The sequence below is a fragment of the Pseudomonas fragi genome (assembly GCF_900105835.1).
Lineage (GTDB): Bacteria > Pseudomonadota > Gammaproteobacteria > Pseudomonadales > Pseudomonadaceae > Aquipseudomonas > Aquipseudomonas fragi.
Map to the genome: position 1 here is coordinate 569,214 of NZ_LT629783.1, position 57,671 is coordinate 626,884.

46 protein-coding genes (2 of these 46 cut by a window edge) are annotated in these 57,671 nt (G+C 58.0%); 29 read left to right on the top strand and 17 right to left on the bottom strand.

Translation table 11 applies throughout. From position 1 onward, the window contains the following. The 6 genes from glcD to BLU25_RS02600 form a co-directional block, all read right to left on the bottom strand. Window positions 1-91: the start of a glycolate oxidase subunit GlcD gene (gene glcD / locus BLU25_RS02580; RefSeq protein WP_016780807.1), read on the bottom strand. It extends 1,409 nt beyond the left edge of the window; the window shows 91 of its 1,500 coding nt (coding positions 1-91); it begins with the start codon at window positions 89-91; the stop codon falls past the left edge of the window. Window positions 92-275: 184 nt separating this feature from the next. After that, window positions 276-485 (bottom strand): hypothetical protein, encoded by a 210-nt coding sequence (locus BLU25_RS02585; protein WP_016780808.1) that lies wholly within the window; start codon window positions 483-485, stop codon window positions 276-278. A 173-nt stretch (window positions 486-658) separates the two neighbouring features. Beyond that, window positions 659-931: a hypothetical protein gene (locus tag BLU25_RS02590; RefSeq protein ID WP_016780809.1), complete on the bottom strand. Its 273-nt coding sequence runs from the start codon at window positions 929-931 to the stop codon at window positions 659-661. A gap of 304 nt (window positions 932-1,235) precedes the next feature. Beyond that, complete coding sequence (locus BLU25_RS02595; RefSeq protein WP_029611397.1) at window positions 1,236-1,676, bottom strand: glycine zipper domain-containing protein; 441 nt, start codon at window positions 1,674-1,676, stop codon at window positions 1,236-1,238. A 102-nt stretch (window positions 1,677-1,778) separates the two neighbouring features. Beyond that, window positions 1,779-1,946, bottom strand: a complete 168-nt coding sequence (locus BLU25_RS23545; RefSeq protein ID WP_016780811.1) for a hypothetical protein — start codon at window positions 1,944-1,946, stop codon at window positions 1,779-1,781. 99 nt (window positions 1,947-2,045) lie between these two features. After that, the gene (locus tag BLU25_RS02600) at window positions 2,046-2,690 is read right to left on the bottom strand and encodes a TetR/AcrR family transcriptional regulator (RefSeq protein ID WP_083369506.1); all 645 of its coding nucleotides are present in this window, start codon (window positions 2,688-2,690) and stop codon (window positions 2,046-2,048) included. Window positions 2,691-2,867: 177 nt separating this feature from the next. On the opposite strand from BLU25_RS02600, the gene BLU25_RS02605 reads away from it, so the two are divergent. From BLU25_RS02605 to BLU25_RS02635, 7 genes are all read left to right on the top strand, one after another. Next, window positions 2,868-4,655, top strand: a complete 1,788-nt coding sequence (locus BLU25_RS02605; RefSeq protein WP_083369507.1) for an ABC transporter ATP-binding protein — start codon at window positions 2,868-2,870, stop codon at window positions 4,653-4,655. After that, window positions 4,649-6,400, top strand: a complete 1,752-nt coding sequence (locus tag BLU25_RS02610; RefSeq protein WP_016780815.1) for an ABC transporter ATP-binding protein — start codon at window positions 4,649-4,651, stop codon at window positions 6,398-6,400. The genes BLU25_RS02605 and BLU25_RS02610 overlap by 7 nt, the downstream gene beginning before the upstream one ends. Further along, complete coding sequence (locus BLU25_RS02615; protein ID WP_016780816.1) at window positions 6,400-7,323, top strand: ABC transporter permease; 924 nt, start codon at window positions 6,400-6,402, stop codon at window positions 7,321-7,323. The genes BLU25_RS02610 and BLU25_RS02615 overlap by 1 nt, the downstream gene beginning before the upstream one ends. Then, window positions 7,320-8,270 (top strand): iron chelate uptake ABC transporter family permease subunit, encoded by a 951-nt coding sequence (locus BLU25_RS02620; RefSeq protein ID WP_016780817.1) that lies wholly within the window; start codon window positions 7,320-7,322, stop codon window positions 8,268-8,270. Before BLU25_RS02615 ends, BLU25_RS02620 begins: the two co-directional genes overlap by 4 nt. After that, window positions 8,267-9,028, top strand: coding sequence for an iron ABC transporter ATP-binding protein (locus BLU25_RS02625; protein ID WP_016780818.1), 762 nt, complete (start codon window positions 8,267-8,269; stop codon window positions 9,026-9,028). Before BLU25_RS02620 ends, BLU25_RS02625 begins: the two co-directional genes overlap by 4 nt. A gap of 11 nt (window positions 9,029-9,039) precedes the next feature. Continuing rightward, complete coding sequence (locus BLU25_RS02630) at window positions 9,040-10,035, top strand: siderophore ABC transporter substrate-binding protein (protein WP_016780819.1); 996 nt, start codon at window positions 9,040-9,042, stop codon at window positions 10,033-10,035. Between the two features lie 113 nt (window positions 10,036-10,148). Beyond that, window positions 10,149-12,362: a TonB-dependent receptor gene (locus BLU25_RS02635; RefSeq protein WP_083369508.1), complete on the top strand. Its 2,214-nt coding sequence runs from the start codon at window positions 10,149-10,151 to the stop codon at window positions 12,360-12,362. A 67-nt stretch (window positions 12,363-12,429) separates the two neighbouring features. Here the strand turns inward: BLU25_RS02635 and BLU25_RS02640 are convergent, their stop codons facing one another. Continuing rightward, on the bottom strand, window positions 12,430-13,092 hold the full coding sequence (locus BLU25_RS02640) for a hypothetical protein (protein WP_016780821.1): 663 nt from the start codon (window positions 13,090-13,092) through the stop codon (window positions 12,430-12,432). A 92-nt stretch (window positions 13,093-13,184) separates the two neighbouring features. On the opposite strand from BLU25_RS02640, the gene BLU25_RS02645 reads away from it, so the two are divergent. Then, window positions 13,185-13,787 (top strand): nuclear transport factor 2 family protein, encoded by a 603-nt coding sequence (locus tag BLU25_RS02645; protein WP_228795865.1) that lies wholly within the window; start codon window positions 13,185-13,187, stop codon window positions 13,785-13,787. Window positions 13,788-13,903: 116 nt separating this feature from the next. After that, window positions 13,904-14,857, top strand: coding sequence for a LysR family transcriptional regulator (locus tag BLU25_RS02650; RefSeq protein WP_016780823.1), 954 nt, complete (start codon window positions 13,904-13,906; stop codon window positions 14,855-14,857). Window positions 14,858-14,907: 50 nt separating this feature from the next. Here BLU25_RS02650 and BLU25_RS02655 read toward each other — a convergent pair whose 3' ends face one another. Further along, window positions 14,908-15,561 carry a TetR/AcrR family transcriptional regulator gene (locus tag BLU25_RS02655; protein ID WP_037001211.1) on the bottom strand — a complete coding sequence of 218 codons (654 nt, stop codon included), beginning with the start codon at window positions 15,559-15,561 and terminating at the stop codon, window positions 14,908-14,910. 239 nt (window positions 15,562-15,800) lie between these two features. Between BLU25_RS02655 and BLU25_RS02660 the strand changes: the two genes are divergently transcribed. Together BLU25_RS02660 and BLU25_RS02665 are read left to right on the top strand one after the other, a co-directional pair. Then, complete coding sequence (locus tag BLU25_RS02660) at window positions 15,801-16,640, top strand: TauD/TfdA dioxygenase family protein (protein WP_016780825.1); 840 nt, start codon at window positions 15,801-15,803, stop codon at window positions 16,638-16,640. 17 nt (window positions 16,641-16,657) lie between these two features. Beyond that, window positions 16,658-17,428, top strand: a complete 771-nt coding sequence (locus BLU25_RS02665; protein ID WP_016780826.1) for a class II aldolase/adducin family protein — start codon at window positions 16,658-16,660, stop codon at window positions 17,426-17,428. 253 nt (window positions 17,429-17,681) lie between these two features. On the opposite strand, the gene BLU25_RS02670 is transcribed toward BLU25_RS02665, so the two are convergent. The 6 genes from BLU25_RS02670 to BLU25_RS23825 all read right to left on the bottom strand — a co-directional run bounded on the left by BLU25_RS02670 (window position 17,682) and on the right by BLU25_RS23825 (window position 22,010). Further along, window positions 17,682-18,095 (bottom strand): hypothetical protein, encoded by a 414-nt coding sequence (locus BLU25_RS02670; RefSeq protein WP_016780827.1) that lies wholly within the window; start codon window positions 18,093-18,095, stop codon window positions 17,682-17,684. A 50-nt stretch (window positions 18,096-18,145) separates the two neighbouring features. Continuing rightward, window positions 18,146-18,754 (bottom strand): His-Xaa-Ser repeat protein HxsA, encoded by a 609-nt coding sequence (hxsA, locus tag BLU25_RS02675; protein WP_016780828.1) that lies wholly within the window; start codon window positions 18,752-18,754, stop codon window positions 18,146-18,148. Next, a complete protein-coding gene (hxsC, locus tag BLU25_RS02680) occupies window positions 18,751-19,986 on the bottom strand; it encodes a His-Xaa-Ser system radical SAM maturase HxsC (protein ID WP_016780829.1) in 1,236 nt (411 codons plus the stop codon). Before hxsC ends, hxsA begins: the two co-directional genes overlap by 4 nt. Beyond that, the gene (gene hxsB, locus BLU25_RS02685) at window positions 19,986-21,473 is read right to left on the bottom strand and encodes a His-Xaa-Ser system radical SAM maturase HxsB (RefSeq protein ID WP_016780830.1); all 1,488 of its coding nucleotides are present in this window, start codon (window positions 21,471-21,473) and stop codon (window positions 19,986-19,988) included. Before hxsB ends, hxsC begins: the two co-directional genes overlap by 1 nt. Beyond that, window positions 21,470-21,769 (bottom strand): His-Xaa-Ser system protein HxsD, encoded by a 300-nt coding sequence (gene hxsD / locus BLU25_RS02690; protein ID WP_016780831.1) that lies wholly within the window; start codon window positions 21,767-21,769, stop codon window positions 21,470-21,472. Before hxsD ends, hxsB begins: the two co-directional genes overlap by 4 nt. Before the next feature lie 112 nt (window positions 21,770-21,881). Next, window positions 21,882-22,010: a hypothetical protein gene (locus tag BLU25_RS23825; protein ID WP_016780832.1), complete on the bottom strand. Its 129-nt coding sequence runs from the start codon at window positions 22,008-22,010 to the stop codon at window positions 21,882-21,884. Window positions 22,011-22,215: 205 nt separating this feature from the next. Here BLU25_RS23825 and BLU25_RS02695 point away from each other — a divergent pair, with 205 nt between their 5' ends. The 12 genes from BLU25_RS02695 (at window position 22,216) to BLU25_RS02750 (ending at window position 41,863) form a co-directional block, all read left to right on the top strand. After that, entirely contained in the window at window positions 22,216-23,421 is a 1,206-nt protein-coding gene (locus BLU25_RS02695; protein ID WP_016780833.1) for a hypothetical protein, read from the top strand. Further along, window positions 23,418-28,100: a DNA topoisomerase gene (locus tag BLU25_RS02700; RefSeq protein WP_083369509.1), complete on the top strand. Its 4,683-nt coding sequence runs from the start codon at window positions 23,418-23,420 to the stop codon at window positions 28,098-28,100. Before BLU25_RS02695 ends, BLU25_RS02700 begins: the two co-directional genes overlap by 4 nt. Continuing rightward, window positions 28,097-29,050, top strand: coding sequence for a hypothetical protein (locus BLU25_RS02705; protein ID WP_016780835.1), 954 nt, complete (start codon window positions 28,097-28,099; stop codon window positions 29,048-29,050). The genes BLU25_RS02700 and BLU25_RS02705 overlap by 4 nt, the downstream gene beginning before the upstream one ends. Further along, the gene (locus BLU25_RS02710; RefSeq protein WP_134048440.1) at window positions 29,041-29,829 is read left to right on the top strand and encodes a hypothetical protein; all 789 of its coding nucleotides are present in this window, start codon (window positions 29,041-29,043) and stop codon (window positions 29,827-29,829) included. Before BLU25_RS02705 ends, BLU25_RS02710 begins: the two co-directional genes overlap by 10 nt. Beyond that, window positions 29,829-30,191, top strand: coding sequence for a hypothetical protein (locus BLU25_RS02715; protein WP_016780837.1), 363 nt, complete (start codon window positions 29,829-29,831; stop codon window positions 30,189-30,191). The genes BLU25_RS02710 and BLU25_RS02715 overlap by 1 nt, the downstream gene beginning before the upstream one ends. A 971-nt stretch (window positions 30,192-31,162) precedes the next feature. Next, a complete protein-coding gene (locus tag BLU25_RS02720; RefSeq protein ID WP_016780838.1) occupies window positions 31,163-32,263 on the top strand; it encodes a hypothetical protein in 1,101 nt (366 codons plus the stop codon). Continuing rightward, entirely contained in the window at window positions 32,260-32,802 is a 543-nt protein-coding gene (locus BLU25_RS02725) for a hypothetical protein (protein WP_016780839.1), read from the top strand. Before BLU25_RS02720 ends, BLU25_RS02725 begins: the two co-directional genes overlap by 4 nt. Window positions 32,803-32,812: 10 nt before the next feature. Next, the gene (locus BLU25_RS02730) at window positions 32,813-33,253 is read left to right on the top strand and encodes a hypothetical protein (protein WP_016780840.1); all 441 of its coding nucleotides are present in this window, start codon (window positions 32,813-32,815) and stop codon (window positions 33,251-33,253) included. 12 nt (window positions 33,254-33,265) lie between these two features. Further along, window positions 33,266-36,712, top strand: coding sequence for a DEAD/DEAH box helicase (locus BLU25_RS02735; protein ID WP_016780841.1), 3,447 nt, complete (start codon window positions 33,266-33,268; stop codon window positions 36,710-36,712). Window positions 36,713-36,800: 88 nt separating this feature from the next. Continuing rightward, complete coding sequence (locus BLU25_RS02740; protein ID WP_016780842.1) at window positions 36,801-38,273, top strand: DUF262 domain-containing protein; 1,473 nt, start codon at window positions 36,801-36,803, stop codon at window positions 38,271-38,273. Further along, complete coding sequence (locus tag BLU25_RS02745) at window positions 38,270-40,237, top strand: DUF262 domain-containing protein (protein WP_081481039.1); 1,968 nt, start codon at window positions 38,270-38,272, stop codon at window positions 40,235-40,237. Before BLU25_RS02740 ends, BLU25_RS02745 begins: the two co-directional genes overlap by 4 nt. A gap of 114 nt (window positions 40,238-40,351) precedes the next feature. After that, window positions 40,352-41,863 carry a hypothetical protein gene (locus BLU25_RS02750; RefSeq protein ID WP_016780844.1) on the top strand — a complete coding sequence of 504 codons (1,512 nt, stop codon included), beginning with the start codon at window positions 40,352-40,354 and terminating at the stop codon, window positions 41,861-41,863. Between the two features lie 144 nt (window positions 41,864-42,007). On the opposite strand, the gene BLU25_RS23695 is transcribed toward BLU25_RS02750, so the two are convergent. Next, entirely contained in the window at window positions 42,008-42,562 is a 555-nt protein-coding gene (locus BLU25_RS23695; protein ID WP_016780845.1) for a hypothetical protein, read from the bottom strand. A gap of 87 nt (window positions 42,563-42,649) precedes the next feature. After that, window positions 42,650-42,964: an endonuclease domain-containing protein gene (locus tag BLU25_RS23700; protein WP_016780846.1), complete on the bottom strand. Its 315-nt coding sequence runs from the start codon at window positions 42,962-42,964 to the stop codon at window positions 42,650-42,652. 1,061 nt (window positions 42,965-44,025) lie between these two features. Between BLU25_RS23700 and BLU25_RS02765 the strand changes: the two genes are divergently transcribed. The 5 genes from BLU25_RS02765 to BLU25_RS02785 all read left to right on the top strand — a co-directional run bounded on the left by BLU25_RS02765 (window position 44,026) and on the right by BLU25_RS02785 (window position 55,642). Then, window positions 44,026-46,965 carry a DEAD/DEAH box helicase gene (locus BLU25_RS02765; protein ID WP_016780848.1) on the top strand — a complete coding sequence of 980 codons (2,940 nt, stop codon included), beginning with the start codon at window positions 44,026-44,028 and terminating at the stop codon, window positions 46,963-46,965. 118 nt (window positions 46,966-47,083) lie between these two features. After that, window positions 47,084-48,208 (top strand): DUF4062 domain-containing protein, encoded by a 1,125-nt coding sequence (locus BLU25_RS02770; protein WP_016780849.1) that lies wholly within the window; start codon window positions 47,084-47,086, stop codon window positions 48,206-48,208. Between the two features lie 5 nt (window positions 48,209-48,213). Beyond that, complete coding sequence (locus BLU25_RS02775) at window positions 48,214-49,983, top strand: alkaline phosphatase D family protein (protein ID WP_016780850.1); 1,770 nt, start codon at window positions 48,214-48,216, stop codon at window positions 49,981-49,983. A 34-nt stretch (window positions 49,984-50,017) separates the two neighbouring features. Further along, entirely contained in the window at window positions 50,018-51,322 is a 1,305-nt protein-coding gene (locus tag BLU25_RS02780) for an RES family NAD+ phosphorylase (RefSeq protein ID WP_037001219.1), read from the top strand. Between the two features lie 93 nt (window positions 51,323-51,415). Next, a complete protein-coding gene (locus tag BLU25_RS02785; RefSeq protein WP_157138631.1) occupies window positions 51,416-55,642 on the top strand; it encodes a HEAT repeat domain-containing protein in 4,227 nt (1,408 codons plus the stop codon). Between the two features lie 558 nt (window positions 55,643-56,200). On the opposite strand, the gene BLU25_RS02790 is transcribed toward BLU25_RS02785, so the two are convergent. Further along, window positions 56,201-57,115 carry a LysR family transcriptional regulator gene (locus tag BLU25_RS02790; protein WP_016780853.1) on the bottom strand — a complete coding sequence of 305 codons (915 nt, stop codon included), beginning with the start codon at window positions 57,113-57,115 and terminating at the stop codon, window positions 56,201-56,203. 277 nt (window positions 57,116-57,392) lie between these two features. Here BLU25_RS02790 and BLU25_RS02795 point away from each other — a divergent pair, with 277 nt between their 5' ends. After that, window positions 57,393-57,671, top strand: partial view of a zinc-dependent alcohol dehydrogenase family protein gene (locus tag BLU25_RS02795; RefSeq protein ID WP_016780854.1) — the beginning only. The gene runs 744 nt beyond the window's last position; 279 of the gene's 1,023 nt are visible here — the first part of the coding sequence; it begins with the start codon at window positions 57,393-57,395; its stop codon lies beyond the right edge, outside the window.

Genomic DNA, 57,671 nt, shown 5'->3' on the forward strand with positions numbered 1-57,671 from the left:
GCGGCAAGCGCGTTTGCAAGGCGTGCAACAGGGCGGCTTTATCAACGTCAGGCAGTACGCCGTCGACGCGTTCATCGTAGAGGATATTCATGGCGGCTCACGACACTCGATTATTTTTATATGAGGTGTGTATCCGGTGCAGCCTAGTCGCAAAGTTCGCGGCGCATCACCACCATGGCGATAGCAGCCTTGTCGGTATTGTTGAAGTCAGACCGAGCATTACCGCCAGCGAGGCGATCGTGCAAGTGCCTTGGGCTACAAAAAACGCCGGGTGCTCAGTGCAGAGTCGCGGCGCGACCCATTTCGCCAATGCGGATGCGGTCCAGCGCCCGGTTCAGGGCGTCCAGCGCATCGAGCAGGGCCTTGGCTTCAGTTTCGCGGCCATCGCCCCACAGGCGTTCGGCCATTCGGTTCAGGGTCAGGATGGCGTGTTCTATCTCTGCTGCAGTCGCCATCGGGCTTTCTGCGGCTGGTTTGCTGGGCATGTTCAACACTTCTGCGGGGCCAGGCAATCTGGATTGAGGGACGGTACTTGCGGGGGGTATTCAACGCACAGGGTACGGGGAATCGGGCGGGTGCTTCAAACCTTTGTTTGCGGGAGGTGGCAGAGGAACCTTCGAGGCGCACTCGCGGCGCGCCCCGAAGGGTTTATACGCGCTTAGACCCGATGGATCTGGGTAATGTGCGGTTTGCCATTAATTGGCGCGTAGGTTTCCACGATGGCTTGCCATGATGTGCCGGGCGAGCCAGGCAGTGTTGCGGTGCATTTGAAGCGATAGTTGGTGCCATTGACGACCTGGGTCGAAACCAGCTCCGGTGAGTACTGCACACCCACGAACCCGGTCAGGGCTTCTTTGAATACTTCCTGATCCTTTGGAGTCAGCTTGTGGTAGACAGTCCATCCGCCAACGAGTTGCTCTTGAGCAGTCATACGTTAAATCTCCTTATTTAAGTTCCTACTCGTCTGGCTTTTCGGAGTTCGCCCCGTATATTCAATGGTTTCCGGAATCCATTTCCTGAAGGTTTTCCCATACGATCCTTTTATCCCTGTACCGGAGCGTCTAGAGAAACTGCACCATGACTGTTGATTAAATCGAGCATAGCAGTGCCGCCATTGGCCTGTAGGACGAATCGGCAGATGGCAGATGGCCGGTCATCAGGGTGGATGAGCGGCCACCGGGGCACAAAAAAGCCCGACATCAGGTCGGGCTCTTGGGCCTTAACTATAGGGCTCGTTAGCGGTGCTTGTTTTTGTGCTTGTGTTTACCCTTGCCATTGCCATTGCCATTGCCATTGCCATTGGAGTGATGGCGGTCGCCATCGTTGCCCAGGTTGTTGCCGACTGCGCCGCCGACGGCACCGCCCACGCCTGCGCCGATGGTCGAGCCGGTGGAGCCACCCAACTGATGGCCGATCACAGAGCCGCCTGCCGAGCCAAGCCCGCCACCGATGGCGGCTTCGGTTTTACTGCCTTTTTGCGCGCCGAGTGCGCCACCTGCAGCACCGCCCAGACCAGCACCGACGGCGGCCCCGGTGGAGCCACCCAGCTGTTGGCCGACAATATTGCCCAGCGCACCGCCAACACCGCCGCCGACGGCGGCAGATCCATCTCCAGCGGCCATTGCTCCCTGCGATATCACCATGCCCAGTAGTAGAACGGGTAATGTAATCCGCATGTCATTAACCTCAGTCGATAGTTAGCAAGACACTCATTCAGGGACCTTATGCCCCTAAAGATATAGAGGGCGCATAAAGTTTAAAGTTCGATCGTTACGTGTTTAACGCCTGATCCGGTTTTTTTGCCAGCTGACATCGCTGTGGAAAATGCCCGTATCACCTCGCAGCACATACAGGGTCGCCCTGTAGGCTGAGGTTAGCCGGGAGCACTGCAGGCCGCGAATCTTGTTGTAGGCCCATGCCCAGCCGTGGGTCGTTTTACTGCTCATCATCCAACTCCTGCGTTCAATCACATGAACGATATGAGTTGGGTTTGACCCGCTCTGGCCCAGTAGTTCCCTGTCAATTGCAGGGGGCCGGCACGGCGGTTATGACGGCGTCTTGACGGGCGGGGCAAGCCCCGGATTTTCTTCTTGAAGCAGCACCAGCGCACCGACGATAAGCGCGCGCATGCCTTGGGCCAGCTCGATTTCCATTTCTGCCTCCTCACTTGCGCGGTCCGCCTCCAGCAGCGGTTCGCGGCAGGTGACCGAATACACCGTGTCGGCGACGGCAATGCCGTGGAAGGCAATGGTTGCCAGCAGCCAGCGGGCATTTTCTATAGAAATGGCATAGATCTGGGCTATGTGGCGCTGATGTTCGTCGATCTTGGTGAGCATCGGCTGCGTCGCGGCCAGCCTGCGAATCACATAAGGCGTCAGCCCGGGGTGGGCCTTGACGAACACCCGCACCGAGGTGGCAAACCCGAGCAAATACTCCTTCAGGGTACCCGGCTGGTCGGCCTGGGCGCGGGGGATCTGCCAGCGGGTGAAGATCTCCTCGGCGACCATGCTTTTGAGCGCCTCCAGATTGGCAACGTGCTTGTACAGCGCCATATGGCTGACCCCCAATGCAGCGGCAACGCCGACAAAGGTGATGTTCGGCAAGCCGATTTCGATGCCTGCATCGACGATGCGTTCGCGGGTGATGGTGCGCGGACGCCCTCGAGCGGCAGGTGGTTGTGGCGCTTTCATGACAAATCCTTGAACGGTGAAGGCTGTGTTTTAGCTGGCTTGTCAGGATTTCGCAAATTAGTTTATAGTCATGCAACTAATTAGTATTCTGATTCCAGGGGCCAATCCCGGTGCTCCGGCACCTTGAGAAACACCCCCGGCCTTTCCTTTTTGTGTATTTGCGGACCCTTGATTGTCATGGACTCTCCTCATTCAGCCTCGGCCAACCCCAAGGTGCGCGGCCCGATCAGCCAGCTGCTGGCCCCTATCCGTGGGCGCCTGATCGTCGCTGCCATGCTGGCTGCCATCGGCTCCATGCTGACCCTGGTGCCACTGGCCGCCATTGCCCATATCGGCCAGACAGTGCTGGGCAACCTCGAACATGGGTCGGGCCAGTTGTGGTGGTCGGTACTGGTCGCTGTCACCAGCCTGTGCCTTGGCATGTTGCTGATCACGGCGGGCGAGTTGCTGGCGCACCTGGCCGACAACCGCATCACCCATCATTTGCGCCTGGCCATTGTGCGGCGCCTGAGCCGTGTGCCGTTGGGCTGGTTCACGCAGCGGGCAGCGGGGGAGGTCAAGCAGGCGATACAGGACGATATCAATACGCTGCACAGCCTCACCGCGCATTTCTACACCACGGTGGGGCGCGCGGGCGGTGCCGTGGCCATTTCGCTGATCTATCTGTTTGCGCTGGACTGGCGCCTGGCAATGGTCTCGATCCTGCCGTTTCCCGGTTTCTTTATATTTTTCACCCGGGCGGTCAAGGCCAGCGAGCACAATATGCAGGCGTTCGTCGCGGGCATGGGCCGTATCGACAATGCCGTGGTGGCGTTCGTCAACGGCATGCCGGTGCTCAAGGCATTTGCTGGCGCAGACAAGGCCCAGGGCAGCTACCGCGAGGCTGTCGATGCGTTTGCCCGCGCCTTTATCGGTTTCACCCGCCCGCTGGTGGGGTCGATGGCCAATGCCAATGCCATGATCGCGCCCGTGACCGTGCTGGGTGGGGTGCTGGTTTTCGGCAGCCTGTTTGTGGCGCTGGGCTGGATAACGCCGTTGCAGGTGCTGCCGTTCGCCCTGGTCACCCCCGGGCTGTGCGGGCCTCTGCTGTTGTTGCATTACCTCACCCATGACCTGAACCACGGCGTGGCAGCCGCCAGCCGCGTGCAGGCCCTGCTGCAAACCCCGGTGCTGGAACAGCCGGCACCCGGCATGCAGCACACGCCTGTGGGCAGCGAAATTTGCCTGGAGCACGTCGGCTACAGCTATGACCACGGGCAGCCGGTGCTCACGGCGATCAACCTGAGGCTCAAACCGGGCACCACCACCGCCATTGTCGGCCGCTCCGGTGCTGGCAAGTCGACCCTGGCGCGCCTGCTGCTGCGCTTTTTTGACCCCAGCCAAGGGCGCATCACCCTGGGCGGCGCGGACCTGCGTGATCTCGACACGGCAACCCTGTACCGGCATATCGGTTTTGTCTTGCAGGAGGTGCGCCTGATCCACGCCAGTGTGCGCGCCAACATTGCCCTGGGCAGGCCGTCGGCCAGCCAGCAGCAGATCGAGGACGCTGCGCGCATGGCCAACATTCATGAACGCATCCTGGCTTTGCCGCGTGGCTATGACTCGGTGGTGGGTGAAGACGCGCAGTTGTCCGGTGGCGAGCAGCAGCGGGTGAGCATCGCCCGCGCTGTGCTGCTCGACCCGCCCGTGTTGGTGCTGGACGAAGCCACGGCGGCAGCCGACGCCGAAAGCGAAGTCGCGATCCAGGACGCGCTGTCGCACTTTGCCCAGGGTCGCACGCTGCTGGTTATCGCCCACCGGCTCGACACCGTGATGCACGCCGACCAGATCATCGTGCTCGACAACGCCAGGGTGTGCGAGCAGGGCAATCACGCTGAACTGCTCGCCCGCGGCGGCCTCTATGCGCATTTATGGGCGCAGGGCGGCTATCAAACTCTCGACCAACTGGCGGAGCCGTCATGCTGAAGTCCTTTTTACAGCTGCTGGGCGACGACGCGCCGGTGTTTTATCGTTATCTGCGCCTGGCCGTGGTCTATGGCTTGCTCAGCGGTTTGACCCTGACCACCCTGGTGCCGGTGCTGGGGCGTCTGCTTACTGGTGATATGCGTGGTGCGGCACTCTGGCTGGCACTGATGCTGACCGGCATGCTCGCCTGCTGGGCCGGGCGGCGCCGCGTGGAAAGGGCAGGCGTGGCCGTGGGCGTGGTCATTTTGCAAGGCGCCCGCCATCGTATCGGTGACCATGTGGCAGGCTTGCCCCTGGGCTGGTTTACCGCGCAAAACACCCGCCAGTTGGGCCATGTGATTACCCAGGGCATGATGGCCCTGGCCCAGTTGCCGGCGCATGTATTCACCCCGGTGATCACCGGGGCGGTGACGCCATTGGTGATCGTTGTTGCGCTCTGGCTGCTGAACTGGCCAATGGGCCTGATTGCACTGCTGGGGCTGGTGGTTTTGACCGCGGCCTTATGGCTCAGCGCGCGCCTGGGACGGCGCAGCGACCGGGCTTTCCAGGGGCAATTTGCCGAGGCCAGCCAGCGCATGGTCGAGTTTGCCCAGGCCCAGTCGGTGTTGCGCGCGTTCAACGGCGCAGGCGCCAGTACCCGGTTGCTCGAACAAGCCATCGAGCGCCAGCGTCAGTCTGGCTTGCGGCTGATCGTACAATCGTCACTCTCGGTGGTGCTCAATGCCTGGGTGGTGCAGGCGATCTTTGCTGCGCTGCTGGTGGCCGCAGCCCTGTGGCTCAGCCCGCGGCTGGGCCTGGAGGTGCAGGGGGCGTCAGTGGTTGCCGTGATCGTTGCGCTGGTCCTGAGCAGTCGCTACATCGAGCCGCTGCTGGACGTGGCCAGCTATGCCGAGATCCTGCGCAGCGCCTGCGGCCAGCTTGCGGCCGTGCAGAGCCTGTTCGCCGCCCAGCCCCTGGTGCAACCGCAACAGCCGCAGCAACCGGCGGATGCTTCGATCGAGTTGCGCAGCCTCGGCATGCGCTATGCCCCCGACCAGCCCGAAGTGCTGCAGGGCATCAGCCTGCGTATCGAGCCGGGCAGCATGACCGCGTTGATTGGCGCCTCCGGTTCGGGCAAGACCACCCTGGTACGGATGATTGCGCGGTTTTATGACCCAAGCCAGGGCTGCGTACTGATCGGCGGGGTGGATGTGCGGCAGATGACCAGCACTCAACTGGCCGCTCAGATCAGCCAGATCTTCCAGGACAGTTATCTGTTCCAGGGCAGCATTGCCGACAATATTCGCCTGGGCAAACCCGCCGCCAGTGACGCCGAACTCCTTGACGCAGTGCAGCAAGCCGGAGTCAGCGAACTGATCGAGCGTTTGCCGCAGGGGCTTGATACCCAGGTCGGCGAGGGCGGGGCGCGGCTGTCGGGTGGCGAGCGTCAGCGTATCGGTATTGCGCGTGCGCTGATCAAGGATGCACCCATCCTGTTGGTGGACGAGGCCACGGCCGCGCTGGATGCCGACAACCAGCAACTGATCGCCCAGACCCTGGCCAGGCTGCGCGGGCGCCGCACCCTGGTGGTGATTGCGCACCAACTGTCGACGATTGCTATGGCCGATCAGATCGTGGTGCTCGACCAAGGCCGGGTTGTCGAGCAGGGAGCGCCGGCGGCATTGCTGGCCGGCGCAGGGCGTTATGCCCATTTCCTGGCGCAGCGCCGGGTGGCCAAGGGCTGGCGTATCGGCGGGCAAGCCTGATGCGTGCAGGCGGGTTGGCCGTATTTGCCTTGCTTTGCGTGACCTCGTTGCTGGTGGGGGCGCGGCAACTGGAGTGGTCGGGGGATGCCTGGCTGACCTTGACTGCCAGTCGCCTGCCACGCCTGGCCGCACTGGTGCTCACTGGCGTTGGCCTGTCGGTGTGCGGGGTGATCTTGCAGCATCTTGTGCGCAACAAGTTTGTCGAGCCGGCCACCTCGGGCGGCCTGGATGCCGCCAAGCTTGGCATCCTGTTGTCGCTGGCCCTGGTGCCCGCTGCCAGCGTGCCGGTACGCATGCTGTTTGCGCTGGTAGTCTGCTTCGCCGCGGGGTTGGTGTTTGTGCTGCTGATTCGCCGCATCCAGTTCAAGAGCACGGTGCTGGTGCCGGTCATCGGCCTGATGTATGGCGGCGTCTTGAGTGCCATCGCCGAGTTCTACGCATATCGCCACAACATCATGCAAAGCATGCAGGGCTGGCTGCTGGGGGACTTCTCCCGGGTGGTGCAGGGCAGTTACGAAATCATCTACCTGATCTTGCCGATCGTTGCGCTGACCTACCTGTATGCACACCGTTTCACCCTGGTCGGCATGGGTGAGGGCATGGCCACCAGCCTGGGTCTGAACTATCCGGCCACCGTGGCGCTGGGCCTGCTGCTGGTGGCGGTCACGGTGTCGGCCACGGTGATCAGCGTGGGCGCGATCCCCTTTGTCGGGCTGGTGATTCCCAATCTGGTGGCGTTGCGTTACGGCGACAACCTGGGGCGTACATTGCCCATCGTGGCGCTGAGCGGGGCCAGCCTGCTGCTGGCCTGCGATATTCTCGGGCGCGTCCTGATCTACCCGTTCGAGGTGCCGATTGGCCTGACCGCAGGCAGCGTGGGTGGCGTGCTGTTTCTCGCGCTGATCATCTGGAGGCAGCGATGAGGCGCCTGCAACCCCGACTGGCCGTGTGGGGCACCGTTACGCTGCTGGCACTGGTGTTTGTGTTTCTGGGCGCAGGCATGGACGTTGAGTATGTGATCCCCAGGCGGCTGACCCGGCTGGGGGCGATGGTCATCGGTGGCGTGTGCATCGCCTGGTCGTCAATCACCTTCCAGACCCTGACCGGCAACCGCATCCTGACGCCGGCGATCATGGGCTACGAGGCCGTGTACCTGTTGTTACAGGCCTTGCTGGTGTTGTTTCTTGGCACCAGCAGCGTGGTGTTGCTCGGCATCCACGGCAACTTCCTGCTGTCTGTGGTGGTGATGCTGGCCTATTCATGGGGGATCCACCGCTGGCTGTTCCGGGACGGCAACAGCAACGTGTACACCCTGCTGCTGGTCGGGCTGGTGCTGACTCTGGTGATCAGCACGTTTACCCAGTTTGTCCAGCTCAAGGTCAGCCCCGGTGAGTTTTCGGTACTGCAGAGCTTCAGCCTGGCCTCGTTCAATCGGGTGCAAACGCCGCAATTGTTGTATGGCGCGCTGGTGGTGGCAGCAGTCGCCCTGGTGGGGCGCAAGAGCCTGGCCACCCTCGACGTGCTGTCGCTGGGCCGTGACCAGGCGATATCCCTGGGGGTCGATTATCGGCACAGCGTGCGCCTGCACCTGGCCCTGATCGCGGCCCTGGTTGCGGTATCGACCAGCCTGCTGGGGCCAACGGCCTTTATGGGTATTTTCGTTGCCAATAGCACCTATGCCCTGGCCCGCACGTTCAGGCACCGGGTCACGCTGGCGCTGGGCAGTGCGGTTGCCATCGGCCTGTTTATCGCCGCCCAGCTGCTGGTCGAGCATGTTTTCAACTACACAACCACGGTCGGCATCCTGATCAATCTGCTGTGTGGCGGATATTTCCTGGTGCTGATGGTGCGTACCCGAGGAGCGCCATGATCACCGTTCACAACCTGCACAAGGCCTATGGCAGCAAAACCGTTTTGCGAGGTGTTGATGCCCGCTTTGCGGGGCAACGCCTGACCTCGCTGATCGGCCCCAATGGCGCGGGCAAAACCACGCTGCTGATGATGATTGCCCGGCTGATGCAACCCTGCGTCGGTACCGTTTGCCTCGAGGGGCGAACGGTGGCGGGCATTCCCGTGGGCGAATACGCCCGGCGTGTCGCCACGTTGCGCCAGTCGCCGGACTTCAACCTGCGCCTGACCGTACAGGAGCTGGTCGCCTTCGGGCGCTTCCCCTACAGCCGGGGCGCCCTGACCCGCGAGGACCACCAGGTGATCGACGAAGCCATCGCCTTTTTGTCGCTGCAGCCGCTGCGCCATGCCTACCTCGACGAACTCAGCGGCGGGCAACGGCAAATGGCGTTTCTGGCCATGACCATCGCCCAGCAGACCGACTACCTGCTGCTCGACGAACCCCTCAACAACCTCGATATCAAGCACGCCGTGCAGATTATGCGGGCGCTGCGCCGGCTGTGTGACGAGCACGGGCGCACGGTAATTCTGGTGGTGCATGACATCAACTTTGCCGCCAGCTACAGCGACCATATCGTCGCCATGAAAGCGGGGGCAGTGCAGTGCGCCGGCAGCGTGGACGAGGTGATTACCGAAGCGCGGCTGGGTGAACTGTACGGGCTGGACTTCGACATCAGCCAGGGCCCGCGCGGGCGTTTGTGCAACTACTTCAACCCCTAATGAGAACGGCAATGACCTTCCATCACATATATCGCCTCAGGCCGCTGGTCCTGTTGATTGCCGCCACGCTGGCGGTGCAAGGGTGCAATGACAGCAGCGGCGAAATACCCCGCCCAGCCACCCGCGCACCGGCAGAGCAGGGAGGGTACGCAGCGGTTCGGGTGCAGCACCAACTGGGCACCACCCTGATCGAGCATGTGCCACAACGGGTGGTTGCGCTGGACATGAATGAGGTCGACTTTCTTGATCAGTTGGGCGTGCCCGTGGCGGGCATGCCCAAGGATTTTGTCCCGCACTTTCTTGCCCGCTACAAGGATGCGCCGGGTGTTGAGGACCTGGGGGCCATCGTGCAACCCAACCTGGAGCGGGTACATGGCGCACGGCCGGACCTGATCCTGATCACCTCGCTGCAGGCCAGCCACTATGGCGAACTGAGCGAGATGGCGCCGACCCTGCACTTCGATGTCGATTATCGCGACAGCGAGGCGCGGCATATCGACGTTATCCGGGCTCACCTGCTGACCCTGGGGCAAGTGTTTGGCAAGCAGGCGCTGGCGCAGCAAAAAGTGGCCGAACTGGATGCCAAGGTGGAGCAGGCCAGGGCCATTACCCGGGAGCGCCCTGAAAAAGCCCTGGTGGTGTTGCACAACAACGGCGCCTACAGCGCTTTCGGCGTTCACTCGCGTTACGGCTTTGTCTTCAACGACCTCGGGGTAAAACCCGCCGGGCCGTCGACTGCAACCGGTCTGCATGGCCAGCCGGTGTCCAGTGAATTTATCCAGCAGGCCAACCCCGACATTATCTATGTGGTGGACCGCACCGCCGTGATGGAGGGCCGCCCGGTCATGGATGCCCGGAGTATGGGCAACCCACTGTTGCGCCAGACCAATGCCTGGAAAAACGGCCGGGTGATCTTTGTCGATGCCCAGGCCTGGTACGTCACCGGGGCCAGCCCGACCTCCTTGAAACTGCTGATCGACGACGTGCTCAAGGGCTATCAGGGCTAAGGCAGGGCAGGCCCGGGCCAGGCTTTTTATTGAGGTTTAACGATTCTCATTAGTTTCATTTCTAGCATTCTGATTCATATAAAAAACAATCTCTCAACCAACGGAGTCCTCGCGTGAGCAAACGCCCTCTACATCCTCGCATTGCGCCACCCTGCGCAGTTTTTGCCTTGAGCCGCACCGCTAAAGCCGTGCAGACCGTGCTCCTGGGCCTGACCCTGGGCATGACAGGGCTGACAGCCTGTGCCGAGAGTTTGGCCGAAGAAGAACACGGCGACGTCTCAACCCTGCCCGCAACCCTGGTCGAGGGCGACATGGCCGGGCCTGCCGGTTTGCCCCCCAGTTACGCGGGTGATCAAGTGGCCTATGGCAGCCGGGTGGGCCTGCTGGGCAACAAGGACTTTATGGAAACGCCGTTCAGTACCATCAGCTACACGGAAAAATACATTGCCGATCGCCAGGCCCAGAACATTACCCAGGTGATTGCCGCCACCGACCCTGCAGTGTTCAGCAACGGCCTGACCGGCACCTTCAGCGAGAACTACTCGATCCGCGGCTTCGCCAGCAGTATCAGCGATGTGAGCATCGGCGGCCTGTATGGCGTGGCGCCTTACTACCGGATCTCGCCAGAAATGTACGAGCGCATCGAAGTGCTCAAGGGCCCGTCGGCCCTGCTCAATGGCATGCCGCCGGGCGGCTCGGTGGGCGGCAGCGTCAACCTGGTGCCCAAGCGGGCAGGGGATGAGCCGTTGACCCGACTGACCGGTACCTATATGTCCGATGCGCAGTTCGGCGGGCATGTGGACGTCGGTCGGCGTTTTGGCGATGACAACCAGTTCGGTGTCCGTTTTAACGGGGTGTACCGCGAGGGTGACGGCGCGATCGACCATCAAAAGCCGAAAGCTGAGCTGACCTCGCTCGGCCTGGACTGGCGTGGCGAGCGTGTACGCCTGTCTGCTGACCTGTATGAAGCCGAAGATCGTGTGCGCGGTCAGAACCGTGGCATTAACCTGGGCCCAGGCGTGGCGGTGCCCAAACCGCCCAAGGCCGATACACTGCTCAACCCTGACTGGGCCTATGTGCAGACAACGGACCGGGGGGCCATCATCCGCGGTGAGTACGACCTGACCGACAGCCTGATGGCCTATGCCGCCTACGGCATGAGCCAGACTCACTACGAATACAGCGGCACGATGTTGGCGACGGTATTCAACGATGCGGGTGACTTTGAGACCAAGATGGGCCAATTGAAAATGGACCTGGAAAAAACCTCCGGGGAGATGGGCGTGCGGGGGCATTTGCAAACGGGTGCGATCAAGCACCAATGGACCCTGAATGCCACCCACTATGGCGATACGCAAAAGGACTACGGGCGCAGAAATGTGCCGGGGGCCGAGTGGGTCACCAATATTTACAACCCGGTGTGGGGCCCGGCGGCGGCCAGGGACTTTCCTTATATTGCCCACTCCGAAACCCGTCTGACCAGCTACGGCCTGGCAGACACCCTGTCGATCCTTGATGATCGGGTGCAGCTGACCCTTGGCTTGCGCCGCCAGCAAGTGCGCACCGACACCTTTAACGTCAAAACCGGCGCACGCAACGTCCCGGGGTATGACGAGGCGGCCAATACACCGGCGGCGGCATTGCTGGTCAAGGTCACTGACCAGGTCTCGCTGTATGCCAACTACATCGAAGGACTGAGCAAGGGCGCCACTGCGCCGATGACGGCAGAGAATGCCGGGGATGTGTTTGCACCCTACAAGTCCAAGCAGAAGGAGGTCGGGGTCAAGGTGGACCTGGGCGAGTTCACCCACACCTTGAGCCTGTACCAGATCGAGCGCCCCAACAGTTACACCGACCCGGTCAGCAACATCTTCTCCTTTGGTGGCGAGCAGCGTAACCGTGGTGTCGAGTGGAGCTTTTTCGGCTCGCCGCTGCAGGATGTGCGCCTGATGGGCGGTGTGGCCCATGTCGACCCCAAGATCACCGCCGGGGACCACAAGGGCAAGACGGCCACCGGCCTGCCCAAGCTGCAAGGCAAATTGGGGGTGGAGTGGGACACACCGCTGGTACACGGCCTGACATTGACCGCCAATGCCACCTCGGTGTCCTGGCAGTACATAGATACCAACAATACCCAGTCGATTCCGGGGTATACCGTCTATGACCTGGGCAGCCGCTACGCCACCCAGGTGGCCAGCCGTGCGCTGACCTTGCGCGCCAGCGTGACCAACGTGGCCAACAAGGCCTATTGGGGCACGCCGCTGCTGTCGAGCCTGGGCCTTGGTGCGCCGCGTACCGTTGAGCTGTCTGCGACAGTGGACTTCTAAAAAGAAGTACCCCCGGCTGCTGGCAGTGAACGGCCAGAAGCCGGGTGTCGCGGGTGATCCTGAACCGTCAGCCGCGGTGTCCAGCGCTGCCTTTACAGGCGGTGACGGTGGGATAAGGCCGACACACCAGCATCATTTTGTCCTTCGGTTCAAAGCCGTGATCCATCATGCAGCGTTGCGCCCGGGCTGTGCGCCCGATGTCGGCGACGTCCAGGTTCGACCCCAGCGGCCGTGGATAGCCGCAGGCATACATAACCGGCAGCGCTTCGCGATTATTGGCCACTTGCATCGAGAAGTGGCGGGGTGCGCCCACCTTGCGCCAGGTGACCTGCATGTCTTCATAACGGCCGGAATCAGGCTTGATCGGATAGAAGCCTTCATCGGCTTCAAACGGCAGGGCCTCGAGCTGGGACACGCTCAGCGCATGGCCCATTCTTGCTTCGACGCAGGCCGGCGCATTGATCATGACTGCACAGAAATCAAAGCCGTCTTTACGGGTAAAACCCAGGCGCTGCATGCACTGAAACTGCAGCACCCGTTCGTTTGTCGGATAACGGTTCATTGAGTGCCCTACGGGCTCGCCACATTCAGCCATCGCCGCCTGGACTCCCACGACGGTAGTGGACGTGCGTTGCCACTGGGTGAATTCAGCGGGCGGCGGACAACCGGTCAGCAACAACACCGATGCGATCAGGGCCGGGAAGGTAATGATCTGGGCTTTGCGCAGCATATCGATCCTTGGAGGGGCATGCGCCTGACCGCGCAAAACCGCGAAGAGGGGCTCTATTTGATCCTGTGATTCCAGAATGTTTGGAATTATTTGTGGATTATCTTTTATTTGAACAGGCCTACAGTGATGGTCATTACTCGGCTGAAGCTGGCATGCCCCTGGCGCAGTCAATGTGCAGGCTAATGTCTGTGCAGTCCAGCCGACCCATCATCTACGAGGTCACTTGCATGGATATCCAGCTCAAGGCACTGCTCGATCGTGAAGAAATCCGCACTCTCAGGACCCTTTACGCCCACCATCTGGACAGCAACAACATCGCCGCACTCGACCAGGTGTTTTCGGCAGATGCCGTGGTGGAAGTCACCGTCGGCAAAATGCAGGGCATCGATGCCATACGTGCCGGTCTGAATGATGCCTTTACCCTGTTTGATCGCGACCGCCAGGGCAGTTATCCGTTCCTGCATGCCATCGCCAACCACTGGGTGAAGCTGACCGGGCCGGATACGGCACAAGGTCGCTGCTACCTGATCGATTTCGAGACAGCCTCCAAGGCTGATCCCAATCCGTTGCTGCTGCTTGGGCTCTATGCCGACGAGTACCGGCGCATCGATGGCCAATGGCGCATCACCCATACCCGTCTCGAAGTGGTCTGGCCGCAACGCAACAGCAGCCGCGAACAATGCGCCTCCAGTTGAGGCGCATTTTTGTTTGAGCGGGGCCATCGCTGATGCGCCATTGATGCTTGCCCATTGCTGTATGATTTTGCGGATATGCAATCAGAAATTCCTACATTTCAGCTCTGGAAGCCATAATGACTGCAAACCCGTTTGACGGTATTCGTGAGTTCGTTGCCTCGGCTCAGTCCTTGAGTTTCACCGCGGCGGCACTCGAACTCGGGGTCACCAGTTCGGCGGTGGGCAAAAGCGTCACCCGGCTTGAAGCGCGCCTGGGCGTCAAGCTCCTGCACCGCACCACGCGACGCCTTATCCTCACCTCCGAAGGTGAGGCCTACCTGGCCAGTTGCCTGCGGGTGATGGATGAGCTGGCCGAGACCCAGGGGTTCTTGACCACCGGGCAGCAGGAGCCTATCGGTCGGCTGCGCATAGACCTGCCGGCCGCCTTTGGCCGACGACATATTTTGCCGACCCTGATCAATATGGCTGTGCGCTATCAACAGCTCGATCTGTCCGTGAGTTTCAGTGAGCGGCTGGTGGATATCGTCAACGATGGCATCGACCTTGTAGTCCGTATCGGCAACTTGAAGGATGACGCAGAAATCGTCGCGCGCAAGCTGGGCAGTCAATGCCTGTTGATTTGCGCGACGCCCGGTTATTTGCAAGAACACGGCACGCCTCAAACCCCTGAAGACCTTTTGCACCACGATTGCATTGTTGGCTGGCGCAACGGCACCCGTAAAACCTGGATGCTGATTGACGAGAAGGGGCAGACCAATGAGCACGAAGTACGGGTCAAGCACGAGATGGGGGACGGGGAAATGCTGCTGGACATGACGCTGGCCGGGGGCGGGCTGGCGCAACTGCCCACCTGGCTGGTGCAGACGCATATCCGGGAAGGTCTACTGGTGCCGGTGCTGGACACTTATGCAGGCGCCGAAATGCCCATCCATGTGATTTGGCCACGCACGCGCTATATACAACCCAAAATCAGGATGGTCGTGGATGAGCTGTTGGCATTGGCCCGGCGTGATGCAGGCATTTTCCGGCCTGATCAGGGCGACCAGACTGCGGACAATAAAGCCCGCTGACGGAGGTTGAGTACAAAACCCGACCTCGATCCAGCGCCCGTGGCCGGATATCAGTCAAACGAGGCTGGCTGCAAGCAGCCCATCGCCATGCCAACCAGGCTATCAAGGAATGCTGCGGATTCCATTTGCGCCGGCATATCATCCAGCACCGAGCGGATCACGCTGCGCAAGCCTTGCCCGAGCAAATAAGCCGCCAGGGCCGGGTGCTCGGTGTTGATCTCATGCTCGTACAGTCGCACCAGCGGCAACCAGGTGGCCTCAATGAACTCGCCTGTCGTCTGGTAGGGGCCGCCCCACTTGCCCAGGTGAAGGGCAGAGTGGTAACGCAAGTGAAAGGCCTTGTTCAATTTGAACAGTCGCGTTTCCACCCGAATGATGTTGGCCAGTATATCCCGCAACGCCAATCGCAAAGGCTTGCCGGTCAATTGCTCACGCATGCGCAAGAGCGTCTGGGTTTCTTCATCGAGAACACGCTCGTACAACAAGGCCACAATTGCATCTTTGCTGGGGAAGTACTGGTAGATGGAACCGACCGCGACCCCTGACAGCTCCGAGATAAGGGCGACGGTCAGCGATGCTTCGCCTTTTGCATCGAGAATCTGCAAGCACGCCTGTTCCACGGCGTCCACCAGCGCGCGCGAGCGTGACTGGCTCGGGCGCTTGCGTAGCGCGGGAAGCTGAGCCGGGGAAATGTTTGGGGCCATCGCGGTTTCATCGCCTTGGTTGTTTGCAAAAAGCCGAGCGGGCCATTTCACATGGCCCTGCATCTTGAATATAAACGAACAAAATCAATACCTTACCAAGGTAAGTTGTGCCTTGCGGAATGCGAATATCTGAACCTTGGCGACGTCAGTATGATCATTTTCGTCGATCAGACAACGTCCAAACGCGCAGCGATGCGCGCTACAGGATCGGTTACTCCACACCTGCCGGGAGATTGCCCATGTCATCAGCTTTCACCGTCCGCCCCCTGGGGCCAAGTATTGGCGCCGAGGTACTTGATCTGGATCCCGCTTGCGTATTCTTGCCAGATACCCTGGCAGGGCTTGAAGCGGCACTTGTTCAACATGAAGCCCTGGTACTGCACGTCCCGGGCTTGAGGCCTGAGCAACACCTGGCGATTGCCAGGCATTTTGGCGAGCCGGAAGTCCACACGTTCTATCCCAATCTGGGCGAAGGCCTTGAGCAGATCACCGTGATTGACTCCAGGCATGGTGACCGTGCCGATATGTGGCACCACGACGAAAGTTTTTTACCGAGCCCGCCCATCGTCACCATGACCCACGCGCACATCTTGCCGCCGGTGGGCGGTGACACCTGCTGGATCAGCATGACCACGGCGTATGACGCACTGTCAGAGCGCATGCAGCACTACCTTGAGGGCCTGAGTGCCTGGCACGACATGAACGGGCCGATGACCGCAGCGTTGCGCCAGAACGTGGTCAGTCACGAGCGCTACCTGGAGGTGATCAACATGAATCGTCGGCACTTGCATCCGCTGGTGATCAAACACCCGGTAACAGGTCGCAAGGCGCTGTATGTGAGCCCGACGTACACCACCTACATCGACGGCCTGGCCATCCCTGAAAGCGACGCGGTGCTTGCTTATTTACACGGCCACTGCCAGCAGGCGCATTTTGCCTTTCGCCATCGCTGGGCTGTCGGTGACATGGTGATCTGGGATAACCGCAGCGTACTTCACAACGCCATCCTTGATTATCAACCGCACCAGCGGCGCATGCAGCGTGCCTCTGTATTCGCTCGCCAGAGCATCCACGCGTGATTGAAGGGGGATTATCCATGTTGCACGACAAACTGAACCAGGCGCTGTTGGCGCGCTTCACGCCCAAGCCGGGCCGGCATGCGCTGCTGCCCGAACTGACCCCCCGCCAGACGCTTGCCCTGCTGTGCCGGGTGTTGTGTCGCGAAGGCTATAACGACCATATCGCCGGCCATATCACGGTGCGCCAGGACGACGGCACATACCTGGCCAACCCGTGGGAGCTGACGTGGGCAGAGGTGAGCGCTTCGGATATCGTGCGCCTCGATCATGCGGGCAAGGTGATTGAAGGAGAATGGAACATCACCCCGGCCATCAACTTGCATATGGACTTACATGCCGCACGGCATGATGTTCAGGTGGTGATCCATAATCACCCGCAATGGGGATCGGTGTGGTCGGCGGCGGGGCGCATTCCGCCGGTCTACGACCAGACATCGGCCCTGGTTGACACCGACCCGGTGCTCTATGACGAGTACCGCGGTACGGTTGAAGACGGCGAATTGGGGCGTGCCGTGGTGAACGCACTGGGCCCCAACAAGTGGGCGTTACTTGCCAACCACGGTGTGCTGGTGGTGGGTAACGGTATACGCCAGGCGCATTTGCGTGCGATCACCCTGGAGTGGCGCAGCCGTCTGGCCTGGCATGTAGAGGCACTCGGAGGCGGTTCGCCGTTGCCCGATCAAGTGGTGCTTGCCACCGGCAAGCGCACTGATGCCAACGGGTTCCCGTTCTTGTGGGAAGCTATGGCCAGGGAAGAAATCCGCCGCGATCCGGGGGTGCTTGAGTAAGCGCTTGGTTAACCTTGGGCGCCGGCACAACAGGCGCAAATGCTGTCGTCCACAGCCGTTGGCCCAGGAGCCGTTACAATGGCGGCCCGGGGGGAACCTTTCAGACGCGCATCAAAATAGTGCCCATCGCTTGTCGGGATCCCAGTCGCAAGTAGGCTTCGGCGTATTGATCCATGTGGAAGAGGCTGTTTACCGAGGGCTGAAGAGCGCCATTGGACCAAGTATAGGCATAAAAGGAGGCCTATACCTCGGCTCAGGGTAGCAGCCAAGTGCTGTTTGGGGTGGTCGACCGGATGCCGACTGCCTGGCACTGCTCAAGAATCGGCAGAATGTAGGTGATGTTGGTACGGCCCGGCTTGCCTTCTACTCTGTAACGAGCCGCCTGGCAGAGTGGGCCGGCTTTTTCGTACGTATGGTTTGAGCTGATGTCCACAGCTTGTGCTTGGCCGAAATGATGGTTGCCGGCGAGATAGTCCAACGTTTGCTGGAATGCTGTGCGAGTCAGCGTCAACTGCGAGTCTTGAGATCCGGTCTCAATCACAACGCGATTTGCATCAACAGTCGCTATACGGAAACGGGCGCTACGCGACGGTGTTTGCAACTCCTTGCCTTGCAGGCGGCTGATCAATGCCCAGAGAGTTTTGTCGACTTGAGTGATGTGCTGCATGGGATAGTTCCTTCGTTTCTGAACGGGGGCGAGCTTTAATCTGAAGCGACTTATGGAATCTTGATCCCCAACGCATTCAGCGAAGGCGTATCCATCCGGCCATTCACGGTCAGCCCGGTGTCCATCTGAAAGGCCATCAACGCACCACGTGTCGCCTTGCCCATCACCCCATCAATCGTGCCTTGGTAATACTGGCGCACCATCAGCGCGGTCTGCACACGGGTGACCAGGTTGCTTTTCTGCTCATTGGCCGCGCGGCTCTTTGAAGTGCTCGAACTTGATCCGCTGGTAGTGCCAGACGACTGGTAAAGGCTGTTGCTGCTTGAGGTGCTGCTCGAAGCATTAGGCGCGCTGTAGCTTCGGGTACTGGTAGCGGGTGGGCTGTAGTAGCGAGGTGCGCTATAGCCTCCCGAGCCGCTGTAGTGAGAACTGTGCGAACTGTGGGACCGGTGTGAACTGTGTGAGCGATGTGCCGCATAGATGTTGACGGTGTCTGGCGCATTGAGCGTATCGGCAAAGACCGGTGGCTGTAGCTTGTCGTTGGGTTGCCAGTTCGCATCGGCGAGCGACAGATGGCCCGCCTGTGCCAGGGTGGCACCTGCCATAGGCAGCAAGCTGATGCCACTGATCAGGACTTTCCAGCGGTCGAGCAATTTCACTGTGCGCTCCTTGTATAGGCGCTAAAGGCCTCGGTCGATAGTGGTTGTACGCCGCGGCTCTGCCAGCGGTCGGTGTGGGATTTGAAGAAGCCAGAGCAATGTTTGACGCCAGCGCATTGCTGGCAGGTATCGATGAACAGGTTCTTCCAGTCCGAAATGCTCTGGCGAGCGAAACGTGAGAGGTGGGCCGGGATCAGGCACAGGGGCAAGTTGTAGATCGAGACCGGTACTCCGCGGTTGAACAGGAAATACACCGCCTGGCTCAACGACTCCTGATAGTCCAGCGGGTCAATCCACAGTTCTTCGTAGTTCTTCCTGGCCAGGCCGGTACTTTCGATACCCATCAGCGCAACATGCCGCACGAAGGGCAGATTCCTGAACACGTAGTGGGCGAGCTCTGGCAAGCGTGGCGTGGTCAGGTGATTGAGCACCACGCGTATCTCGATAATCTGGTTGGCACGCGCCAGGTTGTAAAGACCTTGCAGGGTTTCGCTGAACGCGCCTGGAGCCTGCACCACATGGTCATGGTCTTCGGCATTGTCGGCATACAACGGGATGCCCCAACTCAACTGAGGGTGGCCGATGGCCGAGAGCGCTGCGATCCAGCTCGGGTCTTGAAACAGACGCCCGTTGCTGAGCACATGAATGGATTTCTGCGGCAAAACGGCTTTGCACTTGGCCAGTATTTCGAGCAGGCCGTCACGATAAAGCGTTGGTTCTCCGCCGCTGATTCCCAGATTTTCCTCGCCCTTGTCCATCAGGTCGATCAGCCGTAGGTTCTCTTCGATGTGCCAACGGTCATCGATATCTTTGGGTGGCTGCGAGCACATCAGACAAAGGCTGTTGCAACGATCGGTCATAAACAGCAGGTTGCTGTCTGAGCCTCGTCGATAAAGCACTCGTACCAACGCGTTGCCGGGTGTTATAGCAATGACATCACCCGGTTGCACGACATCCACATCTTTGGGGGTGTGCAGGTGTGGAAGCGCGCTGTCGAAGTCGCCGATCAATGGCTCCGGGATCAGGAATCCACCCACTGGTAATGAGAGCAGATGCGGGTTCTGTAACCGTTCTTCGTTTGGCAGCCAAAGCAGCAGGTCACCGAACTCAGCGTCTCCGGCACAAACAGCCAGCCCTTGTTCGATGAACTCATCCAGAGTGATAACCTTGAGAAGTTTCGGCTCATTCAGGTGATGGATTTCGAAGTGTGTATCTTTGCGCAGCATCACCATCAGCCCCTGTAACCCGGTAACCGGACATCGTTGTAAGAGCGCCTGTTCAACCAAGACAGCAGTACCCTCTGCACGTTGTCGTCGCCATCGTAAAGCAGGCCGAAAAGATGCTTCAGCAGCCCCATATTCTTATTGCAGAAGCTGCTGAACTCTCGGTGTCCGATCGGGTCAGCTTGACGGGCATAGTGTTCGACGGGGTCAGCACCACAGTACGGGACAAGTGCGCAGTCAGCGCAGCCCGGCAGCGCCTCTGCTACGCCACTGGCGAGCAACACATTCATAACGGGTGATGCGAGTAATTCAGACAAGGGCTGCTGCACGGTGCCGAGCCTCAAGCCGTCTTCTCCCATCTCCAGCAACATTCGGGCTTCGTCCGAGGGGTAGACGTAACCGTCATAGTTGTAAACCAGCGCCGCGATGCCTGCGCCAGTTGGGGAGCGCAGATCTACGTAACCGGAGGAGAAGGGTGTCAGGATATTTCTCAGCAAGAGGCTCGTATAACTCTCTGAGAGGTATACGCCTTGTTGGTTGATGTGTAGCAAATAGGCCAGTGCCTTCTTGTAGAAGGCCAGGTATCGCTCAATCGGGTAATCAAGTCGATGGGCACTCTTGGTGGCAAACCCATAAGGGCTCAGAGGCCGAAGCGAGATGCTGGAAAAACCCTGATTTACATATTCATCGATGATTGCTTCAGGTTGTTCGAGGCTTCTAGAAGTCAGCGTGGTCAGCGCGGAAACCGCATCATGGCCAAGACGCTCACGGACCCACCGGATGCCTTTTACAGTGCGTTCGTAGGAGTCTCGTGACGGAGTAGGACGGTTGGCATTATGCAAGGGCGCCGGGCCATCGAGCGAGGTCGAAAACTGGATGCGATTTTGCTCAGCGAAATCGAGTATTTCCTCCGTCAGGTGGTGCAGCGTGGTGGTGATGACGAACTGGATATCCCGTTGTTCGACCACGTTCCGCTCCACGATCCATTCGACAATTTGGCGGACGCGCTCGAAGGCCAAAAGTGGTTCGCCACCCTGAAACTCCACAGTCAGGGCTGGAGCGTTCGATTCGAACAGGCGATCGACCGCCGCCTGTGCATCCGCTTCCGACAGGTCGTGGCCGGATCCTCCCAGAGGGGCCCGCGACACCTGGCAGTACTGGCAGGTGTGGTTGCAGCGCAATGTCACCACGAACAAGTGCAATGCAGGGCCCTGGAAGAGGAAGTCCTTGCGGCTGCGATACTGCGCGGCCATTTCCGGGAACGGGTCGTGGCGGCCTGGTTCGTAGATGAAGTGGCGAGCTAGCAGGTCCTTGTAAAAACGCGTACTTGCTTGAACGTCGAAGTAACTGAGGGCTCGTAATTGCGCGTCGTTCACGTGCATGTACTCACCGGTATCGGAGGTGAGCAGAATGTCACGGTCATGTCCCGTGTTCATGCGCATGAATCGAAAAGGTAGCAAGCGGTAGTGCTTGGCGTCTGTCGCAATTAGCGTCACTGGGAAATCCCACATCCAGCGAGCGCGGCTCGGGCTAGGACCTCGCGCAACCCTGCTGTTTCGCGGTTGATATGGTCGCGTAGGGCGAAGTCGTTCAGATGCTGAAGGATTAGCGAGTGAGCCTGCTCCCGGGAAAGGGTTAGCCTTTCTTCAGCGGGGTGGGCCGTGAGGCTTATGTGATTGGCTTCAATACCGACCTGGATCGTGACAGTGCCAGCCAGGGAATAAGCGGCGCGTTGCACCACGCTGAGCGGGTAGGCAGTGCTGTCGAGTTTCAGCGTGACTGGCCATGTCATCGGAACCGATCCTTATCCGTTGGGGAAATGTGGGTTTTGCAGGGTTGCGAGGCATTATGCCATCATACTTTTTACATTTGCGCGCTATTTGTGCAGCATCACCTGGGTGTGTTCACAACGGCTCGGTCATTGATAGGGAGGTTGTCAGGCGCTGCTGGCCGTCGATGACGAACTGCTTTGCTTGCTGGTGATCGCGATGAATCAACAGCGCGCCCATGTAACAGTCGAGCCCGCTGGCCATCGTTGGCTGAACCTCGATCTGGACGGCCGATGACGGCTATAGGCCTTATTGCTGGCAGGCGCCGCCTGTCGTGCGCGCTGAGATGTCTAGTTCGAGCTTTTCCTATATGCTCTGGCGCTTTGAAAGCCTGAACGCAAGGTTCGTGCTGGCAACAAACGTCACGTTCTGCGTATTCAGCCATTCCATCCCGACTTGAAACGCAGTCATGACCGAAAAAACCGCATCGCCCATTTATGAGGTCAGCGCGCGCATAGATAAATGGCAAGAGGGGCCATATGGCTTCTTCGGCTTTGCAAAAGTGCTGTCCGCCGACCCGCCTGCCGCCGAAGCGATTTACTTTGCCAGCGCAGCGAAGGCCCTACCCGAACTAGGTGAACCTTTTGATTGCAGCATCAGCGTCGTCAAAGACCGCTGGCGTGTGATTGCGCTGGCATCGGAACGCGAGCCTGTCGAGCAGGAACTGAGTGGGATCGTACTGAGCTGTTGCGGCAATGGCATGAAGCGCAGTTGGCGTATCGAACTAAATGCGCCAACGGATGAGACCCGTTTTGCAACGCTGACTACCCAAGTATTGAACCAAGCAAAGGTTGCGCATTTGGAGCACGGCCAACCGCTCTCATTCATGGCGCTGCTACCGCCCGAAGGGGACTGGAGCGTGACGAAGGTGCTGACGCCGTTGGCAGCGGAGGCGATCACCGACCACGCTAGCAACTGCGCTATTTTTGCACTCGCATTGACGAATTGGACAACGGACACCGATAAAAAGAGCCTCGCCTTCGCCGTCAATTCACCGCCCTCGAAGGTTTGGCCGCTTGTATATGTCCCGACCTCACTACTGTTCAAGCAGTCGATCCGCACCATCCATCCGGCTGACGCCATTGATGCTTCGGCCATCGCCTCTGCCAAGCCAACGGTGCTGCAGGCAGCGCAGGTATTGCAGTGTGGCTCGGCGCAAGAATTGGCCGGGTTGAGTATCGATTGCCTGCAACTGGCCCTGACTTGGGATGCTGCAGGCGCGCGCTGGAACTGCCGTCGCCTGCTTGCACCCTTGAGATTGCGTGATCCGAACCCGGGTGAGGTGATCGATTGGGTCAGCGCTCGTGTAACCGAGCTTGAAGCTCCCGCCAAAGCCAAGGTCGAGGAAACCGCTGATGTTGCAGAGCCCTGCGGCGATGACGAAGCCGACAGCCCTGTGGTGAAAAAAACGCAAGTGTCGATAAAGGTCAGGATGGATATCAATGACCCGCGTGTGGGGCGCGGCAACATTTCAGGTTACTTCACGACTTCGATCGTGGACGCCGCCGGCCTGGCCGAAGGGGTAACGGTGGTGGTGCGCATCAGCTCAAGTACTCCTCCCTACTGGAACGCAAAACGCCTGCATCGCTCTACGCCACTTCGAGAGGATCTATGAAAGCTCGCCAACGGATAAGTGACTTCCTGATCAGCCTGGCGTCGATGATCAATAACGCAAGCATCGACGAACCTCCAGCTACGGTAGTGGGCTCACAGCACCCAGCGGCTGCAGCGCCAGAGGCAAAGCCGCGTGCACCAGCACTGCCGCCGCAGAGCGTTGCCGCGTATTGGCAACGGTCTCTGGATTTCATTAACTTCAAGTCGTACAGCACCGACAAGTCCAAGGACTCTAACGCTGCCGAGCCATTGCTGGTTCTGCCCATCGCCGAGGTGCCTGACCTGGGAACGCAGGTAGATGAAAACGATCAGTCGCGCACCACCGTCGATGTTAATGTCGTGGTAGTGGTCTGGGAGATGAACGCACGCGGGCAGCGCGCGCTTAGGCGCCACCCCTTGTTGTCGGTGCCCGCGGTGCTGGTCGATGGCCAATTTTTTGCTCCCCGTAGCAACGCCGCGCCGATGCTTAACCCCGATTACCTGGCGCCAGACCAGGCTGCCAGGGGGTTTGCGATTGCCGAACGTGATGTTGCCAACGCACGTATCTACAAGGCCATGGCCGATCTGGCAGCTGATGACACCCTAAACCTGGACTGGGCCACGTGGTGGTCCGCCTGCCAGGATGTGATGCGCGAACTGCTTGAAGTCGATGAAGATGCTGGCGTTGAGCGTGAACTGGTGAAACTGGCACGTGAATCACGAGCGGCCAATAGCCGTAATGGCAAACCGGCCGAGTGGTCGCTGCAAGTTGCGGTGTTCGCCAGCCAGGGCGGTGGCTCGCAGGGTATGCGCGGGGTGTACTCGACCTATCTGGATGCAGCCGAAGCCCCGGTGGTACCGTTGTTCGACTCGTTTTGCGGCACCGAAGTTGCGCGGCAGACCCACGAGATGCCGGGCACCATCGCCAACCTGATCGTCGGGCATATCGACGAGTACGATGAAAGTAAAAGCAACCGTCCGTTGTTTCCGCTCGACGAATCGCAGCGCAAGGCGGTATGCGCCGTCGCCAGTCTTCAGGAAGGCGAACTGCAAGCCATCAATGGTCCCCCAGGCAGCGGCAAAACGTCGATGTTGCGGGCGGTGGTGGCCAGCCGATGGGTCAGCGCCGCGCTACAAAAGGGCGAGTGCCCGATCATCGTTGCCTGCGGTGCAACCAATCAATCGGTCACCAACGTCATCGAAGCGTTCGGCAAGGCGCCACACCCTGATGCCAGGCTGGCGCATGCTCAGCGTTGGCTCCCTGACTTACAGAGCTATGGCGCATACCTCCCTTCCCAGAGTGTCCTAAACGACAAGAAGAAGCAGGCCGAGCTGGCACGCTTCGTCTGCCTGATCCCTGGCCACGGCACTGGTATGCTGTGGCAGTACCGCAACCGCCCTAACGTGCTGGACCCACGCAAGGCGCTGGAATTCGAGGAGCAATACCTGCAGCGCGCGCGTGAGGTGCTGGGTAATGATCGCCTGAGCCGTTTGGAAGATGCAGTGGCGGCGGTCTGGGAAAGGCTGGCGGGCAATGAACAGGCAGGCCAGGCGTTCCTTGACGCAGTGAGTGCGCGCAGCGCGCGCTGGTTGCCTTTGATCGAAGCCGCAAAACCAGCTGATCCGACGGTATGGCCGGCTAAGCGACACGAGGTGGTTAGCGGCCTTATCGGTCAACTGCATGCCGACCTCGACGATGTCGAGGCCGCTCAAGGGCTGATGGATCTGACCTTCCGTAGCGATGCGTTCCATTGGGCGGCCCGCTATTGGGAAGGGCGTTTTCTGCTAGCCCAGCGCGAGCGCTTATTGTCGCAGCACCCGTTGAACGTCGAAGCCGCTTTGCGGCGCCTTTGCATGCTCACACCGTGCCTGGTGTCGACACTGCATAGCGTGGCGTCATTGTGCAAAGTGCAGCCCCCCAGCGATGGTGACCCCAACGTGATGCACCGCTTATCTCTGATCGATCTGCTGGTGATCGACGAAGCTGGGCAGGCCTCTCCAGAGCTGGCTGGCGCGGCCCTTTTGCTGGCCAAGTGCGCGGCCGTAGTGGGGGACTTGAAGCAACTGTCGCCAATCTGGAACCACAACAACCTGAGCGAAATTGCGGTGGCGGCCAGTGTTGAAGCGAGCGGCCTCATCAGCGGGTTGAAACAGTCGCGACGCTCGGTAGCCGACGGCAGCATCCTTGCCGCCGCGCGGCTGGTGTCGAAATGGCGCGAAGCCAATGACTTGGGCATTACCCTGCGCTACCACTACAGGTGCAAGCCAAGCATCATCGGCTACTGCAATGAGTTGAGTTACGCAAAGACATTGGTCCCTCGCACGACGGAAGGCGTTGCCTTGCTGGAGCCCGCCATGGCCTGGGTGGCGATCGAGAGTTTGCCGGGGCGTTCGGGCGGTTCGTTGAGCAATCCGCAGGAAGTCGAGCACATCACCAGCTGGATAGGCGAACGCTGGCCGATATGGCAGGCAGACGCTGAAACCCGTGGCAAACGATTGCAGGACATCGTAGCGCTGATCACGGCCTACCGTGCTCAGGCTGACCTGCTGCGCAAGGGGCTGGAAAAGGTATTCGAACGGCTGCGCGCCACGGCCGGTATCCAGTGGCCTACCGTCGATGACATCGAGAAGGTCACGGTCGGAACGGTTCATCAACTGCAAGGCGCGGAACGCCCGATCGTATGCTTCAGCGTGGTGGAAGGCCCGGAAGACGCCAGTGGCAGTTTCATGGATCGCGATGCGGCGCTGCTCAATGTAGCGGTTTCGCGGGCGAAATCATCATTCATCGTTTTTGCTCACCCGCAGCGGCTGTTTGCCGAAGGTGGCTCACAGGAAAGCAACACCCCTCTGGCACCGATCCATTTTCTCGGTGCGTATCTGCGCAGAACCACTCAAGCCCGCCTGTTGTATCCACGGCGCATGGTGATCATTGAGGCCGGAGGCAAACAACGTACGCTGGCGAACATGTTGGGCAAGACCTGTGCCGTGTTGACTACCGGCGGTGCGCTGCAAGGCCTTTCGCTCGACGGTGGGGTCGACATTGGCGCCGGCCTGGTGCCGTTGCCGCATCCCGAGGAGCGTGCACCGGCCTTCCTGGCAGAGGCCTTCAAGCTTCTGGCGGCGGTGGAGGATGTCATCATCGCAACCGACGACGACCGCATGGGCGAGTTGATTGCCTGGCAGGTCCAGCGTCTGTTGAGGGATGGCAGCGGCGATAAACCCGTTGCCCGTGTGCGCCTGGGTGCGATCAATGGCCCGGCGGTGCGTGGCGCCTTTGCCGCGCCAGGCCAATTGGACGAGGGCAAGGTGCTGGCGGAGGCGGTGCGCGAAACGATCGACTGCTTGGTGACGCAACGTTTCGCCCAGGCCACCGTGCTCAAGGCCAGCGTGGACATGGGCGAATTCCAGGCCCTGGTGGACTGTGGCGCGTGCTTGATCCCTGGCCAGTCCACCAGCCGCGTGCGCCGTGTTGGTCGGGTGCAGGCTGCGGTGTTGAGATTGCTGCTTGACCGTGCCAGGGAAAGCGCTCAGCACCAGGCCAGCAGTCGCATACGCGCCACGTTGGTAGTAGAGGGCGTCGAACTGCACGGTTATGTGCTGAATTTTGACGAGCAACGCGAACTGACCAAGACCCACGACGTGGCTCGCATCATTGAGAAGATCAAGCCTTACTGTTTGAAGGTAACGCAACAGCCGGAAGTCATCCGCGAGCGAATCAGCGTGCCCCATGCAGGCACTTTTTCCGTGCTGGCCGAGGCGTGGCGACGCTTCCGGCATCTGCCTTGGGACAGTATGATGGCGTTACAGGCGCTTTATGACGGCTCATGGTCATCCAGCACTGAGGCAGCGGATGGCTTCGAGCCCGAGCAGCCGATCGTCGTTTCGAATGAGCAAGCGGGCCATCCGCCAATCATGCCGCTGGACCGCGCTGCGTCGCCGCAGGTGCTTAGCGCGGTGCTGCACGATCCGGTCTGCCGCGACATCTATACCATTATCTGGGAGCGTTTCCTCTTCGCTGAAAGCGCACAGGATACCGCACCGATCATGACCGACATACGGGTCGACTACCGTTTCGATGGGCTGGAAAGGTCGGCACTCGGTGTGCGCTTTGAGGGCGTGGGCTGCACCTCGCTCACTCAGGAGCAACTGGTTTTGTTGCTTGAGGGCGGCGCGCCGGGCAATGACGCCGAACATCTGTTGACTTATTACCCTGACCTTACAGGCCTGCAAGCGACTTTGCAGGCCGAGTCTGCCGGCTTGTGGCGCATGTCGCTCGACCGCTTATTGCTGGAGATGGAGCGTGCGCAAATCGGTCGCCCGTCGACCTGCTCGGCGTCTTTGCAGGGCTTGATCGAAAAGAAACTGATCGAACTTCCGATCGACAGTGGCCAAGTCCGTTTGACCGAGATGGGAGTCAAGACCGCACTTGCGCTAGAAATGATGGAAAACGCGCTGTCGGCACCTGGGTTCTCCGCCGGGCTGGCCCAGCGGCTGGTGGCCATCGAAAAAGGCGATGAGGGGCCGCAGGAAGTGTTGGGCGATCTGCTGGGCTTGTTGATCCCCGATTGCGCGGATGAAGCGGCGTTGCGCAGCAAGATCTGGAACTCCCTTGACGCCCTGCAATCGGCCCAGGACCGCCACCCCGTGCAGGTGCGAGGCACGGGCATCATCAGTGCTCCGACAGCAAGGGGCTGGGCATGAGTGGTGGTGTTACCTCATACCCACGTACGGGCGGCGGCGGCGGTTCTACCGTGCAGCAGATCAACCAACTGATTGCGCGGTTGACTGCGGCGCTGGGTACGCAATCGCTGCAGGTACAGGGCGACCAACTGATCGTCCTGCTGCAGCAGTTCGCCCTATCCGCAGCCACGGCGCAAAGCATCGTGACCCTCGCTCGGCGGGTGCGCGACGCATTGTTCATTGCCCGCTGCAATGGCAACTTGCCGGTTGCCAGGCATCTGGAGGCGATGGTGATCTGCGCGGACGCATGGCGCACGGTATTTCCGCTAGCTGCCACCGCGCTGGGACCTCGTGCCGCCAAGGCCGAATTGGACCTCGCACAGCACAAGGCTAATGGTGGAAATACCCAGCAGTTGCGGGCGATCAAGGAAGAAATGGGCGTGATCGCCTGGCAATACGAAGCCTCTGCATTGCTAGGTGAAGATTTGTCGGCGGGGGTTGCGGGCCAGGCCACTCAATTGGGTACCAGCAAATACATCGGTGCGCGTGACGCTAAAAACCGGCTGACATACCTGGAGTGTGCGGGACCCTACAACGTCAATGTGCTGCTGTGCATCCACGTACCGAGCGCAGGCAAGCCGCTGGTCCTCGTGGGCGAGGCTAAGGGGGGCAAGAGTGCGTACGGTAACGTCGAAAGGACGCCGGCTTTCGTCAACTCAACCGGGCTTACTGGAGGGCGCATCAGCCAAACGGACCTGCTTTACGCGCCCTCTCGGGCGCTGTACATGGTCAACGCCTGCGCGGCAGGTGCCACGTCGGCCGGTCAGCCGGAACTTGAGGCGCGTCGGGACGCGGGGAACATCATTCTGCAAGCATACAATGCACTAACCTTGTGTTATATGACGGCCCGTGGTGATGCTGCGATCGGGTCGCCGGTCTCTGCTAAAAGGGGATATCTCGAATGCCAATGACCAGCGAGCAGTTGGAATTGCTGCGCAACTTAGCCAAAGCCACGCAGTTGCGTTATCTCGACGCTGTCGAGCAATGGGAGCGGAACTGGCGCATTGCGCGTGGCAGCAACAAAGTCATGCCAGTGCTGGCTGGCCGTATGGGCCTGGTCGACTACATGGCGGCGGCTCAGATATTAGATGACCAACCCGCCTATGAAGCAGCGGCCACAACAATTTTAAGCCATGCCAGTGAACTGGCCAGCCTGTTCAAACCCCTGCCCGAAGTGCTGCTGGTCGAACTGTCGCTGGCCATCATTTGCAAACAACGCAGTGCCCGGCGCGCGGTGGCCAAAGCTGTCAGCGCAGCCAAGCTCGACGACAACGCAGTGCTGTATGAACGCTCCCAGGCGTTGATGCTGGCGGCGTTGGTCGATCTCGATCATGACCTGGCGCGCAAGCTTGCTGGACAGCTACTTCAGGCATGCGCTGCACGCCAGTTTGACAAGGCGACGACCGAGCAGGCCGAACAGTGGGCGGTTGCCACCAGCAAATTGGCGGACCGTGACCTTGAAGGTTGTGCTACCGCACTCGCGGCATTGCAGGCGCTGCACTTCAAACGCATTGAACGCGAGTTGAGCCGCCTGAAACGTGGCGCGTCTTCGGCGCTGATGGCATGCGACCTGGTGGACTTGCCTGGGAATGCCCTGAGGGTGCTGTTGAGTGAGTCAGGTTACAACGCGCAGCAGGTTGGTGCCGCCCAGGTATGGGAGATGCCAAGCACCTCGACGGTGGTTGTCTGATGGGCGTGATCTTCGAGTTCTACGCAATACCGGCGGACTTGGTGCCGGACCCGCTGTCCGGGGAAGCCTATGAAGTGGACGGACACCTCAATTTCCTGAAAAGTTTTTCCGTCAACTCGCACTCGATCGCCGAACTGTTCGACGCACTGACTGGCACCGACTTGGCGGGGTTGATAGGCGATGGCAGCGATATGAGCCGTAGGGTTAGAGTACCTCGCACTAAATTTACGGGGTTGCTTGCCCAGACCGCGGCTTGGGCTGTCTCGGCTTCTCAGTTGCTGCTTGATGCACAAATCGCTGTTGAAGATGCTGTCGAGGAAGCGGAGTTTCTACAGAAGGATCTGTGGGTTGTGGTTATGTAAGCACCGGGCGATTTTTCGATTACGTACACAAGGTGCGCTCTTCGTTGAGCGCATCTTTTTAAGGCGCTGAAATTTACCTGCACCTCTGTCCCCACTCACTCTGGAGTGCAGTGGGTTCAGTTACAAACTCTCCGGATCCCCGAAAAACATTTGACTACAGCTCTAAGACGGTGGTTTCAGGATGAAATAAACTAGCGGTGCCCCCAGTTTTGCCCCCGCTCGCACGTAGTACACGAGCGAGCGAGAAAGGGGATACCTGACAGAATTCCAATATGGCACTGGGTGGCTTTTAGTATAACTCCACATTGGAGTTATATTGAGAGTTGGTGCTCATCGTGTATCGAGCAAGGTCGCTCTCGGTCGAGATCAGCAACCGCGACCTCTTTGGCGCTGCTTATCCTGGTGATAAGCTACTTCGCCATTACTGTGAATACCGGATGCTGTGCCCTGTCTGCCGATTACTATCCCACGCATACACGAGCCACCGATGGGCTGGGTAGCTTACGCCAGAGAACATGCATGCCCCGATTCGTTTACTGCAGCAGGCGATGGGCGAGGAGGTGCGTTAGTACTTCCAGATCGAGGTTGATGGGGTGTTCAGTACTGCTGTGTCTGTGAGAGCTCGCGCGTGTCGAGCGCGAAGAACTCAAGCCGCTCCTCTCTAGCAGCACTGCACTGTTTGTCGCGGAAAACTGGAGGGGGACTTTACTGCGTTCAAACCGTGCATTACTCATCTTCCCTAATGCGGCGCTGAGGCGTCGGCACTTACTCATAGCCAAACGTGCGATGCGCAATATAGCATAGGGCTACCATCGTGCTGCCGCCGATGGCCCATAAAGGCTGCTACGCGTCATTGAGGCACGCCTAACGTTCACCGCCCTAAAGAACCGCCTGCTTCAAACGATAACCTGGCATGCGCTTACGTCGAGCCCCCCGGCTTGTGAAGGATCTGCACCCAATGGATTGTGAATTTGATTCGAATCGACAAGCCCGTAACCTTTCTACTGCCCTTTGATCGGTACAGCCTGACGCTTTCGCACCGCTTGCTGGACAGCATGGGGGGCGTATCGCGTTTTTTGCTGAGGGCCATCGAACAGGAGCTTTCGCTCGCCGCGTTGATCGAGGTCACGGCGTTGAGCGAGGCAGTGCTGCTCAACCAGTTGGCGTACCTGCAGGCTCACCATTATCTGCAGGTAGAAGAGGGCGATGATGGCCTGCTTTTGTGGCTGACACCGCGAGGCGCTTCCATCGTGCAGGTGGAGCGCTTGCTTGAGGACTCGCGCCTCAGTATCTGGATGGATGCCTTCACCCTCTCTCGCCATGCGGTGCACATGGTGATGTTCGACGACTGCGCGACATTACCACCTCCCATGCCAGCAGATGATGCACCCTCGGCCGTTGTCGTCAATGTGCCTCGCCGAACAGGGCGGGCAGGGCGACCTCGGCTCTTCGATGATGCCAACCGCCTGAGGGGGCTGCTTGAGCAGAGCGGGCTGAAACAACTCCTCGAACATTGCTGGGGAGCCGATTGCGAATTGATCGCCAGTGAGTTCGAACACTGGGAGTTCGAACTTGGTAAAGACGAGGGTGAGCAAGCTGAGTTGCAGGTGCCCGTCGAGTATGCTGCGGGGGAACTGCTGCTGCGCTTGAAGACATCCAGCAATCAATGCAAACCAGACGCGTTGCCACTGCTGACCTTACCGGTGATCGAGCTTACACACTCCTTTAAGCGGGTTGCGCATTTCCCATGGCCAGTAGACCTGCCGCCTACGTGTGTTCAGCGGCTTGAGTTGGTCAGCTCCGGCACCTTGACCCGGTTCGCGGAAAACGAAGTGGCCGAGGCCGAGGATGCCAGGCATTCCAAACTACCCATGTGCCCTGAAACAACCGTCCCAGCAGCGCTTGGCACGGTGACCGTGCCGTCAGGCATCTCCATGCAAGCCAGCACCAGAACTCTGCGGCTTTTGTGTTCCATGGATGAGGTGCAATTTAGCCGTCATCTGCAGTGCACCCCTGACGCATTGATCCTGTCCCATAACCTCATGACGACAGAAACGGCGGAACTAGCATGATCACTGTCAACGTATTCGCGACCTTGTTCGACTGGGACGATAAAACCACGGAGCGGGTCAAGCGAGCCAGTGGCGTGACACGCACCCTGTATACGATGGCTCGCACGGGAAAAGCAGCCGCCAGCCCGCTGATTTTCGTCGAGGCGGGGCTGGCATTTCTGGATGCCTTGGGCGCTTATGCAGATTATCGCCAGGCTAAAAGTAAAACACAGGCGCTGGAGGCCGAAGGTGAAGCACTACGCCGTGAACTCAAGGAACTCGAGAAGCAATTCCGGATACAGGCCAAGACGCGAGACTTGAAGTTCATTGCGCAGATGGACGCGTTGCGCAATCAACTGGAGGAACGTGACGTGAAACTGAGCATCGGGGTTGCGAACCTGGAGAAACTGGGCAGGCATATCAAGCGGCTGGGTGATTATGTGACCCAGCAGCGGTTGGAGTTGGCGCCCAGTTGCGTGCCCTTGTTGAAATTGGAGCGCACCTATTATCAGTTGGTTGACGCACAGCTCAGTGCAGCACTCACGCTTGTAGACGAGTAAGGAGCCCACTATGAAAAAGGCAAAGCCGCAAAAGACTGCATCCGACGAGAAGGCAGGCGACAGCGAGAAGGTCACCTTGAAAAAGCTCGACCACGCCGCGGGTATCGTCAAAGCCGCTCTTACCACGGGCGGCAAGCTTGCCGATTGGGGTAAGCAAGCCACAGCGAGCAAAGCCTCGATTGAAGGCAGCAGGGCGCGCGTGCGCGCCGCCGAGGAGAAGACCCAGCAGGTGGCATGGAACGCTACGCAAAAGATGCATGAAACCGAGCGCCTGCGGCAGAAGGATTCCAATGAGCACACCCAGGCAATGGCCAAACTGCAGATGGAGCATGAGCAGATGGTGACCCTCGACCAGGAGCGGGGGCGTGTCCTCGATAAGATGCTGGAGGAGCCCACTAGCCTTGACCAACTGACGCACAGCTACCGCGCGCTCATTCCACCCAAGCCCTGAGACGGACGTCCTATGTATCAATACGTTGCCGCCGGCCTGTTCGTACTAGGTGCAACGGCTGTCGCCTGGCTCCTGGATCGCGAAACCGATGAAGAGCGCGAGTTGCATGAGGAATTGGAACGGCGTAACGCCCGGGCTCGCAGTGACTATCAGGCAGCCAGCAAGGCGGACGCCAGGGAGCAGGCGCGCGCGTATGAAAGGGCCGCGCTTGGGTTGAAGGCAGAGTATCAAGAGTACTGCTTCAAGTTCCGATCCCGGCTCCAGGGCCCCGCCAAAGAGTTCGACGCGCTGGCGCAACGGTTGGCCAACGACTTGGCAGATGTGTCGATCAGCCCCTACAGGCGTAACGCATTACGCCTGCTGAGCGGTCGTCTGCAAGACACGCAAAATCGCCTGGCTGGCTTTTTCGCGTACTGCGAGTGGTACTTGCACACCTTGGAAAAACTCGCCCAGCGGCAACAGTTCAGTGACCTGATGAGCATGGCGCAGCCGCAGTCCCGGCTGCCTGACGACTGGTTCTACAGCGGTAAGGTGGTCTTGGCATCAGTCGCGGAAATAGATCATGCCTTCAACGCCTATCGCCAGAGGCTTGAATTGCGTGCGGAGAAACAAGCTGACGTTTGGACCGACACGCAACAGCGCTCGCTGATGATGCAGTATCCCGATCAGAACGCTGTGCCGGTGCAGATGATAGGCAACGCAAAACGGCCGGACTTCTTCAAAGCCTGTGTGTTTCGTGGCGCCTTGCACGCCGAACACATACTTGAAAACGTGCCGTGCACAGCCTTCATAGAAAAAGCGCGAGTATCGCCACAGCATGGCGACGGTTACACCGTGCGATGTTTTCCAAGCTTCTGTTCCGTCGACAAACAGCAGGCCGCGAACGCCGGTATCGTCGCATTCCTGCCGCGCAGTGAGTCGAGCTTCCCCGGCAAGATTTACCCCCGTGGCGAGCGTATTGAGGTTTACGTTCATTACTATGATCTGCTGTTGAGCAAGGACCAGGTGACTGTGACACAGCACCCAGAGTCACTTCGTTACGGCGAACAGAGTACGGCGCCGGTGTTCATCCACGTGGACACTGCCGTACACGACCTCGAAGGTCTGGAGCGTGAGAGCGTCGGCGTGCAGTGGCAGCTACGGAGTACGGTTGAAGTCGATGGCGTGCTGATCGTCTCTCTGCAACTTGGCGCGTGGCAGGTCGAGGCCAAGGTCAGCGCCAAGCACGCTCAGCTAGAGATCTTGAGCGTGACACGCACCGGTTTCGACAGCGTTGAGCTGGATACTTTGCCTTGCCCGGTGCGGTTGATCGACTTGAAACTTAAGGACAGCGTCTTCTGTGATGCCTTGCAGTTCGAAGCTTTTATGACTTTTTGCCGTCAGCAGTCGCTGTTCGCTGGTGATGGCCTAGCACGCAAGTGGGCTGGGCAGTTCTTTGAGCGGTGGAATGCGGTAACTGATTACCTGCTGGCTGAAACTGGGCATGTCGTTTTCAGTTTGAGTGACGTTACCGAGCTGGATGAGCGGAGCCTAGAATGCTCCTGCAACTTGAGTCTGGACGACGGCCTAATGAAGCTGATCGAAAAGGCACGGAATACGCCACGGTTGTTCATAGAGGAGCTGTTCCTGAGTGCCAATGGCGAACAGCGCTGGTTGCAGGTTGCCGAGTTGCACGGGGTGCCAGAGGCCGTTGCTTCAAAGCGTTATGAAATCGAGCATAAAGGCCTGAAGCGGCCGGCCCCCAATAGCGGATACCTCGGCCTGCAGCCGTCTCAGCACCGAATCCGGTTCCCTAACCGGGGTGAGCTGGCAAATCTGGGAAGGCAAAAGGTCGCACACCAGGGGTTCTTGGGGGGGCGCCTGGTAAACCGGGAGCTGCAGCAGATCCTGCTGATGCCGGACCGGTACGCTCCGAAACCCGATCCCTTCTGGAGTGAACGGGTCGCTGATGGCTTGAAGTGGCGAGACCCCAATTGGCAGGAACCTGGCAAAGCGATGGCCGCCAAGCAGGTTATCGAGGCAGCCCTCATCGAGTCCAATTTGTACTTGGTCCAGGGCCCCCCAGGTACAGGCAAGACCACCTGCATCGTCGAATTGTTGCACCAGTTGTTTTTCGCAAAGCCAGACTCCAAGATCCTGGTAGTTTCACAGCAGAACACAGCGGTGGATAACGCCCTGGATCGTTTCCTGGAGCAGTTTCCGGGCTTCAGTTCCAATGTGCTGCGCATAGGTAACGACGTTGACAAGGTTCAAGTCGAAGTACAGCCGCGCATGACCGAGAACGTGCTGATGGAGTACCTACGTGCGCGCCAGCAGGACTACAGCCTGGCCAGTCTCGAAAACCCCGTAAAAGCCGATTGGATCGAAGCCTGGATGGATAGCATCTACCATCCCTCCGACCAGGGACGATCACAGTTCGATGACGAACTGGCTGAACTCGTTGTCCAAGATCACGGTTTGATCGGCGCCACCTGCGTGGGGCTATCATCACGGCGTTACGGCATGGATCGGCTCGCGTTCGACATCTGCATCGTGGACGAAGGGGGGAGGGCAACGGTTCCCGAACTGCTGATTCCGCTGATGCGCAGCCGTAAGGCAATCATTATCGGCGATCACTTCCAGCTTCCTCCGAGCATCGGCCGTGCCTTGCTGGAAGCCGACGCAAAGACGGCGTTGCCGTTTCTCGAAGAGACATTCCTCAAAACCAGCTTTTTCGAGCAGCTGTATGAAAACCTGCCAGCGGCGTGCTTCGGCAGGCTTGTGGAACAGTTCCGCATGGTCGAGCCAATCGGGGATCTGGTGGCTGATCTGTTCTACACCACAGATAACGTGAGGGGGTTGCACAATGGAAAGGTGCATAAGCGCGAGCATTTCCTCGACCGGGAACACTGCCTCCGCTGGGTGGATGTTCCTCATGGCAAGGAAGGAAACGAGGGCGACGGAGGTACCAGCTTGTTCAATGATGGGGAAGCCAAGGCGATAATTGACTTTCTGACAACGTCCGCACAAAAACTGGCTGTACGCCAAGCTGATGCACCTGACAGTTTTGAACGCAAGACCGTCGCAATCATTACCCCTTACGGCGCTCAAAAACGCCTGATCAACAAACTGTTCTCTGTGCTTAAAAAGAACTTGGCTGTTATTGACCAAGTGTTCGAAGTAAAGATCGATACGGTGGACAGCTTCCAAGGAAGCGAGGCGGATATCGTGCTGTATTCGACGGTTCGGACACAGGGGGGAATTCGTTTCCTGTTGGACCGGCAACGCCTGAATGTTGCGTGCTCCCGGGCGCGGGAGAATCTAACGTTCTTCGGCCACGCTCAGTTTCTGCGCAGGCAGGAACGCGGTAAGAACGCGTTGTTCAGTTTGATCATAGATCGTAGTGCGAGGGCCACGGCATTCAATCGTGCTTTGGCCAAGGTGGAGAAGAAAAAAGAGTCTATTGCTTCGCGCGGGTAGGCGACTGCACGCATTTTGACAATGTCGGGGGGAGCTGTCAGGACTGACTACAGTTAGCCGCCATCGAACACATTACAAGGATCGTCATATGAACCAAGCCGTGAGCGAACGGCAATTTGCCCCACATCTGTCGCTTGACGTGGAGGGCATAACCGTTGCTTCCACGAACCTGGACAATGTGTTCAACGCCAGGAAGATTCCGTCCAGCGACGGCAGCTGTATTTTCGGCAGCCTGAATTTGCCTGAATATCAACGGCCCTATCGCTGGAGCGAAGAGCAACTGGCACGGCTGCTCGATGATTTACGAGGTTTCTTCAGCACGGATGCGCCGGGTCACGATTTCTACCTTGGCAGCATCATCCTGCACCAGCAAGGTGGCGACGGCCGTGAGCGTGGCATTCTGAATATTATCGACGGCCAACAGCGCATCACCAGTCTGGCGCTGCTTCATTGCCTGCAGAAGGGCGACAAGGGCGCACCTGCGTTGGAATTCAACTCGCCAGAAAGCTATCGGCGTATCCAGCACAATCTTCGGTGGCTAGAGCAGCAAAAATTACCGCGGATAGACTTCTCGCGCATCAACGTGACCCTGGTCGTCACGCGGCGAGAAGACGATGCCTACCGCTTTTTCGAAACCCAGAACACTTCTGGTGTTCGTCTGGGCGGCGCGGACATCATCAAGGCTTATCATTTGCGCAGCGTGATTCCGGCTACGCAGAATGATTTTGCCCGGACCTGGGAGCGCCTCGGCGATCTCAAGCCTCTGGTCGCAACGCTGATGAAGTCCCGGCATTGGCAAAGCCTGCGCTGGCGAAATGTTGCCAGTGATCGTGACCCGCTGCTCGAGCGCAAGCAGATCGTCACGGAGCTCGCCGAGCGAACGCTGGCGAATACCGCCGATATTGCCTATCGGCCCTTGCAGGTGCACCGCGATGCCTGGGGTAAGGACATGCATAGCGTCCAGCCGGGGTACGCAATGCGACAGCCCCTGGGCTCTGGGGTTAACACGATGCGTTACGTCGCCTACTTCCATGGCCTTCGCCAGACGTTGCTCGACGTCGGTGAAGCACCACCTAAAGGCTCGTTCGCCTACTACTACAAACGCTTGTCCAAGGATGCGTGCGGCAGCGTGTTCCTGAGCAGGGCATACGAATGCGCTTTGCTGATGTATGCCAGCCAGTTCGGCACCGCCCGGCTGCTCGAAGTCAGCCTGTGGATGTTCCGGGTGATCTTTTCGATGCGCCTGATCAGGGAGGTCAGCGTACGGGAAGACGGTGTTCAAGCGCACATCAGGGACAATCCGCTGATGGACTGGATCGCCAGCAGCCATAGCGAAGATGAGCTATTGGAGTACTTGCGTAGCTATAAATACACGCCAACCGGGGCGGGACTCGATAAACACAGTATCAAGAAGCGCTTCGTAGAGTCGGTTTCCATCACGCTTCACTTGAACCTGCCGTGGCCGAACCCGATCCGTGTCGCCGCTGAATACGATGCCGAGCTGTGTGCCGCCATCAAACGAATCAGCCTTGCTGACATTGCCCGCCAAGGAGGCAAATGATGAGTGCTCAAGTCCAGTCCTATGTACAGACTGCCGCTACGCTGTGCCAGCAAGGTATATCGCTGACTATTCCCTGCTATCAACGCCCGTATGTCTGGCCCAGTGACGACGTGGAGGCTCTGCTGGAGCAGATCATCCTGGCGAGCGAGCGCGATGCCGACGATCAACCCGCACAAGCGCATTACTTTTTCGGCACCGTGCTGACCAGCGAAGTGGTTCCGGGTTCGACTTCTGATGCTGCCATCGTCTACGAACTCATCGATGGCCAGCAACGAATGACGACATTGATGGTGCTGGCGCTTGCTCTCTGTTCGTTGATGCCATCTTCGCCGCTGCGGTCGCTGGTGGTCCTGGGCAATGCTCCGAGACTTACCTTCAATATTCGTGAAGAAGTCCAGTCTCGGTTGAGCGCCTGGGCGGGTTTGACGGCGGACATTGAGCCGGATGAAAAGGAGGTTTCGAATCCCTACCTCATACACTTGCGCGCTGCCCGAAAAGTAGCCTGCGACAGATTCAAGAGGTTGCAGGCCAAGGGCGGCGAGCAAGCCCTTGAGCGCGTCGGGGACTACCTGTTCAACCACGTGACCTGGGTCAACAATGTCATGCCCGCGGGCATGGACCTGAACAAGCTGTTCGCGACGCTGAACACCAGCGGGCTCCAGCTTGAGCAGACGGATATCCTCAAGGCTCGCTTGATGAAAAGTATCAAGCAGAACCGTGCCACTTACGAAGGCATCTGGCAGGCCTGCGAAGATATGGGGAATTACTTCGAGAAAAACCTGCGCGATGTCTTCGCGGGTACCCATTGGGGGGCTTTGAGGTTCAACGATCTTGCGGATCATTCCTTCGACCATTTTACCCTTGAGCGCCCTGCAGACGGCTACGCAAAAGGCCGCACGATCAGCGAAATACGTTCGATGAAAGTGAAGGACGAGGCGGTTGAAGTGCCGCGCGAGAAGGATGAGGCTCGCTATCAGTCAGTCGTCAGCTTTGGCCTGTTGCTGATGCATGCCTTTCGAATTTATCGGCACACTCAGAACAGGCGTGATATCAGCTCACGGCTCAACGACAGCAACCTCAATGAGTGTTTCTCCGGCTTTATCGAAACGGCCACTGCGGCGCAAGCCAAGGAGTTCATGGAATGCCTCTGGAACGTGCGATTTCAGTTCGACCGCTGGGTCGTCAAGTGGGTGCGCCTGGGTGAAGAAGATGAACGCACCTTGCGCCTGAGCACCATCAACAATCGAAGCAAAGGCAATGGCCCCGATTGGCGCACGGTCACTCAGGATACTTCCGACTTGAGCCAACTGCAGAGCATGCGTTACCTCACGGGTGAGCGCAGTGCTCAGTATTGGCTGACACCGTTCCTGGGCAGGCTGGTCGACTCGCCTGATATGAAGGAGCATCAAGTGCTGGCGTTGCTCGAACAGATCGATAACCAGCTCTCGCTCACCGAAATGACCCAGAAGGAAGCGAGCTATCGGCTGTTGTCCAGTGACACCGCCGAGCCGGTGCCCATCGCAACGACAGTGGCTTATCTCAAGGAGCCCAATGGCACGAGTTTCGAGCACTACTGGTTCCAGAAACTGGAATATATTCTGTGGCGTGAACGCAGCACCTTCAACTGGCTTGACCTTGAAAAGCTGCACCTGTACAGGATTACGTCGAAGAACTCGGTCGAACATGTGCATCCGCAAAACGAAGAGTTCCGCAGGACATTACCTGACGAGTTGCTACACGGATTCGGCAATCTGGTACTGCTCAGCCCGGGTGAAAACTCCTCGTACAGCAACCTGGCGGTACTCAAGAAGCAAGCGGCATTCCGCGCCAAGCCGAAGTACGACTCCTTGAAACTTGCGCACATGTTCCACGTGCTGGGCAAAGGCGACGACTGGGGGCAGGATCAGATCAACGAGCATGCGCTAGCGATGCTCTCGCTCATCGAGACGCACTACGGCACGTGAACCTTCTGCCGTAGCCGGGTGCATCCGTCTCGCCTCGCTATCGACGCGAGATGGATCCCGTCATCTGCGGGCCGCAGACACATCAATCATTTTTTAAAGGGAATTGGCAGACAGATGGATCGGACGGCCTTTCTCGCGCAGCCGGATGTGCGAAGTTTTATCGAGTGGCTTCAAGTGGAGCTTCCCCGGCTAGCTGTGCACCTGCAGTTCCCGAAAAGCAGGTTTGTCGACGATGGGTTGAACCACAAGGTCGTAGGCATCGAAAAAGTGCACGCACTGTACTGTTGGGGAAGTGTTTGGCACGACTACCAAACCGGGAAATGGGTGAAGTCTGCGAACTGGGCCAGCACGAAGGTATCGCTCGATCTGCTTCGTATCCGGCTGACGAAAGCGCTGGCTTTGAAGTGTGACAACACTGCCTACAGTGCATGCCTGGCGGTATTGCAATGGGGCGGCGTTCGCGGAGCTATCCCTTTTCTTTACCAGCTCCGTCGTCATGGGAAGCTCGTACATTACCTCGATAGCTGTATTCCGCTTTTCGACCTGAATTCCATTCAGAAGCTCTCCCAATTGGATGCGAGCAGCATCCTGCGTTTCGATGCGGGGCTGACCAAGATTCACTCGTTGCTCGACAAGACTGGTTCGCCGATCTATGACAGCCGAGTTGGTGCAGCGATCGCCATGCTGTATGCACTTTACCGTCAAGGCAAGAAGACGCCAGCGCAACTCAGATTCCCTTCAGGTGCGGCGCGTGGAGCGCAGATCCGTGATCCTGGTGCATTCGGTTTCGCAAGGTCGCCGCAGTTCTTTTCCGAGGCTGTACCGAGCTATTCATGGGCGCGCAGCCAGCTCGAGCTCGGTTGGATCATCCAAGTGACCCTTGCCGGGGCGCCGACGATCTTTGCTGGTTCGCTGCAGGAGCGCAGTCATTGCTTAGAGGCGGCGCTGTTTATGATCGGCTATGACCTGCGCTGTCTTCTGTCGGCGCCCATGGTCAACCGTACAGTGCTCTCGCCCAGCCGTGGACGTGGAAGAGGCCGACACCGGGGTACTTGGGTGCCAACCAGTGTCAACTTTCCGCAGGTGCTTGGTGACTACTTGCAGTGCAGCCAGCCCGCCGGCCATGCCGTCGAGTTGACGGAGTTCAGGCAATGGCAAGTAAAGGTCAGGGGATATGCCGCAAGTACTGCGCGGTCGTATTGCACGCCACTTCGACCCAGCGAGTTTGACCTGGTCAGTTTCAGCCTTGAGGAGCTTCAGCGAATCGCTGACGGTGGGGCGCAAGGGTTAGTAACCCTCAGTGGTGGTAGCGAGCAGTTCATTGTGGGAGATGAGTATGAGCAGGTGTACCTCACTAGCGTGTACTTGTGCGCACGCGTGATCGAAATGGCTCGAGAGTATTCGGTTCAGCCCGTGCAAGTGCTGATTTGCGCTGGATTCGCTGGCAATACAAAGACTGCGAGCCTGATTATTCGCACGGGAAAGACACTGGGAAGACATTTCGATTTACTGGACGATGTGCAGGCGACCGTACTTTTCAAGGTGTTTTTCGGTCAGGCTTTGATTGAATTGGACCAACAGCTGATGGCAGCGGTGAAAGTCATTCAATCCGGTATTCGTGCATGAAAGTTGGGGGCTGAATCTGCGGAGAGCCGTAACGTATTATCCGCCGCAGGCAGACGGAATCTATGCGGATCGGCACTCTAGCAGATTAACCCTCAGCGCTTCGAGTCGCAGTGTAGTCAGTGAGTTTTAATGACGGCACGGTAGCTATAGCTCATAGGGAACAAGCCCAAATGATGATCCAATGGCATACCAGACGTTTTGCCACCGAACTTGCACTAGGTCGGTTCCGACGAAATGAGTCTCCTGGTTTCCAAGGCGCAGGAGCTTGCCATTGGCCAAGTACTTATTGGTAGACAAACCCACCTGTCGATCGCTGAGCTGTTGAGGTAGGACAGCTCGAAACGGGGCCGCGTAGACCGGGTCATCCGCGACCAGGATGAACTCATCGAACAGGTGAGCAAAGGCTTCCATGTGCTCACCTAGATCAAGGGTGTACCAGTCGCTTGTCAGGGTATTGAACCTGACCTCTCCAGTTTCGTATTCCATCACCAAGCTGTTCAGGTGATCGATTTCGTTTCGGTCTTCCGTTGGGCAAAAGACGAACACGGTGATGAACGACTTTTCGTGAAGCCAAGAAATCGCATGTGGAATGATGCTCTCGATCGATTGGGGTTCCAGAGTTTTGTCTGGATGAATGTCCCGATAAAAACTCAGCGCCAAGTGCATCTGCTTCATTACGAATGTGTAATCGACGTACATGACACGATATTTCGCTGGAGCCCGCTGCATGCGCTCAAGGTAGATTTGCCTAACATCCGCAACGCATTGCTGCACATCACGGTTGATCTAACGTCCAGTGAAGCGGATCACTGAGTAACCAGCACGGGTAAGGTACCGCTGCCGGATCGCATCCTTTTCGAGCTGTTCCTTTGTCGAGTGATATGCGTGGCCATCCAGCTCGACAATCAGCCGTGCATCTTTGAGAATGAAGTCGACCCTGTATCGATGATGTTTTTCGGTGTCTCCGAACCAGTGTTCGCTCTCGATGGCACTCGCGAGATCCTCAATCGCGTTCTGGAACTCCTGCTCGATGTAGGACTGCCCCCGGTCGTAGTACCACGAAGGCGGAGTCTCATCAGTGGGGTGGCCTGGGTACTTCATTCGTCGTCTCCGCTGACATACTGTCCGGTTGCCGTTGACTGCGTACACATACCACCGAGTATGAATGCTCTCTACGACTGTAGAGGGCGTTAGGGTGCTGGTGAATGGCCGCAGTACTCCCTGTTAGATTTCGTCTACAGCCCACCTTACGATGCTTTTTACGAAGTGTGTCAACGGTGCTGATTCGATTCTAGGCGCCTATGCGCGTAACTTGTCGAGTAGTTGGGTAAGGTTTTCTGAAGGTAAGATCGCCCCTTTGAATTTCGAGGAGATCTGGGTCGGCACGCCGTACTCATCCAACGCGGTGAGCAGCGGATCATGGAACAGATTTTAAGCTGTTCGGCGAAAAAGCCAAAGTCCCCTGGCTCGATGCCCCTGCGGGTCAAAACGTCCGCTTGGATCTTGCTCAGCGCCATGATGTCTCGGGGAGGGCGGTATGAAATGACGTTGCGTATGAGCTTGAGCCGTTGCCCTATCGACTCGTTGGGAGTCCGGTCGGAGCTATCCTCAGCAATAGCCTGCTGGAGATAGGCTTGGAAGTTTTTCTGGGCTCTAAGGGCATTGATATGCTAGGCGAGTTGCAGCCCTGAATGGATAACGTACTCCGGCAGCCGATGAGGAAGGTGCTCATATATCAGTGTACAGAGGTACTCAAGTTGCTTTTGCTCTGGGTTGCCCTTCCATGTAAGCCATACGCGAGCCTGCGCGAGCTTTCGCAGAATTCGGTCGGCCAATTCGACCTGGCGTTCGACTGGAATGTGCCTGTTTTCGATTAGCGTCGCGACTGACAGCTGGGGAGTCGCATAGGCAACCTCAAGACGCTGCCGCGACTGGTCAGTGAGGTAATCGGGTTCGAGTTTTATGAGTAGCCCCATAGGGGACGTCCCGTCTTGTAAGCCGATTGGATACTCGACTATTTGGCTTCGATCGTCGGTTGATGAATCCAGAGGGTTGGCGGGTTTTGGCGCTGCCTTCCAGGGTACACCTGAGACGATGTTCACTGATAGCATGTGGCCATTGATTAATCAGCGCTGATTTTCACATTTAATTTGGTGAATGCAATGGCCGATGCTGCAGGGATGTACTTAGACGTTTATCAAAGCTGGAAGCAACACCTCTTCAATTTCAACCTGTCAGTCCGGGAAACCAATACGCCAGGCTTGCGTAAGCCTCAGCTTGCCGCCCTATACGCTTCACTGGGCCACCTGGTGATGTCTCCGGCCACGACCGCAACGATCGTGATGCCAACGGGTACCGGCAAGACCGATACCATGCTTGGTCTGCTTATCGCAGGGCGGTTGGCAAGGACATTGGTGCTCGTCCCGTCAGATGCCTTGCGCTCCCAGCTTGTCGAAAAATGCCTCGGACTGAAAAAGCTTCGGGAGATCGGTGCTGTTTCTGCCACAGCACTTAACCCTGTGGTGAGGGCGATCGGCTCAGGAATGTCGGCTGAAGATGTGCAACAGCTTGCCGAGGCGAATGTAATTGTCGCTACCCCGCAAGCATTGCAGCGATTCGACACAGAGTCCCTCCAAGCCTTGGCTGAGCTCTGCAGCCACCTGATCATCGATGAAACCCATCATGTGGCAGCCATGACATGGGGGCGGGTGAAAACCGCGTTCAAAGAGAAGCCATGCCTGCAGTTCACTGCTACGCCTTTCAGGGAGGACAATCAGCCCCTCGAAGGCAAGATTATCTACAACTACCCGTTGAAGGATGCGCAGATCGATGGCTACTTCAAGTCGATCGAATTTCACCCAGTGCGCGAATACAACCTCGAGTTGGCTGACCAAGTGGTTGCTGATAAGGCCGTAGAGTTGTTGCGAGGCGATCGAGAGCAAGGCTTTAACCACCTACTGATGGTACGTGCACGATCGCAAAAACGTGCTGAAGCCCTGTTTGAACTCTACAAAAAGCATGAAGACCTCTCACCCATTCTCATCCACAGCAAGGTGCCGAATCGGGTCAAGCTGCTGGGTGAAATTGTCGAGAAGAAATACAAGATCATCGTCTGCGTGGACATGCTGGGCGAAGGCTTCGACCTGCCAGAGCTGAAAATCGCGGCTATTCACGACCAGCATCGCAGTCCGGCAGTCACGCTACAGTTCATCGGTCGGCTAACCCGGGTTGATGACACGCTAGGCGACGCCAAATTCGTCTCAAACATTGCCAACCAGAAAGTCGATTACCAGATGGCAGTGCTTTACAAGGAAAGTGCCGACTGGAGCGCCGTGATTCGAGACGTGAGTCAAGACAAGATCGCCCGCGAAATCGAAAAAGAGACGTTCACTGAACAGTTCCCGGATGATGCCGACTCCGAGGACATTTTCGGGTTGAACCCCAACCCCAAGATCAGTGCGATCGCCTACCATGTGGAGCGCGACCAGTGGCGGCCAGAGAAAGCGAATCACTTCTCGCAGAAGAAAGAACCGCTGCAGTTCCTTTCTATCAACGACGATTCAGACACCATCATCATGGTGACGCGACGAGAAACACCCGTCGGATGGGCTCAGACCTCGGCGATTGTGGACACGAACTGGATTCTGTACCTGGCGTACTACCACGCGCCCGACAAGACGCTCTTCATTCACTCCTCTGGTGATGAGTCGCAAGCGACGCGTTTTTTGAATTTGATTGCAAAGGATGCCAGGCGAATCAACGGCGAGCCTACCTTCCGAACCCTGCACGACATCAAGCTCATGAAGCTGCAGAACGTGGGGCTGTCCAGGACACGCAAGGATCTGAGATTCACGATGCACGTCGGGCGGGACATCAATACCGTCATCAGTGAAATCGAGAACGGCACGGCGAAAAAGTCCAACATCTTCGCAACGGGCTATGAAGATGGACAGCGCACCACCGTTGGCTGCTCTCACAAAGGGAAGATCTGGGAGATGAACTCTTCCAGCATCATTTACTGGATTGAGTGGTGCAAACGTGCCTCGCAGAAACTCAACGATGCCTCGATCAACCCTTCTGAAGTGCTCAAGGATGTGATTCGCTCGGAGAAGATTGAGGGAGCCTGGCCAACTGGACTCTTCTATGCTGATTGGCCTGAGTCCATTGCGATCGAAAACGAGCAGAAAATTTCGCTAGCGTTCAACGGTGAGATTTTCAACCTGCTTGATGTCGAGCTTGGCAAACCTCGGCGAAGCGATGACCTGACACTAGAAGTGCCCCTCATCGCCATTGCAGTAGATGGCACGGAGCGTCAGCTGCCTGACATCACGATACGGTTACTGAACGACAGCTACAAGTCCTCCTGCCCTGGGGTCAAGATCATTTTCGCCGAAGAGAGCTCGTTCGAGTATTACCTGGATGCGAACCCTTTGGTCCTGCTAGCCGTGGACGGTTCGATGGTCGAGGGCAATTACCGGTTCTACACACCCAATAGCTTGGACTTGAAGCTTCCTATAGCGCTGATTGAGGCTTGGGACTGGGGGACCACCCAGATCCACAGCGAGTCGATGAGGGCAACTCGTAACATGGACACCGTCCAAGGGTTCACCTACAGCCGAATTGAGGACGACTATGCATTCATTTTCAACGATGATGGCGCAGGTGAGATTGCGGATTTAGTGGCAATCAAAGAGAGCAAGGACGCAATCTTTGTCGACCTTTACCACTGCAAGTATTGCCCCCAAAAAGATGGCGAGGCTCGACCTGGCGCTCGCGTGAACGATGTCTACGAGGTCTGCGGCCAAGCGTCACGATCGGTGAAGTGGCTGCACACCGAGGAAAAATTCTTCAATCGCTTGATGGGTCGGTACCAGCAATCGCTGCCGAAAGGGTTCGACAGAATCCTCAAGGGTGACCCCATAGATTTGGAGCTGCTTCGCAACAAGTGCCACGACCACGAGATGATTTTCAGGTTCGTGATCGTACAGCCTGCCATTTCAGCAGCGAAAATCTCCGCTGATCAGCTTGCTGTCCTCGGCACGAGTTACTCCTACATTAAGAATGTATCTGGTTCAGATGTCCGGGTCGTAACCAGTGCATAACAGAAAGGTGGGCACCACATTGCCTCCGGCTTCTTGGCCAGGTGAATCTGGAGATAGGGCGGGAAGGTATTCATTGATCAAAGAATTTTGAGGCCTCGGAATTGGGGCAGGAGCAAGGATGGCCCAGTCAAAGAGAATCAAAGTAATGCTGTCCAGTCGTTGTAATGACCGCTTTCCCGCGGACAGCGATCAAACGCTCAGCAGTATCCGAGAGCAACTCAAGCGTGAGATTGAAGGCACGAAGCTATTTGGCAAACAGGTATTTGAAGTTTGGATTAACGAAGATGCACCTCCTGCGGATGGCATGCAGGACAGTTGGGACGCCTGTTTGCAAGCCGTGAGGGATTGCGATGTGCTACTGGTGCTGTCCAACGGCAATGCCGGCTGGGCCAGTGGCGACGGCGACATTGGTATTTGCCATGCGGAGTACATGGAGGGGCTCGCCACCACTCGGGGGAAGGTGCGCTTCATCGCTATGCCAAATATCCCAATAGACGATGGCCGGGAAGCTGAGGCAGCACGTAACCAGCGCTTCCAGGCGTTTATTGCACAGCAGACACCCTTTAGGGGGGGATTGGTCTCTACTGTGGATCAACTGCGTACACGAGTTCAGGAAGCGCTTCTTGATGCGTTGGTTGTTCTGGCCCAGCGTGGTGTAAACGCCGCGGCTTCGAGCCGTTTCGATATGGGCCAGGCGCTAGATTGGACACGGATGGACTTCCGTCAGCGCAAACGAGCGATGGAAACGGTGTTACTGCAGGCGCTCAATGGTGACAAAGACCCTGCTAGCGAAGCGTTAGCCATTGTTCCAATTGCTGGAGTGAATGTCGTTGTGTTTGTCCATGCAATCCCCGCTGCGTTCACGGTTGCTGCTGCGCGTGAGCTGGTGGGTAAGCCTTTCCTACGTGACCATGAGCATGCTGATCTGTTGAAAGGTGCAGAAGGGCCGTTGCATTTAATCGCCTGTCACCGTGGGGCGACAGAGACTCAGGCCACTGCGTTGCTAGGCTTTCCTGATGCTACGGTTGTCAGCGGTTCCTTCGGAATTTTTGTCGCTGATGATGTACAGAAAGTACAGTTTGCCTTCCTGGCCAACTGTCGCGATGCGTCGCAAACGCGACACGCGCTCCAGCGTTTTAGGGAATGGTTGGATCAAACAGGTGAAGCGCAGATTCTGGCCAAGAGAGCCGCTTCACGCGCCAAGATTGTCAAAGTTATTGCCGCCGAACTTGAAGGGAGATAACAGGGATGTCTAAAGCACTCTTTACTGTGGGGCCCGTGTTGTCCTTTCGAGGCGTCAGCAAAGCAGGGCAGTGGCAAGTGACCGCGTTAGTCGGGATTGTAAGTGGTTCTGCATTCCCAGCTCTTTCTATTGAAGGGCGGCCTTGTCCGGCGCCGAAGGTTTTACTGGAGCGTTCGAAGGAAACCATCCTTCGTTACGACCTGAGTTGTGATCAGCAGGCGCAGGAGCGAACGGTTAAGTTTGGTGTAGGGCCGGGAGGGCCGCAATGGCAGTTCTCCATTCCCGGTCAAGACTATGCCCCAAGAATGGCCTACGTCTCTTGCAATGGCTTTTCGGATCCTAGTGGAATGCGCAAGTTAGTGCGCCCTGAAAACGCCGTCTGGGCTGACCTGATCAGCAACCATGATAGTGACTTGCGTGCTGCCGGTTACTTGCTGGACAAGGAGCAGCGTTGGCACGAGGGACGAATACATGACAAGGGGTTGAAGCGGTTCCACTTGCTGCTGATGGGGGGCGATCAGATTTACTTTGACTCGATCTGGGAGGATGTGAAACCTCTCAAGAAATGGGTCGGAATGTCGCGCAAGGAGCAGTTGGCGTTCAAGGTGAGCGTGGCGCTGGAAAAGGAGATCGAATCGTATTATTTCGGGCTCTATGCCAATCGTTGGCTGCCTGATACTCGGCGTGACTGGGGTCACTCGAAACCGAATCTTGATGCAGCTGATGCGATGGCGAGAATCCCTACAGTGATGATGTGGGACGACCACGACATCTTCGATGGTTGGGGGTTCTACAGCCCGGCCATGCAGCACTGTGAGTTATTCCAGGTGTTGATGCGTCATGCGCGTAAGGCGTTCTGGGTGTTTCAGTTGCAGCATGCCCTTGATGATTTGCCGCCGTTGCAAATTCTCCAGCGTGCAAACGTTTCCCAGCAGGATCCACAGTATGAGCCGATGCACTGGAATGCACTATTAAAAGGGGACCGATTAGCCTTGCCGCTCCTGGATGGTCAACCGGGCTTTAGTTTTGGCTATCACATGGGGCCTGTATCGTTGTTTGTTGCTGATTTGCGCACTGAGCGTTCACGTACTCAGGTGATAGGGACCGATACCTGGACTGCCATGCAGTCTTGGCTCAGCACACTACGAGACGGTAAACCCGTTCATCCTGGAAGCAAATGTCAGCACTTGATCTTCATGTCATCGGTTCCGGTAGCGCACCCAAAATTGTCGCTGGCTGAGGGGTTACTCGATACATTTGGGCAGGATCATGTGCTCGACAGTAATGCTGATGACCTTAAGGACCATTGGTCGCACGGGGATCATGAGGGGGAGCGCAAGCGACTCCTGGAATCGCTAACACGTATTGCTGAGCAGAGAATGCTGCGGGTATCTATTGCTTCAGGGGACGTGCACGTCGCGGCGAGGGGCAGTTGCTATCGTCGGGATATTCCACCGACGTCGAACTGGGCGCAGATTCAGCAATTTACTTCGTCAGGTGTGGTGCATCCGTCGTTGATTGGAGTGGCCGAACGGCTTTTTCTTCAGTTGCTGAACCATACCGCCAGCAAGGTCCAATCCATCGATGTGCAGCACTGTGTCGAGATGATGTTGTTCCCGGGTTTTAATCGGTATGTGATGCCGGCCCGGAACTGGTTGGCGTTTGAGTTGGACATGGGGGGCGAGACGGGATGCAAGCTGTGGGCGACTTGGCGTTGTGAAACTGAGGCAGGTTTTTCCAACCATCTGCAGGCGGTGCATCCGGCTCAGAAATAGTGGTCCTCAGATGGGAGTTTTCAAGGGGCATGATGTGAAAGGCAGCGTAGAAGTTGTATGTGATGGCTGTGTGGGGGATATCTTTCTTCGGCAGCGTATTTGTGATCAATGCGATATGGCCAAGTGTTCGGTCTGTGAGCATGTGCGGCCTTGCATAGCCATTGAGGCCTTAGCGGATGATATTGCAGAGATTCTTTACAATTTCTACGGGACTGATCCGGTCATCAGATCTTGCGGTGCTGGGGGGCTGGGACGCTACATTCACGCAGGTCACCCCTTGGCGCTCATCGTCGCAGAAATACTTGAGTGCGGCGATAGTGAAGGCTTCGTCCCTGCTGCCATTGTCGAGTTGCTCACAGTTTGCTCTGACTATGATTTGAAACGCGGCGGTGAACCACGTTTTGCGGCTGACGTGTTGTACATGCGGCGCAGTATCCGACCGACAGACGTCGAGGAAAAATGGCAAGAGTTCAAAAGTGGTGTGATGCACCGCAGTCGTTTCTTTAACGATCACGGTAAAGCGTTCCTCGATTGGTTGTTTAAAGGTATTCATCACCTCAAAGACGAAAACAGCCAGGAGGTGGTGCGATTATTTGAAGTAGAAGACGGTTGGGAGCTGTATCGAGGACGCTACTGCCCACCGTCATCGGATCCTAAAAGCATTCTTGTGTCCCCGGAAACTGAACTCTCGGCACCGCCCAAGGAAAAGGCGCGCGCAGGAAGAATGAATCCTGTTGGCGTTCCTGTGTTTTATGGCGCATTTGATCGAGACACGTGCATCGCCGAGTTGCGCCCCTCAGTGGGCGGTATGGTGCTAACGGGGGCGTTTCAGTTACTACGGGATGCCCGGGTGCTCGATTTTGGTGTGTTGGAGAACATATTCGATTCTCAGCCTATGAGTTGTTTTGATCCAGGGTATCGAACGAACATGGAGCGAAGGCAGTTTCTACGCACCTTGCACAGTAAAATCAGTTCGCCGGTCACGCCTGACCAAGAACAGGAATATTTACTGACCCAAGTGATTGCAGAGTACCTTTCTACGCAGGTTGAGCCGCCTATTGATGGGGTGATGTTTGCCTCTGTTCAGCACCAGGACGGGATCAACATTGCTCTGTTTTCACGTGTGCTCGCCATCATTCCTTATCAGGAAAGGACAGAAGACGACCCCATCATCGGCAATGGGCCTTTCCCGTCTGGTCTTGCGTATATCCCGGATACTCTGGAGGCCCACAAAATCGGCTGTGTCACCTTTGAGGTCGAGCCGCTAGTTATAAACGGCGATATCGTCATCAGGGATTGGCGTTACGAGCAAGACCCCTACGGTGAATGGGACTATTGAGACCTATTTGTTTATCACCGATGCATAGGGCCACTTAGACACCCGAGCACTAACCGGTTGCACCATTTTGAGCGGACAAGCATCTCTATGACCATGGGAAATGAAGAAGGTGGGACCAACGCGTCCTACTACGGCTACGACTACCAGAAATTGGTGACTGTCTGGGTGGCGTTGCGCCTAATGTTTGGTCCGGGTGCCGTCACAGACCAGGTGGTGGTGGAGCCGGCGTCTCACGACGACGTCATGGCGCGCATGGCAGTGCCGGAGGAAGCGGCCGAAGCCAACCTCAAGATCACCGCTAGCGGCGAACTGCATGTGCAAATCAAGTTCAAGGGCGCCGGGGCCTGGAGCGCCAAGGAGTTTGCGAGCGTAGTCAACGAAAAGGGGGCCAAGGGGGCCAAGGGGCCGAAGCCGCGATCTCGTGCCAAAGCTCTGCTGCTTGCCGATAGCAGTCGTCGCTATGTCTTCATCACCAACTCCAGCGTGGATGGTGATTTGGCTAAGGGACGAGTCAGTTATCCTGAGCAGAAGTCAGATGCTGCCTTCCTCCCGAAGAATCTCAATCTCGATGCGGCGGGGAAACTAAGCCTAGCCGGTCGTTTCGCCCTGATCGAAGGCATGACCCATGAGGAGACGCGGCGACAAATCGACACAATCCTCGGTGGCGCGCTGCATGTACCTACTCAGGCCCTTGATGCCTGCGTTGAACGGCTTAAACGGGCCGTCGAGGATCGTTTTCTCACAGTCCCCGATCCACTGCGTAAGACGGATATCCAGAAGATTGCCGAAGGTTTCGGTGGTGTGCCGCACGCCAACCCGCAGCTCGCCCGGTACGTCCCTCCTTCCAACCTTCCTCTTGCCGAAGCTTACTTGACTAAGCTCGGCGCAGTGTTGCTGATTGGCCCATCGGGTTATGGCAAGAGTCTCACTGCCGACAAAATCGCCTTCAACCGCCGCCAGGCTGATCCGCCTTATAAAGTGGTCCGCGAAAGCGCGGGCCTACCAGCGATCGAAGAGGCATTTGCCGCTCCTGGTCGGGTGCTCTTCCATCTAGAAGACCCATGGGGTCAGTCCGGGTTGAAGAAGGGCGAGGCCGAGGATTGGACCAAACGGATCAGCGCCCTCATTCACCAGAGAGGCCCTGACAAGCAGTTCGTCATCACGTCGCGGAGTGAGATCTATCGCGCAGCTCTCAGCGCAGCGCCACCGCCAGTGTGGGCTGACTGTACCGTCGTCATCGACGACGACGCTTACGGTGAGGCGGCGCGCAACGTGATCCTGATGGGTCCCTTGGTTGCTACCGGCGCGTGGCGCCAGGACCTCACGCGCCAGCATGAAACATGGCTGCTCCGTGCCTTGAAGTCGCCGTTCGAGCTGAATGCTTTTGCGCGCGAACTGATAGCCGTCTCCGAGCCCGCTGAAGTGGATATCAGTCGGCTGGTGGATCGGGCGCTCAGTGATAGCCGGTTGCAGGTGGTCCGTGATCAGATTGGTGGCTTTGGCGATCGAGGCGTCCGCGGCGCCGCCGTGCTCTGGGCACTGCTGCGTAATTCGCGCAGCCTACCACCTAGCCAGCTTGTCCGACTTCGCCGTGAGGTTGATCGCGAGCGCGTGGTCGAGATCGGCCTCGACGACTTGGCTAAGCATTTGGCTCTGACCCAACTGACCAAGGACGGCAAGGACAACTACACCGCTCATGCCAAGGTCGTTGAAGCAATGGAACAGTTGGCTCGTGAACAGCCCCGCGCGGCTGAAGATGCGATCAATGCGTCTGCTCGAGCGGCCCTCGTCCTGGCCAAGAAAGATCTTGAGTTCTTAGGAGTAGTCGAACGTCTGGTGACCGGGGCGAGGGCGCTTGAAGACGATGGGGTTGAGTTCGACGAGGCCGTTGTAGCAGCCTTCGATAGCATTCTGATTGACGGTCTGATCAAGGCTGCGGGCGATGCCAACAACTTTAAAGGGGCGTGGAGTTCAGCGACTCGACTACTTAGCCCGGATTCTCCGATTCGCAGGCTCGTAGACTGGCTCGAGCGTGGTGGGCCGAGAAAGAAAGATGGCTTCGGTGCTGTCGGCTGGCAACCACCCAAGGTTTCCAAGACTGATCGCGATGCTGTGGTCGCCGCCGATCCAGAACTGCGCATCGTCAATGGATTCATCGCTTATTGCTTGCCATGGACGGATACCGACTATGCTGCCGAGGATCTAATTTCCTGGCTGCGGCCTTTTGCGGTGGATTTTACCGAGGCTTTCCTGGCAGCAGGCGAGGTGGTATCCGACAGCGCCGAATTTGCAATGAGTGCCGACGCGATTTCGGAATGTGCCTTGGCAGGTGCTGAGCCGCCGTATGACGCGGTGTGGGATCAGATTATGGAAATGCGGGCGAGCGTTGACTCTACCTTGGCTAGGTCCAGCGAGGAGCGCCGTCAAGCTTGGCAAGGAGAGCTGGATTTTGCTGTAAGTCTCTCCATCCAGGAACGCGCCGAGGAGGAAGGGCCTTCTTCGGCTGATCACTTTGCCAAAGGCTATGTCAGGGCGCGCCGGCGCCTGCAAGGTCACAAGTGGATCGCGAAACATCCCAGACCGGATATTATTCTGCCGCTTTGGGCCGAGGTCATGCGCTACAGTCAGCCCACGGTCAAGGCCGCCGAGCTTGACGCCTTTTTCGCGGCCGCTGGTGAGGACGACTGGCTTCAGGCCGCAGGGCTGAACATCATTGCCGACCGGCGCCTCGAATTTGGGCGAGACCGCGTTATGCGAGCACTGACTGGCGGCGGTACCGAGGCGATCGACGCCGCCGTCCGGGCTCTTTCATTTCTTGAAAGCGACGGGGAAGGGGGATCGGGCAAGCCATCGGCGCAGAGCATTCTGTTGGATCTTCTACAGCGGTTGTCGCCGGTTCGCGCTGTGCTGTTAGCACCGAAGATTGCCAGCTTGGAATACGGGAAGAAGAAGGCTGCGCTTGCGCAGCGCATTCTAAACGCTAGCCCACCCAATGCTAAGGCGGCCTTGCACCTGGCGCTTTCGCGTGAGTTCCGGGCTGAAGACTCCACCCTCTTGCAATGTTTTCAGGATATTCCGCTGGACCAGAGACAAACCCTGCTGAATGAAGGGCCCCGAGGGCTGGCGCGTCTACTGCTTACGGCCTCAGCTGTTGAAGGCGAGGATGTCCAAGTATTAGCTGAAAAATGGGTCGGATCTGAGGATGAAGACGATGCCCAGGCGGCCGTTGGGGCTTTAGCCGCGATCGGCAGTCCAACGGCCCGGCGTTTGATCGCCAAGGCGCTCGCTCATCCGCACTACAGGGTAAGGCGCGCCGCCATATGGGCCCTGGCCCCGAAGGCAGACAGGGATGAAAAGGCAGCACTATTTGACTTGGTCACAGATAGAAGTGCGCCGGTACGAGCGGCACTAGCCGTTGTCATCGGTCAGCATCGCTGGACTGACGGACTCGACGCTCTCCTAACGCTTCTTGGCGACCGTCGAAACTATGCTAGGCATTTTCTGCATCAGCACCGAGACGAGCCCGAGTATCACGTCGCCCGTGCCGCTGCGAATGCGTTCGGTCAGTTAGACTCCCTGCCGGTGGCTGTCTTGGACCGCATCTCGGATTTTCTCATCCGCGAAGACGACAAGGCCATTGATACCCTTCTGCACGGAGCTTTGCTCGACCTCATGATCACTCCAGACTATCCGACGGCCTGGAGGGTGATCGAACACTGTCTTTGCGACAACCATGTGGTCGGTAGCCGCGAAGAAAATCTTTATCCTGTGCGTTACGCGGCGGCTTGGATCGCGGTACGCAGGTTCAGCCATCACCCCTCTGAGCTCAATCTCGTGCCTTGGTCGGTGATTAATCAAGCAGTAGACCACATCGATCCGCAGTTAGCTGCGCCGCTGCTTCTGGCGCTTGGCGCGAAGCTTGCTCGTTGCTGCGATGCTGACTCTTTGGAAGCCCTTCGCGGCACGAATACCTCAGATTCCCGCGTGGCACTTGCGTTATCTATGCTCGACGAGCTAGGGATGGCAAAGTCGCTGGCCATCAAGCACGATCTTTTGGCGACGAGCCACCCTTTGTTTGAAGACAGTGATGACCTCTCCACAGATGATGCTCAGCTCTCTCGCTGGGCACTATCCTCATCCGGCCGTTCTTGGCTGGCTTCCATGCAGGGCGAAGCCGACGTTGAGTCGACACTTTTGTGGATGATGACCCTTCGAACGGGGCTACCACTCATCGATGACACCTTTGAGCCGTGGTCGCTCCGGCGGAAGAAGGTCATGCCTATCATGACGTTTGCCGAGATGTTAGGGGAGATGGAGTGACCCCGGTAGTAAGGCGCAAAGGGGCTCGTAGACTGTCGCGCGGTTATAAACACTTGAGCACTGCGCTCTAAAAGGCCAAGCGCAAGATCGGAAAGTCCAAAGCCCAAGTCTGTTTTACAACAGCAGTCGACTGCACTCTGCGCTGGGCTACCGTTCTCCGAACGAATATGTCAAAGGCTTGAGGCAAAAAGCTGGATAACCAGCTTCTTGGCGTCCGTTGTCACGGGACAGGCCCATGGTTACTCCTACTATTTTTTTCCAACGACCTCTGTGTTTGGCGTTCCTGGACGGGATTATCAGGATTTCAGAGGCACCAGAAGATCGCTTCAAGTCTACAAACTGAGGTGATCGGATAGCGCTCGACGGCGGTTTGGGAGCAGCAGCGTATGACTTTTTCGAGAAGTGGCTGTTGGACCTCAGGCTGGGGGCATCGTTTTCAAACCATCCAATGCATGCCCTCAGATGTGCCCCCAATGTAGCAATCCACTGGAAGTGAATGGAGCTCCATGGTTTGTGGAAAGGCAAAAATGATCAGATGAACAGCCTGTCAGACGACGCCTAAAGACTCTCAGGGTCGCCAAAAAACATCTGAATCCTTGACCGCAACCAGCGCTCCCCCGGGTCGTTGTCCTGGGCGCCGCGCCAGGCCATGTGCAGTTCGAAGCTTTGTGTGTCCAGCGGCGGGTCTTCGGCGCGTACGCCACCCGCAGCCGTCAGTGCTTCGGCCGTGTAGTCGGGGACGGTGGCGATGATGTCGGTGCCCGCCAGCAGGGTGCTCAGGCCGTTGAACTGCGGCACGGCCAGGACCACATGGCGCTTGCGGCCCATTTTTTCCAGCTCAGTGTCGATAAACCCGCTCAGGTCGCCAGCAAAAGACACCAGAGCATGGGGCCGCTCACAGAAATCGTCCAGGCTCAGTGAACCCGGCATGGTGTCGGCACGCAGCAGTTTCGGACGGCTGCGGCGCAATACCTTGCGCTTGGCGTTGGCCGGCAGGTCACTGGTGTAGCTGACGCCCACGGAAATTTCCCCCGAGGCCAGCAACGGCGGCATCAGAATGTAGTTGACCCGGCGAACCACCAGGACAATACCCGGCGCTTCCGCGCGCAAGCGCTTGAGCAGCAAGGGCAGCAGGGCGAATTCGACATCGTCCGACAGGCCAATGCGAAATACCGAGGTGCTGGTGGCCGGGTTGAACTCGGACGCACGGCTGACAGCCGTGGAGATCGAGTCCAGGGCCGGCGACAGCAAGGCGAAGATCTCGATCGCCCGGGCGGTCGGTTCCATGCTGCGCCCGGTACGCACAAACAGCGGGTCGTCGAACAGGTTGCGCAAGCGTGACAATGCCGCACTGATGGCCGGCTGCCCCAGAAAAAGCTTCTCGGCTGCACGGGTCACACTGCGTTCATGCATCAGGGTTTCAAAGACGATCAGCAAATTCAGATCGACGCGACGCAAGTCGTTACGGTTCATCAGGCAGGCTTCGCTGGGGGTTCAACAGGTAGTCAAGTAACGGATCTTACTGGCAAAAACGATTTTTCGTCACTCGGTAGATTTTTTTCTTACTTTTCTGCAGGCGTTTTATCACCCGTTTAAAGCGGGTTTGCCGGGTTTTTGCGGGATGTGGTGCGGGCCAACCTGTCGGCGGATCAATGTCAGGCATGTCGACTATTAATGCTGTCTGTTAGTCTTGCGCACAAAGCCCGGATAAAGTCCCGTGGTATTAGCGATTAATTAGGCGAGGTTGGTAATGTCGCGCACGATCCGTTTTCACAAGTTTGGACCGGCCGAGGTGCTCAAGTGCGAAGAGCACGAAGTCGCTGCGCCTGCGCCTGGCGAAGTACAGGTCCGTGTCGAGGCCATTGGCATCAGCTGGTATGACGTCCTGTGGCGCCAGAATCTGGCCCCCAGTCACGCTCGTTTGCCTGCGGGTATCGGCCATGAAATGGCGGGTGTCGTCACCGCCGTGGGGGCCGGTGTGGAAGATTTGGCCATTGGTGACAAGGTCGCCAGCTTCCCTGGCCAGAGC

Excerpts from the sequence above, each read along its gene's own strand:
- BLU25_RS02585 (WP_016780808.1), bottom strand. The coding sequence starts at position 485 with ATGCCCAGCAAACCAGCCGCAGAAAGCCCGATGGCGACTGCAGCAGAG.
- BLU25_RS02590 (WP_016780809.1), bottom strand. The coding sequence starts at position 931 with ATGACTGCTCAAGAGCAACTCGTTGGCGGATGGACTGTCTACCACAAG.
- BLU25_RS02595 (WP_029611397.1), bottom strand. The coding sequence starts at position 1,676 with ATGCGGATTACATTACCCGTTCTACTACTGGGCATGGTGATATCGCAG.
- BLU25_RS23545 (WP_016780811.1), bottom strand. The coding sequence starts at position 1,946 with ATGAGCAGTAAAACGACCCACGGCTGGGCATGGGCCTACAACAAGATT.
- BLU25_RS02600 (WP_083369506.1), bottom strand. The coding sequence starts at position 2,690 with ATGAAAGCGCCACAACCACCTGCCGCTCGAGGGCGTCCGCGCACCATC.
- BLU25_RS02605 (WP_083369507.1), top strand. The coding sequence starts at position 2,868 with ATGGACTCTCCTCATTCAGCCTCGGCCAACCCCAAGGTGCGCGGCCCG.
- BLU25_RS02610 (WP_016780815.1), top strand. The coding sequence starts at position 4,649 with ATGCTGAAGTCCTTTTTACAGCTGCTGGGCGACGACGCGCCGGTGTTT.
- BLU25_RS02615 (WP_016780816.1), top strand. The coding sequence starts at position 6,400 with ATGCGTGCAGGCGGGTTGGCCGTATTTGCCTTGCTTTGCGTGACCTCG.
- BLU25_RS02620 (WP_016780817.1), top strand. The coding sequence starts at position 7,320 with ATGAGGCGCCTGCAACCCCGACTGGCCGTGTGGGGCACCGTTACGCTG.
- BLU25_RS02625 (WP_016780818.1), top strand. The coding sequence starts at position 8,267 with ATGATCACCGTTCACAACCTGCACAAGGCCTATGGCAGCAAAACCGTT.
- BLU25_RS02630 (WP_016780819.1), top strand. The coding sequence starts at position 9,040 with ATGACCTTCCATCACATATATCGCCTCAGGCCGCTGGTCCTGTTGATT.
- BLU25_RS02640 (WP_016780821.1), bottom strand. The coding sequence starts at position 13,092 with ATGCTGCGCAAAGCCCAGATCATTACCTTCCCGGCCCTGATCGCATCG.
- BLU25_RS02650 (WP_016780823.1), top strand. The coding sequence starts at position 13,904 with ATGACTGCAAACCCGTTTGACGGTATTCGTGAGTTCGTTGCCTCGGCT.
- BLU25_RS02655 (WP_037001211.1), bottom strand. The coding sequence starts at position 15,561 with ATGGCCCCAAACATTTCCCCGGCTCAGCTTCCCGCGCTACGCAAGCGC.
- BLU25_RS02660 (WP_016780825.1), top strand. The coding sequence starts at position 15,801 with ATGTCATCAGCTTTCACCGTCCGCCCCCTGGGGCCAAGTATTGGCGCC.
- BLU25_RS02665 (WP_016780826.1), top strand. The coding sequence starts at position 16,658 with ATGTTGCACGACAAACTGAACCAGGCGCTGTTGGCGCGCTTCACGCCC.
- BLU25_RS02670 (WP_016780827.1), bottom strand. The coding sequence starts at position 18,095 with ATGCAGCACATCACTCAAGTCGACAAAACTCTCTGGGCATTGATCAGC.
- hxsC (WP_016780829.1), bottom strand. The coding sequence starts at position 19,986 with ATGGTGATGCTGCGCAAAGATACACACTTCGAAATCCATCACCTGAAT.
- hxsD (WP_016780831.1), bottom strand. The coding sequence starts at position 21,769 with ATGACATGGCCAGTCACGCTGAAACTCGACAGCACTGCCTACCCGCTC.
- BLU25_RS23825 (WP_016780832.1), bottom strand. The coding sequence starts at position 22,010 with ATGGCCAGCGGGCTCGACTGTTACATGGGCGCGCTGTTGATTCATCGC.
- BLU25_RS02695 (WP_016780833.1), top strand. The coding sequence starts at position 22,216 with ATGACCGAAAAAACCGCATCGCCCATTTATGAGGTCAGCGCGCGCATA.
- BLU25_RS02700 (WP_083369509.1), top strand. The coding sequence starts at position 23,418 with ATGAAAGCTCGCCAACGGATAAGTGACTTCCTGATCAGCCTGGCGTCG.
- BLU25_RS02705 (WP_016780835.1), top strand. The coding sequence starts at position 28,097 with ATGAGTGGTGGTGTTACCTCATACCCACGTACGGGCGGCGGCGGCGGT.
- BLU25_RS02710 (WP_134048440.1), top strand. The coding sequence starts at position 29,041 with ATGCCAATGACCAGCGAGCAGTTGGAATTGCTGCGCAACTTAGCCAAA.
- BLU25_RS02715 (WP_016780837.1), top strand. The coding sequence starts at position 29,829 with ATGGGCGTGATCTTCGAGTTCTACGCAATACCGGCGGACTTGGTGCCG.
- BLU25_RS02725 (WP_016780839.1), top strand. The coding sequence starts at position 32,260 with ATGATCACTGTCAACGTATTCGCGACCTTGTTCGACTGGGACGATAAA.
- BLU25_RS02730 (WP_016780840.1), top strand. The coding sequence starts at position 32,813 with ATGAAAAAGGCAAAGCCGCAAAAGACTGCATCCGACGAGAAGGCAGGC.
- BLU25_RS02735 (WP_016780841.1), top strand. The coding sequence starts at position 33,266 with ATGTATCAATACGTTGCCGCCGGCCTGTTCGTACTAGGTGCAACGGCT.
- BLU25_RS02740 (WP_016780842.1), top strand. The coding sequence starts at position 36,801 with ATGAACCAAGCCGTGAGCGAACGGCAATTTGCCCCACATCTGTCGCTT.
- BLU25_RS02745 (WP_081481039.1), top strand. The coding sequence starts at position 38,270 with ATGATGAGTGCTCAAGTCCAGTCCTATGTACAGACTGCCGCTACGCTG.
- BLU25_RS02750 (WP_016780844.1), top strand. The coding sequence starts at position 40,352 with ATGGATCGGACGGCCTTTCTCGCGCAGCCGGATGTGCGAAGTTTTATC.
- BLU25_RS23695 (WP_016780845.1), bottom strand. The coding sequence starts at position 42,562 with ATGTACGTCGATTACACATTCGTAATGAAGCAGATGCACTTGGCGCTG.
- BLU25_RS23700 (WP_016780846.1), bottom strand. The coding sequence starts at position 42,964 with ATGAAGTACCCAGGCCACCCCACTGATGAGACTCCGCCTTCGTGGTAC.
- BLU25_RS02765 (WP_016780848.1), top strand. The coding sequence starts at position 44,026 with ATGGCCGATGCTGCAGGGATGTACTTAGACGTTTATCAAAGCTGGAAG.
- BLU25_RS02770 (WP_016780849.1), top strand. The coding sequence starts at position 47,084 with ATGGCCCAGTCAAAGAGAATCAAAGTAATGCTGTCCAGTCGTTGTAAT.
- BLU25_RS02775 (WP_016780850.1), top strand. The coding sequence starts at position 48,214 with ATGTCTAAAGCACTCTTTACTGTGGGGCCCGTGTTGTCCTTTCGAGGC.
- BLU25_RS02785 (WP_157138631.1), top strand. The coding sequence starts at position 51,416 with ATGGGAAATGAAGAAGGTGGGACCAACGCGTCCTACTACGGCTACGAC.
- BLU25_RS02790 (WP_016780853.1), bottom strand. The coding sequence starts at position 57,115 with ATGAACCGTAACGACTTGCGTCGCGTCGATCTGAATTTGCTGATCGTC.